The 55,362-nt window shown below is 74.7% G+C and carries 56 protein-coding genes, 1 other RNA gene and 1 riboswitch (2 of these 58 running past the window's edge); of the genes, 31 read left to right on the forward strand and 26 right to left on the reverse strand.

Annotation, left to right across the window (positions count from 1 at the left end; genetic code table 11):
- A protein-coding gene (locus ACFCY1_RS09110; RefSeq protein WP_074000852.1) for a hypothetical protein crosses the window boundary here: on the reverse strand, window positions 1-87 show its 5' portion. The gene continues 102 nt to the left of window position 1, outside the view; 87 of the gene's 189 nt are visible here — the first part of the coding sequence; it begins with the start codon at window positions 85-87; the stop codon falls past the left edge of the window.
- A 118-nt stretch (window positions 88-205) separates the two neighbouring features.
- Entirely contained in the window at window positions 206-898 is a 693-nt protein-coding gene (npdG, locus tag ACFCY1_RS09115; protein ID WP_375874050.1) for an NADPH-dependent F420 reductase, read from the reverse strand.
- A gap of 47 nt (window positions 899-945) precedes the next feature.
- Here npdG and ACFCY1_RS09120 point away from each other — a divergent pair, with 47 nt between their 5' ends.
- Together ACFCY1_RS09120 and ACFCY1_RS09125 are read left to right on the forward strand one after the other, a co-directional pair.
- Entirely contained in the window at window positions 946-1,683 is a 738-nt protein-coding gene (locus ACFCY1_RS09120; protein ID WP_375874051.1) for a hypothetical protein, read from the forward strand.
- 86 nt (window positions 1,684-1,769) lie between these two features.
- On the forward strand, window positions 1,770-3,107 hold the full coding sequence (locus tag ACFCY1_RS09125; protein ID WP_375874052.1) for an MFS transporter: 1,338 nt from the start codon (window positions 1,770-1,772) through the stop codon (window positions 3,105-3,107).
- A 29-nt stretch (window positions 3,108-3,136) separates the two neighbouring features.
- Here ACFCY1_RS09125 and ACFCY1_RS09130 read toward each other — a convergent pair whose 3' ends face one another.
- Window positions 3,137-3,364, reverse strand: coding sequence for a hypothetical protein (locus ACFCY1_RS09130; protein ID WP_074000849.1), 228 nt, complete (start codon window positions 3,362-3,364; stop codon window positions 3,137-3,139).
- 133 nt (window positions 3,365-3,497) lie between these two features.
- On the opposite strand from ACFCY1_RS09130, the gene map reads away from it, so the two are divergent.
- Window positions 3,498-4,343, forward strand: a complete 846-nt coding sequence (map, locus tag ACFCY1_RS09135) for a type I methionyl aminopeptidase (RefSeq protein WP_049659897.1) — start codon at window positions 3,498-3,500, stop codon at window positions 4,341-4,343.
- Between the two features lie 42 nt (window positions 4,344-4,385).
- Here the strand turns inward: map and ACFCY1_RS09140 are convergent, their stop codons facing one another.
- Window positions 4,386-5,081, reverse strand: a complete 696-nt coding sequence (locus ACFCY1_RS09140; protein WP_049659894.1) for a bifunctional DNA primase/polymerase — start codon at window positions 5,079-5,081, stop codon at window positions 4,386-4,388.
- A 413-nt stretch (window positions 5,082-5,494) separates the two neighbouring features.
- On the opposite strand from ACFCY1_RS09140, the gene ACFCY1_RS09145 reads away from it, so the two are divergent.
- Window positions 5,495-5,713, forward strand: coding sequence for a hypothetical protein (locus ACFCY1_RS09145; protein ID WP_053112518.1), 219 nt, complete (start codon window positions 5,495-5,497; stop codon window positions 5,711-5,713).
- A gap of 61 nt (window positions 5,714-5,774) precedes the next feature.
- A complete protein-coding gene (locus ACFCY1_RS09150; RefSeq protein ID WP_375874053.1) occupies window positions 5,775-5,972 on the forward strand; it encodes a hypothetical protein in 198 nt (65 codons plus the stop codon).
- Between the two features lie 75 nt (window positions 5,973-6,047).
- Here the strand turns inward: ACFCY1_RS09150 and ACFCY1_RS09155 are convergent, their stop codons facing one another.
- Complete coding sequence (locus tag ACFCY1_RS09155; RefSeq protein ID WP_117487491.1) at window positions 6,048-6,773, reverse strand: PadR family transcriptional regulator; 726 nt, start codon at window positions 6,771-6,773, stop codon at window positions 6,048-6,050.
- 154 nt (window positions 6,774-6,927) lie between these two features.
- On the opposite strand from ACFCY1_RS09155, the gene ACFCY1_RS09160 reads away from it, so the two are divergent.
- A complete protein-coding gene (locus ACFCY1_RS09160) occupies window positions 6,928-7,326 on the forward strand; it encodes an ACT domain-containing protein (RefSeq protein WP_074000845.1) in 399 nt (132 codons plus the stop codon).
- A 103-nt stretch (window positions 7,327-7,429) separates the two neighbouring features.
- Window positions 7,430-7,687, forward strand: coding sequence for a hypothetical protein (locus tag ACFCY1_RS09165; protein WP_049658025.1), 258 nt, complete (start codon window positions 7,430-7,432; stop codon window positions 7,685-7,687).
- A 20-nt stretch (window positions 7,688-7,707) separates the two neighbouring features.
- Here ACFCY1_RS09165 and rnpB read toward each other — a convergent pair.
- The 3 genes from rnpB to ACFCY1_RS09180 form a co-directional block, all read right to left on the reverse strand.
- Window positions 7,708-8,105: RNase P RNA component class A (rnpB, locus tag ACFCY1_RS09170), an RNA gene on the reverse strand.
- 13 nt (window positions 8,106-8,118) lie between these two features.
- Entirely contained in the window at window positions 8,119-9,633 is a 1,515-nt protein-coding gene (locus ACFCY1_RS09175; RefSeq protein WP_375874054.1) for an MFS transporter, read from the reverse strand.
- A gap of 96 nt (window positions 9,634-9,729) precedes the next feature.
- Window positions 9,730-11,181, reverse strand: a complete 1,452-nt coding sequence (locus ACFCY1_RS09180) for an RNB domain-containing ribonuclease (RefSeq protein ID WP_074000840.1) — start codon at window positions 11,179-11,181, stop codon at window positions 9,730-9,732.
- Window positions 11,182-11,292: 111 nt separating this feature from the next.
- Here ACFCY1_RS09180 and ACFCY1_RS09185 point away from each other — a divergent pair, with 111 nt between their 5' ends.
- On the forward strand, window positions 11,293-11,739 hold the full coding sequence (locus tag ACFCY1_RS09185) for a DUF3995 domain-containing protein (protein ID WP_375874055.1): 447 nt from the start codon (window positions 11,293-11,295) through the stop codon (window positions 11,737-11,739).
- Window positions 11,740-11,749: 10 nt separating this feature from the next.
- On the forward strand, window positions 11,750-12,535 hold the full coding sequence (gene yaaA, locus ACFCY1_RS09190) for a peroxide stress protein YaaA (protein WP_375874056.1): 786 nt from the start codon (window positions 11,750-11,752) through the stop codon (window positions 12,533-12,535).
- 21 nt (window positions 12,536-12,556) lie between these two features.
- Here the strand turns inward: yaaA and ACFCY1_RS09195 are convergent, their stop codons facing one another.
- From ACFCY1_RS09195 to ACFCY1_RS09205, 3 genes are read right to left on the reverse strand one after another with little or no spacing between them, the layout of a single operon-like run.
- Window positions 12,557-13,696, reverse strand: coding sequence for a bifunctional RNase H/acid phosphatase (locus ACFCY1_RS09195; RefSeq protein WP_375874057.1), 1,140 nt, complete (start codon window positions 13,694-13,696; stop codon window positions 12,557-12,559).
- 4 nt (window positions 13,697-13,700) lie between these two features.
- Window positions 13,701-14,444 carry a zinc ribbon domain-containing protein gene (locus ACFCY1_RS09200; protein WP_049659174.1) on the reverse strand — a complete coding sequence of 248 codons (744 nt, stop codon included), beginning with the start codon at window positions 14,442-14,444 and terminating at the stop codon, window positions 13,701-13,703.
- A gap of 23 nt (window positions 14,445-14,467) precedes the next feature.
- Window positions 14,468-15,304, reverse strand: coding sequence for a Nif3-like dinuclear metal center hexameric protein (locus tag ACFCY1_RS09205; RefSeq protein ID WP_375874058.1), 837 nt, complete (start codon window positions 15,302-15,304; stop codon window positions 14,468-14,470).
- 1,015 nt (window positions 15,305-16,319) lie between these two features.
- Between ACFCY1_RS09205 and ACFCY1_RS09210 the strand changes: the two genes are divergently transcribed.
- Both ACFCY1_RS09210 and ACFCY1_RS09215 read left to right on the forward strand, forming a co-directional pair.
- Window positions 16,320-18,305, forward strand: a complete 1,986-nt coding sequence (locus ACFCY1_RS09210) for an alpha/beta hydrolase family protein (protein WP_375874059.1) — start codon at window positions 16,320-16,322, stop codon at window positions 18,303-18,305.
- Window positions 18,306-18,921: 616 nt separating this feature from the next.
- On the forward strand, window positions 18,922-19,095 hold the full coding sequence (locus ACFCY1_RS09215) for a hypothetical protein (protein WP_158077660.1): 174 nt from the start codon (window positions 18,922-18,924) through the stop codon (window positions 19,093-19,095).
- Between the two features lie 139 nt (window positions 19,096-19,234).
- Here ACFCY1_RS09215 and ACFCY1_RS09220 read toward each other — a convergent pair whose 3' ends face one another.
- Window positions 19,235-20,317, reverse strand: a complete 1,083-nt coding sequence (locus ACFCY1_RS09220) for an alcohol dehydrogenase catalytic domain-containing protein (RefSeq protein WP_375874060.1) — start codon at window positions 20,315-20,317, stop codon at window positions 19,235-19,237.
- A 161-nt stretch (window positions 20,318-20,478) separates the two neighbouring features.
- Between ACFCY1_RS09220 and ACFCY1_RS09225 the strand changes: the two genes are divergently transcribed.
- The 5 genes from ACFCY1_RS09225 to ACFCY1_RS09245 all read left to right on the forward strand — a co-directional run bounded on the left by ACFCY1_RS09225 (window position 20,479) and on the right by ACFCY1_RS09245 (window position 26,216).
- Window positions 20,479-21,870 carry a M48 family metalloprotease gene (locus ACFCY1_RS09225; RefSeq protein WP_375874061.1) on the forward strand — a complete coding sequence of 464 codons (1,392 nt, stop codon included), beginning with the start codon at window positions 20,479-20,481 and terminating at the stop codon, window positions 21,868-21,870.
- Window positions 21,871-22,001: 131 nt separating this feature from the next.
- Window positions 22,002-22,655 carry a class I SAM-dependent methyltransferase gene (locus ACFCY1_RS09230; RefSeq protein ID WP_375874062.1) on the forward strand — a complete coding sequence of 218 codons (654 nt, stop codon included), beginning with the start codon at window positions 22,002-22,004 and terminating at the stop codon, window positions 22,653-22,655.
- A 134-nt stretch (window positions 22,656-22,789) separates the two neighbouring features.
- Window positions 22,790-24,061 carry a hypothetical protein gene (locus ACFCY1_RS09235; protein ID WP_375874063.1) on the forward strand — a complete coding sequence of 424 codons (1,272 nt, stop codon included), beginning with the start codon at window positions 22,790-22,792 and terminating at the stop codon, window positions 24,059-24,061.
- 7 nt (window positions 24,062-24,068) lie between these two features.
- The gene (locus ACFCY1_RS09240; protein WP_375874064.1) at window positions 24,069-25,109 is read left to right on the forward strand and encodes an N-acetylmuramoyl-L-alanine amidase; all 1,041 of its coding nucleotides are present in this window, start codon (window positions 24,069-24,071) and stop codon (window positions 25,107-25,109) included.
- Between the two features lie 195 nt (window positions 25,110-25,304).
- Window positions 25,305-26,216 carry a hypothetical protein gene (locus ACFCY1_RS09245; RefSeq protein WP_074000831.1) on the forward strand — a complete coding sequence of 304 codons (912 nt, stop codon included), beginning with the start codon at window positions 25,305-25,307 and terminating at the stop codon, window positions 26,214-26,216.
- A 184-nt stretch (window positions 26,217-26,400) separates the two neighbouring features.
- Here the strand turns inward: ACFCY1_RS09245 and ACFCY1_RS09250 are convergent, their stop codons facing one another.
- The 3 genes from ACFCY1_RS09250 to ACFCY1_RS09260 form a co-directional block, all read right to left on the reverse strand.
- On the reverse strand, window positions 26,401-27,462 hold the full coding sequence (locus ACFCY1_RS09250; protein ID WP_234348709.1) for a prenyltransferase: 1,062 nt from the start codon (window positions 27,460-27,462) through the stop codon (window positions 26,401-26,403).
- Entirely contained in the window at window positions 27,459-28,202 is a 744-nt protein-coding gene (locus ACFCY1_RS09255; RefSeq protein WP_049660417.1) for a class I SAM-dependent methyltransferase, read from the reverse strand. Before ACFCY1_RS09255 ends, ACFCY1_RS09250 begins: the two co-directional genes overlap by 4 nt.
- 149 nt (window positions 28,203-28,351) lie before the next feature.
- The gene (locus ACFCY1_RS09260; RefSeq protein ID WP_375874065.1) at window positions 28,352-29,662 is read right to left on the reverse strand and encodes a glycosyltransferase family 4 protein; all 1,311 of its coding nucleotides are present in this window, start codon (window positions 29,660-29,662) and stop codon (window positions 28,352-28,354) included.
- Between the two features lie 232 nt (window positions 29,663-29,894).
- On the opposite strand from ACFCY1_RS09260, the gene ACFCY1_RS09265 reads away from it, so the two are divergent.
- The 6 genes from ACFCY1_RS09265 (at window position 29,895) to ACFCY1_RS09290 (ending at window position 36,480) form a co-directional block, all read left to right on the forward strand.
- Window positions 29,895-30,515, forward strand: coding sequence for a TetR family transcriptional regulator (locus ACFCY1_RS09265; protein ID WP_049660100.1), 621 nt, complete (start codon window positions 29,895-29,897; stop codon window positions 30,513-30,515).
- Between the two features lie 113 nt (window positions 30,516-30,628).
- Window positions 30,629-30,712, forward strand: a riboswitch (cobalamin riboswitch).
- A gap of 106 nt (window positions 30,713-30,818) precedes the next feature.
- Window positions 30,819-32,096, forward strand: coding sequence for a prenyltransferase/squalene oxidase repeat-containing protein (locus ACFCY1_RS09270; protein WP_375874066.1), 1,278 nt, complete (start codon window positions 30,819-30,821; stop codon window positions 32,094-32,096).
- Complete coding sequence (locus ACFCY1_RS09275) at window positions 32,096-32,914, forward strand: SCO2322 family protein (RefSeq protein ID WP_375874067.1); 819 nt, start codon at window positions 32,096-32,098, stop codon at window positions 32,912-32,914. Before ACFCY1_RS09270 ends, ACFCY1_RS09275 begins: the two co-directional genes overlap by 1 nt.
- A 16-nt stretch (window positions 32,915-32,930) precedes the next feature.
- Window positions 32,931-34,046, forward strand: a complete 1,116-nt coding sequence (locus tag ACFCY1_RS09280) for a CbiQ family ECF transporter T component (protein ID WP_375874112.1) — start codon at window positions 32,931-32,933, stop codon at window positions 34,044-34,046.
- Window positions 34,043-35,647, forward strand: coding sequence for an ABC transporter ATP-binding protein (locus ACFCY1_RS09285; RefSeq protein ID WP_375874068.1), 1,605 nt, complete (start codon window positions 34,043-34,045; stop codon window positions 35,645-35,647). The genes ACFCY1_RS09280 and ACFCY1_RS09285 overlap by 4 nt, the downstream gene beginning before the upstream one ends.
- Window positions 35,644-36,480, forward strand: coding sequence for an ECF transporter S component (locus ACFCY1_RS09290; RefSeq protein WP_074000827.1), 837 nt, complete (start codon window positions 35,644-35,646; stop codon window positions 36,478-36,480). Before ACFCY1_RS09285 ends, ACFCY1_RS09290 begins: the two co-directional genes overlap by 4 nt.
- On the opposite strand, the gene ACFCY1_RS09295 is transcribed toward ACFCY1_RS09290, so the two are convergent.
- The 4 genes from ACFCY1_RS09295 to ACFCY1_RS09310 form a co-directional block, all read right to left on the reverse strand.
- Window positions 36,477-37,283, reverse strand: a complete 807-nt coding sequence (locus ACFCY1_RS09295) for a helix-turn-helix domain-containing protein (RefSeq protein WP_375874069.1) — start codon at window positions 37,281-37,283, stop codon at window positions 36,477-36,479. The genes ACFCY1_RS09290 and ACFCY1_RS09295 overlap by 4 nt on opposite strands.
- Before the next feature lie 240 nt (window positions 37,284-37,523).
- Complete coding sequence (locus ACFCY1_RS09300; RefSeq protein WP_375874070.1) at window positions 37,524-38,063, reverse strand: hypothetical protein; 540 nt, start codon at window positions 38,061-38,063, stop codon at window positions 37,524-37,526.
- A gap of 98 nt (window positions 38,064-38,161) precedes the next feature.
- On the reverse strand, window positions 38,162-39,250 hold the full coding sequence (locus tag ACFCY1_RS09305; RefSeq protein WP_375874071.1) for a methyltransferase domain-containing protein: 1,089 nt from the start codon (window positions 39,248-39,250) through the stop codon (window positions 38,162-38,164).
- Between the two features lie 13 nt (window positions 39,251-39,263).
- Entirely contained in the window at window positions 39,264-39,416 is a 153-nt protein-coding gene (locus tag ACFCY1_RS09310; protein WP_375874072.1) for a hypothetical protein, read from the reverse strand.
- A 345-nt stretch (window positions 39,417-39,761) separates the two neighbouring features.
- Between ACFCY1_RS09310 and ACFCY1_RS09315 the strand changes: the two genes are divergently transcribed.
- The 5 genes from ACFCY1_RS09315 (at window position 39,762) to ACFCY1_RS09335 (ending at window position 45,010) form a co-directional block, all read left to right on the forward strand.
- Window positions 39,762-41,075, forward strand: a complete 1,314-nt coding sequence (locus ACFCY1_RS09315) for an XRE family transcriptional regulator (protein WP_375874073.1) — start codon at window positions 39,762-39,764, stop codon at window positions 41,073-41,075.
- A gap of 106 nt (window positions 41,076-41,181) precedes the next feature.
- Complete coding sequence (locus ACFCY1_RS09320; protein ID WP_375874074.1) at window positions 41,182-42,300, forward strand: RICIN domain-containing protein; 1,119 nt, start codon at window positions 41,182-41,184, stop codon at window positions 42,298-42,300.
- Window positions 42,301-42,327: 27 nt separating this feature from the next.
- Window positions 42,328-42,993 carry a M15 family metallopeptidase gene (locus tag ACFCY1_RS09325; protein ID WP_375874075.1) on the forward strand — a complete coding sequence of 222 codons (666 nt, stop codon included), beginning with the start codon at window positions 42,328-42,330 and terminating at the stop codon, window positions 42,991-42,993.
- Window positions 42,994-43,110: 117 nt separating this feature from the next.
- Window positions 43,111-43,527, forward strand: a complete 417-nt coding sequence (locus ACFCY1_RS09330) for an NUDIX hydrolase (RefSeq protein WP_375874076.1) — start codon at window positions 43,111-43,113, stop codon at window positions 43,525-43,527.
- Window positions 43,528-43,609: 82 nt separating this feature from the next.
- The gene (locus ACFCY1_RS09335) at window positions 43,610-45,010 is read left to right on the forward strand and encodes a hypothetical protein (RefSeq protein WP_375874077.1); all 1,401 of its coding nucleotides are present in this window, start codon (window positions 43,610-43,612) and stop codon (window positions 45,008-45,010) included.
- Here the strand turns inward: ACFCY1_RS09335 and ACFCY1_RS09340 are convergent.
- The 5 genes from ACFCY1_RS09340 to ACFCY1_RS09360 all read right to left on the reverse strand — a co-directional run bounded on the left by ACFCY1_RS09340 (window position 45,007) and on the right by ACFCY1_RS09360 (window position 50,631).
- Window positions 45,007-46,788, reverse strand: a complete 1,782-nt coding sequence (locus ACFCY1_RS09340; RefSeq protein ID WP_375874078.1) for an ABC transporter ATP-binding protein — start codon at window positions 46,786-46,788, stop codon at window positions 45,007-45,009. The genes ACFCY1_RS09335 and ACFCY1_RS09340 overlap by 4 nt on opposite strands.
- Window positions 46,789-47,014: 226 nt before the next feature.
- Window positions 47,015-48,172 (reverse strand): cupin domain-containing protein, encoded by a 1,158-nt coding sequence (locus ACFCY1_RS09345; protein ID WP_181970555.1) that lies wholly within the window; start codon window positions 48,170-48,172, stop codon window positions 47,015-47,017.
- A gap of 132 nt (window positions 48,173-48,304) precedes the next feature.
- On the reverse strand, window positions 48,305-48,466 hold the full coding sequence (locus tag ACFCY1_RS09350; protein ID WP_181970556.1) for a hypothetical protein: 162 nt from the start codon (window positions 48,464-48,466) through the stop codon (window positions 48,305-48,307).
- A gap of 355 nt (window positions 48,467-48,821) precedes the next feature.
- The gene (locus ACFCY1_RS09355) at window positions 48,822-49,694 is read right to left on the reverse strand and encodes an ABC transporter permease (protein WP_375874079.1); all 873 of its coding nucleotides are present in this window, start codon (window positions 49,692-49,694) and stop codon (window positions 48,822-48,824) included.
- Between the two features lie 4 nt (window positions 49,695-49,698).
- A complete protein-coding gene (locus tag ACFCY1_RS09360) occupies window positions 49,699-50,631 on the reverse strand; it encodes an ABC transporter ATP-binding protein (protein ID WP_117487520.1) in 933 nt (310 codons plus the stop codon).
- A gap of 261 nt (window positions 50,632-50,892) precedes the next feature.
- Here ACFCY1_RS09360 and ACFCY1_RS09365 point away from each other — a divergent pair, with 261 nt between their 5' ends.
- Both ACFCY1_RS09365 and ACFCY1_RS09370 read left to right on the forward strand, forming a co-directional pair.
- The gene (locus ACFCY1_RS09365) at window positions 50,893-52,638 is read left to right on the forward strand and encodes a helix-turn-helix domain-containing protein (RefSeq protein WP_375874080.1); all 1,746 of its coding nucleotides are present in this window, start codon (window positions 50,893-50,895) and stop codon (window positions 52,636-52,638) included.
- 151 nt (window positions 52,639-52,789) lie between these two features.
- The gene (locus ACFCY1_RS09370) at window positions 52,790-53,623 is read left to right on the forward strand and encodes a LysR family transcriptional regulator (protein ID WP_375874081.1); all 834 of its coding nucleotides are present in this window, start codon (window positions 52,790-52,792) and stop codon (window positions 53,621-53,623) included.
- Between the two features lie 73 nt (window positions 53,624-53,696).
- Here the strand turns inward: ACFCY1_RS09370 and ACFCY1_RS09375 are convergent, their stop codons facing one another.
- Window positions 53,697-54,020 carry an antibiotic biosynthesis monooxygenase gene (locus ACFCY1_RS09375; RefSeq protein WP_074000815.1) on the reverse strand — a complete coding sequence of 108 codons (324 nt, stop codon included), beginning with the start codon at window positions 54,018-54,020 and terminating at the stop codon, window positions 53,697-53,699.
- Between the two features lie 176 nt (window positions 54,021-54,196).
- Here ACFCY1_RS09375 and ACFCY1_RS09380 point away from each other — a divergent pair, with 176 nt between their 5' ends.
- On the forward strand, window positions 54,197-54,385 hold the full coding sequence (locus ACFCY1_RS09380; protein WP_074000814.1) for a hypothetical protein: 189 nt from the start codon (window positions 54,197-54,199) through the stop codon (window positions 54,383-54,385).
- Window positions 54,386-54,476: 91 nt separating this feature from the next.
- Here ACFCY1_RS09380 and ACFCY1_RS09385 read toward each other — a convergent pair whose 3' ends face one another.
- Window positions 54,477-54,887 carry a cupin domain-containing protein gene (locus ACFCY1_RS09385; RefSeq protein ID WP_375874082.1) on the reverse strand — a complete coding sequence of 137 codons (411 nt, stop codon included), beginning with the start codon at window positions 54,885-54,887 and terminating at the stop codon, window positions 54,477-54,479.
- Window positions 54,888-54,934: 47 nt separating this feature from the next.
- Between ACFCY1_RS09385 and ACFCY1_RS09390 the strand changes: the two genes are divergently transcribed.
- Window positions 54,935-55,362, forward strand: the 5' portion of a protein-coding gene (locus ACFCY1_RS09390) for a MarR family winged helix-turn-helix transcriptional regulator (RefSeq protein WP_181970558.1). The gene runs 64 nt beyond the window's last position; 428 of the gene's 492 nt are visible here — the first part of the coding sequence; it begins with the start codon at window positions 54,935-54,937; its stop codon lies off the right edge, out of view.

Raw genomic sequence — 55,362 nt, forward strand, 5'->3', positions numbered from 1 at the left:
CAGCCAGAAGCCCTGGACCAGCGAGACCACCAGGGCCACGAGCGCGAGGACGACGGCGGCCAGGGCGAAGCGGGACGTGCGAGGCATGGCGGAGGGCTCCTAGAACGGGTGCGGGCGGCCGGGTCACGGCCGCCACCCATTGTCGCCGACCTCACCTCCGGACCGGGTCCAGGGGTGAGGTCGACACGCCTCTGCCCGGATCCGCTCAGACGTCGGTGATCCGCAGGCCCGCGTGGGCCTTGTACCGGCGGTTGACCGAGATCAGGTTGGCGACCAGCGCCTCGACCTGGTGGGCGTTGCGCAGCCGGCCCGCGAAGATGCCGCGCATCCCGGGGATGCGGGCGGCCAGGCCCCGGACGACGTCGGTGGCCTCCCGGTCGTCGCCGAGCACCATGACGTCGGTGTCGATGCTCTCCACCGACTCGTCCTGCAGCAGCACCGCCGAGAGGTGGTGGAACGCGGCGGTGACCCGGGAGTCCGGCAGCAGCGCGGCGGCCTGCTCGGCGGCGCTGCCCTCCTCCGGCTTCAGCGCGTACGCGCCCTGCTTGTCGAAGCCCAGCGGGTTGACGCAGTCGACGACGATCTTGCCCGCGAGCTCCTCCCGCAGCGCGGTCAGGGTGGCGGCGTGGCCGTCCCACGGGACCGCGATGATCACCACATCGCTCTCCCGGGCGACGGTGGCGTTGTCGGCGCCGCGCACGCCGAGGCCCAGCGCGGCCGCCGAGGCCTCGGCCCGGGCGGCGTCGCGGGAGCCGATGATCACCTGCTGGCCGGCCTTGGCCAGCCGCAGGGCGAGTCCTCGCCCCTGGTCGCCGGTGCCACCGAGGACACCGACCACCAGCTGGGAGACGTCCGGGGCCTCGTGGGCCGGGTTTGTCGCTGAATCGAGGGAAGTCATGGGCCGATCCTGCCAAATCCCCGGCCCGGCGGGACATCCTGGCCCGCATGGACGCGGTGAGAGTTTCGGCACTCCGGGAACGGCTGACGGGAACGGGCTGGCTGGAGGAGGTCGGCGGCTTCGCCGGCGCGCTGCGCCGCTCCGTGGAACGGCGCAGCGCGAGCGGGCTGCTGCTGGTCGGCACCGAGGCGTACGAACCCTGGCACCTGGCCGCCCACCTGGACGACGAGGCCGCCTGGTCGGACGTCCCCCGGCTGGCGCCCACCCTGCTGCGGCACAGCCCGCCGGCCGACGCCCCGGCCCACCTGACCCACGACCTGCGGCGGCTCACCGAGGCCGGGCGCGGCGACACCGTGCTGGTGGTGGTCCCCCGGGCGGCCGGCGCCGCGCTGCTGGAGCGGGTGCACGACGCCCGGCGGCGCGGCGCGACCGTGCTCGCGCTGGACGGGGGCTCCGCTGACGCCGACGGGTCGGACGGGCCGGACGGGCTCGCCGTACCCGACGGGACCGGTACGTCCGGCGGCCGTGGCGAACCCCACGGCCTCGACGCACCCCACGGCCTCGACGCACCCCACGGCCTCGACGCACCCCACGGCCTCGACGAACTCCGCTGGCTCGCGCACGAGCGGCTGACCGTCGGCACCGCCGCCGAGGGGCCGTTCGACCTCGCCCAGCACCTGGTCAGCCTCGCCGCCGGGCAGCGGACCGGCCGCCGCTCCGTCCGGGACCGGCTCGCCGACCTCGCCGGGCGGCTGGCCTCGGGGCCCGCGATCACCCGCTGGTGACCCCGTTCACCGCCCGGCCGAAAAGTTCACGCCCCGGTCGAAAACCCTTTGCGGAAGCGGTGGCCGCCACCCGAGGATGACGGTTCGTGAACGTCGACGAACCCCCGCATCCCCCCGTGCCCGGGCGCGCCCGGAGGCTGCTGCACTCGCTGACGCCCGACCTGTCGCCCTGGCGCGCCTCGCGCGACTTCCGCTACCTGTGGACCTCCGGCTGCGTCACCAGTTTCGGCGGCTTCCTGACCCTCGTCGCCGTGCCGATGCAGATCAAGGAACTCACCGGGTCCTCCTTCGCGGTCGGCCTGATCGGCGCCGTCGAACTGGTGCCGCTGATCGTCTTCGGCCTGTGGGGCGGCGCCCTCGCCGACGCCCTGGACCGCCGGAAGCTGGTGCTGCGGGCGGAGGTCGCGCTCGGCCTGCTGGCCGGGCTGCTGCTGGTCAACGCCCTGCTGCCGCACCCGCTGCTCTGGCCGATCTACCTGGTCGCCGCGCTGGTCGCGGCCGCCGACGGCATCCAGCGCCCGGCGTTGGACTCGCTCCTCCCCCGGCTCGTCCCGCACCAGCACCTGACCGCGGCGTTCGCCCTCAGGTCGCTGTACCACAACGCCGCTTCGGTGGCCGGCCCGGCGCTGGCCGGTGTCGTGGTGGCCTTCGCCGGGGTGCAGACCGCGTACGCGCTGGACGTCCTCTCCTTCGCCCTCTCGCTGCTGCTGCTCGTCCGGATCAAGGCGGTGCCGCCGCCCACCGGCGCCGAACGGCCGTCCGTCCGGGCGGTGCTCACCGGGGTCCGCTACGCGTGGAGCCGCAAGGACCTGCTCGGCACCTACGCGATCGACGTCTGCGCCATGCTGTTCGCCTACCCGGTGGCCGTCTTCCCGTTCCTGGCCTCGGAGTTGGGGGCGGACTGGGCGCTCGGCCCGATGTACGCGGCCTCCGCCCTCGGCGCCCTGCTGGTCGGCGCGACCAGCGGCTGGACCTCCCGCGTCCACCGGCACGGGCGGCTGCTGGTGGTCGCCGCCGTCGGCTGGGGCGCGGCGATGGCGCTCGCCGGGCTCACCGAGCACATCGGGCTGGTGCTGCTCGGCCTGGCGCTGGCCGGCGGCGCCGACGAGATCAGCGGGCTCGCCCGCTCGACCATGTGGAACCAGTCCATCCCCGACGAGCTGCGCGGCCGGATGGCCGGCGTGGAACTGCTCAGCTACTCCGTCGGCCCGCAGCTCGGCCAGGTCCGGGCCGGCACCATGGCCGGGCTGGTCGGCGTGCGCGCCGCCGTCTGGGCGGGCGGTGCCGCCTGCGTCGTCGCCGTGCTCGCGGTCGCCGCCGCCCTCCCGAAGCTGCTCGCCTACGACGACCGCACCGACCCGAACGCCGCGGCCGTGCGCGCCGAGCACGAGCGCGCCGCCCGGGAGGCCGCGCCGACCGCCTGACCGGGGTCGGGATCGGGGTCCCGCCGTGGTTACTCGGCGTCGTCCTTGGGCCGGTCGCTCCAGCGCGGGTCGTTCCGCCACTCGCGGTTGCGCTCGTCCGCGATCCGCAGCGCCTGGGCGGCCTCCTCGGGGCTGCCGTACGGGCCCAGGCGGTCCTTCGCCGGGCACTCCGGGCCCTCTTCGACCTTGTTGTGCTTGATGCAGTAGAACCACTCGCCGGGTTTGCCGGTCGGCTTGCGGTTGAATCCGAGGGGCATGACGCTCTCCCGTTCAGAAGGCCAGAAGGATGGGTCGGTACCGATCATTCCCCGCCCCGGGCCCGGCCGCACACCACCCGGGGTCGGCCGCACACCACCCGGGGCCGCGGAGCCCGACGACTAGACTCGCGGCATGGCTCTCGTACCCGGCATCCAGTCCCCCACCCGCAAGGTCCCGGCGCACATCGCGCGCCCCGAGTACGTCGGCAAGCCCGCGCCGACGCCGTACACCGGGCCCGAGGTGCAGACCGCCGAGACGATCGAGAAGATGCGGATCGCGAGCGGGATCGCCGCCCGGGCGATGGCGGAGGCGGCCAAGCTGATCGCCCCCGGCGTCACCACCGACGCGCTGGACGCCGTCGCCCACGCCTACATGTGCGACCACGGCGCCTACCCGTCCGACCTCGGCTACCGGGGCTTCCCCAAGTCCGTCTGCACCTCGATCAACGAGGTGATCTGCCACGGCATCCCGGACTCGACAGTGCTCCAGGACGGCGACATCGTCAACATCGACGCCACCGCCTACATCCACGGGGTGCACGGCGACCTCAACGCCACCTACCTGGTCGGCGACGTGGACGAGGAGTCCCGGCTGCTGGTCGAGCGCACCCGGGAATCCCTCGACCGGGCGATCAAGGCGGTCAAGCCGGGTCGTCAGATCAACGTCATCGGGCGGGTCATCGAGTCCTACGCCAAGCGCTTCGGCTACGGCGTGGTGCGGGACTTCACCGGACACGGCATCAACACGTCGTTCCACTCCGGCCTGATCATCCCGCACTACGACAGCGAGCGGGCCACCGAGGTGATCAAGCCGGGCATGACCTTCACCATCGAGCCGATGCTGACCCTGGGCACCTACGACTACGAGATCTGGCCGGACGGCTGGACGGTCGTCACCAAGGACCGCAAGCGCACCGCCCAGTTCGAGCACACCCTGGTGGTCACGCCGACCGGCGCGGAGGTCCTCACCCTGCCGTGACCGGCGTCTCCCCGCCGTGACCAGCGTCGCCCGGTGGGCGCCCTAGCCGATCAGCCACTGCTCCTCGGCGACGGCGCCCACCTCGGTACAGGCGTCGGTGAGCACGTCCAGGACGCGCAGCGGGTCCGGCAGCGGCTGCTCGGGCCCGCGCAGCCACCGCACGTGGGAGCCGTCCGGCAGCGCGGCCGGCGGCAGCAGGGTGTACGAGCCGCGGCAGTGCCAGCGCAGGCCGGGGTGCTCGGACATGGTGTCCGGGGTGGAGTCGAGCGCGCTCGGCCACCACTCGTCCTCGTCCTGCGGGGTGCCGCGGGTGGCGGTGAAGAAGAGGTAGCGGTCCTCGCCGACGGCGGCGACGGGGCCCTCGACGCCCAGCGCCGTCAGCCGCTCCAGCGCCAGCCGTCCGGCCTCCGCCGGGACGTCCAGCACGTCGTGCACCCGGCCGGTGGCGGTGATGAAGTTCGCCTCCGGATCGCGGGAGAGCCAGCGGGAGAGCTGCTCCGGGTCGGTGGTGGCCTGGGTCTGCCAGGCGAAGGAGACCGGGTGCTGCGCCGGGGCCGGACAGGCCACCCGGTCACAGGAGCACCGGTAGCCGGCCGGGTGGGCGGCGGGCGCGAGCGGGAATCCGGCGCGGACCGCGCCGAGCAGCTGATCGAGGTCGGCGGCCGGCCCGTCCGGGCCCCCCGCCCGCTGACGATCACGCTTCTGCCACCAGGTCGTCCACCTGCTGCCGGCTTCCATCGGGCCCCTTCCGCGCAACTGCCGTGCCTGGTGCGACACAGCGTTCGACGTACCACTCCGACGCAACGCACGGCGCCCCCGTCTGCTTCCCGGGGTGCTCGGCCCTGACGTCGGCGCCCTGCCGGCCGCGGCCCGGGGTCACCGGACGGCCGACGCCCGGGTCACGGTACGCAGTCGCGGCAGCACGCTGTCCGCGCCAAATCGGCCGGAGGGCGCGCGGATTCGCGCCTCGCCCGGCCCGTACGGGCCCGCTGACCCGGGTGGACCCCGAGGGCGTAACAGGAAGGATAAGGGTGCGGAGGGCCTCCGGATGACCGGGGGCGGTGCCTCTCCGGTCACACTCCCGGCGACGGCCGCGGGTGCGGCCCACGGGTGCGCCCCGGGCTCGTCCGCGGAGGTGAGACCCTGGAGGGATGAAGAGCGCGGACACCGCATTCGTCGGCGGCCCCCTGGACGGGAAGATCCTCCCCATCCCGCTGGGGCCGATGCTCGGCGTGCCCAAGAAGTACAAGGTCCCGGTCCCCGCGCACGGCGGGACTCCCGCGCGCACACTGGTGTACGTCCGGAGCAAGCAGGTTCGGGGCCTGAGCTGGTTCTGGCGCTACGAGTACGACGAGGCGGCCTCCGGCTGACGGCCGCCCCCTCCCTCCGCGGCCCCCCGGAGGTCGGCCGCAGTCTCCCCCGGAGGTCGGCATGGCGAGGACGGTACGGCACCCGCGGGACCGCTCCCGGGCGGTCCGGCACCACAACCGGGAGGTCGCCGGCGTCACCGGGGTGCTGCTCCTGGCGGTGTGCCTCTACAGCGTGGTCATCGAGCCGAACGCATGGCTCTGGTTCGGCTGGGCGGTGCTGCTGCTGGTGTGCGTGGCCCTGTTCACGGTCCGGCCGTGAGGCCCTCCCCCCGGCCGCCCGGACCGCTCGGGCCACCCGGGCAGCAGCACCGCCCGTCCCGCTCCCCCCGGTCGGTCAGTCATCCTCGGCGAGGATGAGGTACAGCTTCTTGCGGGCCTCGGTCAACACCGTCAGGCCCTTGGCGCGCTGCGCCTCGGTGCCCGTGGCCATGACCTGGCGGATCGCCTGGTCGACGGCGGCGAGCGCCTGGCCGACCTCCTGGACGGCCTCCCAGTCGACCTCCCGGCCGGCCTCCGCCCACGGCTCGGCCGGCCCGGCGTCGGCCTCGGCCCGGCCCGCCTCGGTGAGCGAGACCAGCCGCTTGCCGCCGACCTCCTCCGCGGTGATCAGGCCCTCCTCCTCCAGCAGCTGGAGGTTGGGGTAGATCGACCCCGGGCTGGGCCGCCAGGCCCCGCCGGTCCGCTCGGCGATCTCGGCGATCATCTCGTAGCCGTGCATCGGCCGCTCCTTGAGCAGCGCCAGCAGCGAGGCCCGGACGTCACCGCGCCGGGCCCGCCCGCCGCGCCGCCCGTGCGGGCCACCGCGCCGGCCGCCGTGCCCGCCGAAGCCGTGCCCGTACGGGCCGCCCATCGGCCGGCCGGGACCGCCGCCACCGAACGGCGGGCCGAACCCGCCGAACGCCTCCCGGCCCTCGAAGCCCTCCCCGGGCATCCCCCGGAACTCCGGCCCCGGGCCCGGCCCGCGGCGCCGACCGCCGCCGCCGAGGCCACCGGGGCCGCCACCGTCACCGCCGCGCGGGCCCTCCCAGCGGAATCGCCTTCCTTGACGTTCTGAGCGCATCGCGCCCACCTCCTCGAATCTCTGAGGTTCAACGAGGCAGTCGAGTCACTGTCTCGATAGTTCGACGATATATCGGTGACTGTCGCTCGTCAACGGATTCCGACACGCCCACGGAGCACCGCCCATCCCCCGCCCAGCCGCTACGGTGGCGGGCATGGCCGCAGAACGAGACCTCGCGACGCTGCTGCGCGGCATGAGCCCGCAGCTCAACCCCGGGCGGTACGTCTACTGCACGCTCCCCGCCCGGGTGCCCGCCGGCATGCGGCCGGTGGTGACCGTCGCCGAACCCGAGGGGGTCACGATGGTGATCGCCCAGGAGGAGGCGGACGCGCTCGGGCTGCGCTACGAGTACGTGGCGGCCTGGATCACCCTGCGGATCCACTCGGCGCTGGAGGCCGTCGGACTGACCGCCGCCGTGTCCGGCCGGCTCGCCGAGGAGGGCATCAGCTGCAACGTGGTGGCCGGCTTCCACCACGACCACCTGTTCGTCGCCGCCGCCGACGCCGACCGCGCCGTCCGCGCCCTGGAGGACCTCGCCGCCGGCTCCGCCTGAGCCCCCGCCCGCCCCCTCCGGGTGGCCGCCGCCGACCGGGCCTTCGACACTGGGAGACGAGCCGCCCCGCCGGGGTAGGCCCCACCGGAAGGAGACGGCCGCCATGGCCATCTGCGTCACCTGCGGCAACGACTACTGGCTGGCCTTCGAGATCAGGACGGTCACCGGCGACACCTACACCTTCGACAGCTTCGAGTGCGCGATGGAGAAGCTCGCCCCACGCTGCGAACAGTGCGACGTCCGCATCGTCGGCCACGGCGTCGAAGTCGCCGGCATGTTCTTCTGCTGCGCCAACTGCGCCCGCGTCAACGGCGGCCTCGGCGACCAGATCCGCGACGCCGTCGGCGCCCGCCCCGCCTGACCGGCGGGCGGGAAAGGGGGCGGAAGAGTCGGCCTGTACGCCGGGTTCTGTCTCCCGGGTTGCTTGCGCGGCCCGGGGAGGCGGCCATCCATCTAGGGCTGCCGTTGCCGACAGCCTCGTGCGGTCCACCCGCGGACTCGGGCGAGCAGCCTTCAATCGTCCGCGCACGGCGCCCGAGGGCGCCGATCTTGACCTTGCTCCAGGTGGGGTTTACCTAGCCGGCCGGGTCACCCCGGTCGCTGGTGGTCTCTTACACCACCGTTTCACCCTTACCCACCACGAAAAGCGGTGGGCGGTCTGTTTTCTGTGGCACTGTCCCGCGGGTCACCCCGGGTGGGCGTTACCCACCACCCTGCTCTGTGGAGCCCGGACGTTCCTCGGCGGGTCTGGGACCCGTCGCGACCGCCCGGCCGGCTCTTCCGCCGTAGTGGTCATCGTAGCCGCTCGGGCGGCGCCTCCCGTACACCGGACCGGACGGCCGGCGCCTCGGCGCCGAGGCGGGCGGCCACCCGGGCCGCCGTCGCGCTCGCCCGGGCGGTGGTGGTGGCCAGGCCGAGGGCGAGGACGGCGCCGCCGAGGCCGACCAGGATCCACCAGCCGGCGTGGCTGGCCGGGGCGAAACCGGTCGCGACCGGTCCGACCACGGCCGCGGTGACGACCGTACCGATCACCGCCACGCCCAGCGACTGGCCGACCTGACGGCTGGTCGAGGCGACCGCCGCCGCCACGCCCGCCTGGGCGCGCGGCATCCCCGCGACGGCGGCGTTGGTGATCGGCGCGTTCACCATGCCGAAGCCGAAGCCGAACAGCGCGTACGCGACCAGCAGCAGGGCCGGCGGGGAGTCGGCGGCGAGCCGGGTGAGCAGCAGCCCGCTCGCGGCGAGGCCGATCCCGGCCGCGACCAGCGGCAGGCGCGGGCCCCGGCCGGCGACGATCCGTCCGGACAGCGGCGCGCAGACCAGCATCATCCCGGCCATCGGCAGCGTCCACAGGCCGGCCTCGACCGGGCTGTAGTGCCGGACGTCCTGGAGGTAGAGGGTGCTGAGGAAGAGGAAGCCGCCGAGCGCGGCGAACGCGCAGACCGCGGTGACGGCGGCGCCGGTGAACGGCACGCTGGCGAAGAACCGGGGGTCCACCAGCGGCTCGGCCACCCGCCGTTCCCAGAGCGGGAAGGCGATCAGCGCGGCCAGCGCGGTCGCGGCCAGGGTGAGGATCAGCGGGGAGGTCCAGCCGTTGGCCGGGCCCTCGATGATCGCGGCGGTGCCGCAGCCGAGCAGCACGATCATCAGCAGCTGCCCCACCGGGTCCAGCCGGCGCGGCCGGGGGGCGCGGGACTCCGGGACGTAGCGGGCGGTCAGCGCGATGGCGGCGAGCGCCACCGGGACGTTGATCAGGAAGATCGACGGCCAGCCCGCGCCGTCCACCAGGAAGCCGCCGAGCAGCGGGCCGAGCGCCATCGAGATGCCGACCACGCCGCCCCAGACGCCGATCGCCCGGGCCCGTTCCTTCGGGTCGGTGAAGGTGTTGGTGATGATCGACATCGCCACCGGGTTGAGCATCGAGCCGCCCACCGCCTGGAGCGCCCGGAACGCCACCAGCCAGCCCAGGCTCGGCGCCTGGCTGCACAGCAGCGAGCCGAGCGCGAAGCAGACCAGGCCGGTCTGGAACACCCGGCGGCGGCCGAAGCGGTCGGCCACCGAGCCGAACAGCATCAGCAGCGAGGCCAGCACCAGGGTGTAGGCGTCGATGATCCACTGCAGCCCGGACGCCGGGGCGTCCAGGTCCCGCTGGATCACCGGCAGGGCGATGTTCACCACGGTGTTGTCGAGGCCGACGATGAACAGGCTCAGGCAGCAGATCGCCAGGACGAGCAGACGGCGGCGGCGCCCGAGCGCGGGCCCGGGGGCGGGCGCGGCTGCGGCGGCGCGGGGCTGGGGGGCGGGCACGGGACCGATCCTCCCACCGCGGGGCGGGCCTGGGCGGGTGAGCCGCGCGTCCGGGTGGCGGGTGGCGTAATCCAGGTGGCACGGGGACGCGGCCCGCTAGACCGCCGTGAAGCGGACGGTCCGGGTGGCCGGGTCGGCCGTCGTCAGCCGGACGTCGATCACCCGGCCGAGCGGCAGCCCGTCCGCGGCCGTGTCGCAGCGGGCCCGGACGGCCGGGTCGCGCAGCTGGACGGTGCCGGAGCCGGGCCGCCGCTCGTCCACGTCGATGACCACGGCGGCGAAGTCCTCGCCCTCCCGGCCCGCGAGCAGCTCCGCCTCCACCAGGTCCACGCAGGCCCGTTCGACCTCCGCGGCGCGGCGGTCCCCGCCCGCCATCAGCGCCGGGACGGCCGGCAGCGCCTCGCGCACCCACTCCGGCACGTCCTCGCCCGCCGCCACCGCCGCGCACACCTCCTGGGCGAAGCGGTCGCCGAGGCGGCGCAGCGGCGCGGTGCAGTGCGCGTACGGGGCGGCGAGCGCGGCGTGCTCCGGCTCGGCGGGGGCGGGCAGGCCGCGGGACTCGTCGAAGGCGTGGTAGCCGGCGCCGCGCAGCAGGCCCGTACAGGCGTTGAGGAAGGCGGCGTTGAGCGGGACGTCCGGGTCGAGGGAACGGATCAGCTCGGGGTACGGGACGGCCCGCGGCCAGTCCACGTCGAGGGCGGCGGCGATCCGGCGCAGCCGCTCGTACCCGGTGGCGGGCGCGGCGGGCAGGGTGCGCAGCAGGCCGACGCCCGCGTCGAGCATCAGGTCGGCCGCGGCCATGCCGGTGAGCAGGGAGATCTGGGCGTTCCAGCCGTCGGCGGGGCCGGGGGCGCGGTAGCCGAGGACGTAGCCGTGCAGGGTCTCCTCGACCTCCTGCTCGGGCACCGGCAGGCTGATCCCGCCGCGGGCGCGCTCCTGCTCCTCGCGCAGCCGTCCGACGGTCGCGAACAGGGCGAGCTGCTCGTCGGCGCCGCCGAGGTCCACCGCGCGCTCGACGGCGGCGTAGTCCAGCCGGCGGTGCGAGCGGACCAGGGCGCGGCGCAGGTCGGCGAGGACGACGGCGCCGTCGGCGTCCAGGTCCAGCTGCCAGAGCAGGGCCGGGCGGGGCTCGCCGGGCAGCAGGCTGGCGGCGTCCTCGGAGATCCGGGTGGGGTGCAGCGGGACGCGGTGGTCGGGGAAGTAGAGGGTCTCGACCCGGCGGCGGGCCTCGGTGTCGATCGCGCCGCCGGGGTGGACGAAGGCGGCGACGTCGGCGATCGCGTAGTGCACCCGGTAGCCGCCGCCGGGCCGGTGGGCGAGGTGCACGGCCTGGTCGAGGTCGCGGGAGCCGGGCGGGTCGACCGTGAACAGCGGCAGGTCGGTGGCGTCGTACTCCGGCAGCCGGGGGCGCTCGGCCGCCTCCTCCGCCTCGGCGAGCACGGCCCGCGGCCACTCGGTGTGGACCTCCAGGCGGGTGCGGAGCTCGGTCAGCTCGGTGTTGATCCGGGCGGAGTCGGCGGCCTTGACGCGCAGTTTTCGGCGAGGCATGCACGCCAGGGTAGAGCGGGGCCGGGCGGTTCCGGGCCAGGCTCTGCCCGGGGGCGGCGTAAGCACTCGTACGGTGGGGGCAAGTGGCCGTGCACGAAGGGGGTTTGGGCGATGGGTGTGAAGGTGGCCGGGGGTGTGGTGGCTGCGGCGCTGGGGGCGACGGGGGCGCTGCACGCGGTGTGGGCGGTGACGCCGTGGCCGCTGGGGTCGGCGGAGGAGTTCGCGGACGTCGTGGTGGGGCAGGGTGAGGGGGTGCCGCCGGTGGGCGCGTGCCTGGCGGTGGCGGGGGCGCTGGGGGCGGGGGCGTACCTGGTGGGGGCGGAGGCCGGGGTGCTGCCGCAGGTGGGGCCGCGGCGGCTGCGACGGGCCGGGGTGCGGGTGGTGGCGGGGGTGCTGCTGGCGCGCGGGGTGGCCGGGCCGGTGGTGTTCGGCCGGGTGAGTGAGCGTTCGGAGCGGTTCCGGCGGCTGAACGTGCGGTACTACTCGCCGCTCTGTGTGGCGCTGGGGGCCGGGGCGGCCGCAGTAGGGTTGCGGGGTTCGTCCGCCACAGATTGTTGAGGAGTCCGCTGTGCTGGTGCTGTTGCCGCCCTCGGAGGGCAAGGCCGGGTCCGGGGACGGCGGGCCGGTGGCGCTGGAGCGGCTGTCGCTGCCGGGGCTGACGGCGGCGCGCGGCGCGGTGCTGGACGCGCTGGTGGGCCTGTGCCGGGGTGACGAGGACGCCGCCGCCGAGGTGCTCGGCCTCTCCCCCGGTCTGCGCGGCGAGGTCGCCAAGAACGCCGGGCTGCCGACGGCGGGTGCCCGTCCGGCGGGCGAGGTGTACACCGGGGTGCTGTTCGACAACCTCGGCCTGGCCACCCTGGACGCCGCCGCGTACGACCGGGCCGAGCGTTCGCTGCTGGTCTTCTCCGGCCTCTGGGGCGCCGTGCGGATCTCCGACCGGATTCCGTCCTACCGCTGCTCGATGGGCGTCAAGCTCCCGCAGCTGGGGGCGCTCGGGGCGTACTGGCGGAGCGCGATGGCCCCCGTGCTCCCCGAGGTCGCGGACGGGCTGGTGCTGGACCTGCGCAGTTCCGCGTACGCGGCGGCCTGGAAGCCGGCCGGCGAGGTGGCCGCCAGGACCGCGACCGTCCGGGTGCTCCAGGAGCGGAACGGCAAGCGCAGCGTGGTCAGCCACTTCAACAAGGCGACGAAGGGGCGGATCGTCCGGGACCTGCTGGCGGCCGGGGCGGAGCCGAAGACCCCCGGCGAGCTGATGGACGCGCTGCTGGAGCTGGGCCACCACGTCGAGCTGGCGGCGGAGGGCACCGCGCGCAAGCCGTGGCAGCTGGACGTGGTGGTCACCGAGGTGCACTGAGCACCCCGGTGACGACGGGCCCTAGCGCAGGTGCGAGGTGTCGTTGAGCAGCCGCACCGAGGCGTTGCCGTCCGCGTAGTACTGGACGGCGCAGATCGAGGCGGCGGACAGCTCCATCCGGTACATCGAGTCCGGCGGGGCGCCGAGCGCCAGCCGGACCAGGGTCTTGATCGGGCTGACGTGCGAGACCACCAGCACGGTCTTCCCCGCGTACCGGGTGAGGATCTTGTCCCGGGCGACGCCGGCCCGGTGGGTGAGCGTGGTGAAGCTCTCGCCGCTGCCGGTCGGCTTGGCCTTGGCGGAGCCGAGCCAGGCGGTCAGGTCGTCCGGGTAGCGCTCCCGCACCTCGGCGAAGGTCAGGCCCTCCCAGGCGCCGAAGTCGACCTCGCGCAGCCCGTCCTCGTACCGGACCTCCAGGCCGAGCCGGGCGGCGACGGTCTCGGCGGTCTGCCGGGTGCGGAGCATCGGGGAGGCGACGACCGCCTGGACGCTGCCGCGCGCGGCCAGTGCCTCGGCGGCCCGTTCGGCCTGCCAGCGGCCCTTGTCGGAGAGCTCCGGGTCGCTGCCGCCGCTGCCGGAGAAACGCTTCTCCGGGGTGAGCGGGGTCTCGCCGTGGCGCAGCAGGACGAAGGTGGTGGGGGTGCCGAGGTCGGCGGGGGCGGCCCAGCCGGCCTTGGGGGCGGCGGTCTCCAGCGGCGGCTCGTCGACGACCGCGACCGCGGCCTTGGGCTTCGGCTCCCACTGGCGGCCGTCGCGGCCCGCGTCCATCGCCTCGTTGGCCAGCCGGTCGGCGTCCTTGTTCCGCTCGCGCGGGATCCAGGTGTACGTGACCCGGGCGCGCGGGAGGACGGTGCGCGCCTCGGCGGCGAGCGGCTGCATGTCGGGGTGCTTGATCTTCCAGCGCCCGGACATCTGCTCGACGACCAGCTTGGAGTCCATCCGGACGTCCACCGAGGCGTCCGGGTCCAGGTCGCGGGCCGCCCTGAGCCCGGCGATCAATCCCTTGTACTCGGCCACGTTGTTGGTGGCGTGGCCGATGAACTCGGCGGCTTCGGCGATGATCTGCCCGGTGTCCCCGTCACGGACCACCGCGCCGTAGCCGGCCGGCCCCGGGTTGCCCCGGGACCCGCCGTCGGCCTCGACGATGAAGCGCGCCGCCACCGGATCAGACGCCCGAGTCGGAGGTGCGGACCAGGATCCGCGAGCAGTTCTCGCAGCGGACGACCTTGTCGGCCGGCTCGGCCTTGATGGCGTTCAGCTCGGTGATCGAGAACTCGGTGCGGCAGCCCTCGCAGCGGCGCTGGTAGAGGCGGGCCGCGCCGACGCCGCCCTGGGTCTCGCGCAGCTTGGTGTAGACCTTCAGCAGGTCGGCCGGGATGACGGCGGCGACGGTCTCGCGGTCGCGCTTGACCTTCTCGGCCTCCCCGTCGATCTCGGCGAAGGCGGCGTCGCGGCGGCCCTCGGCCTCGGTGAGGACGACGGTGGAGTGCTCCAGGCGGGCGGACAGCTCCTCGACCCGGCTCTTGGCGCTCTCCTGGCGCTCCATGATCTCCAGCACGACGTCCTCCAGGTCGCCCTGGCGCTTGGCGAGCGAGCCGATCTCGTGCTGGAGGTTCTCCAGGTCCTTCGGCGAGGTGATCGCGCCGGAGTCCAGGCGCTGCTGGTTGCGGGCGGCACGGGAGCGGACCTGCTCGACGTCCTGCTCGGCCTTGGTCAGCTCGCGGGCGGTGTCGCCCTTCTGGGCCTCGGCGGCGACGACGAGGTCCTTGAGCGCGGTGTGGTCGGCGGTGACCTTCTCGATCTCGGCGTGCTCGGGCAGGCTCCGGCGCCGGTGGGCCAGCTGGTCGAGCTTCGAGTCGATGGCCTGGAGGTCGAGCAGGCGGTTCTGGTCGGCGGGCGCGGCGTTCAAGCGGAGAGCTCCTGTGAATCGGGTCAGGCGGTGAAGGACATGGGGGCGTGCGCGGTCCACGGGTCGGTGACCCGGTGGGAGACCTTGGTCTCCACGGCCCAGCCGCGCTTGTCGGCGGCGGCCAGCAGGGCCCGCTCGGCCAGGGTGAGCCAGGGCCACTCGGTGGCCCAGTGGGCGGCGTCGAGCAGCGCGACGGGCGACGCCTCCGCGGCCTCGGAGGCCGGGTGGTGACGCAGGTCGGCGGTCAGGTAGGCGTCCACGCCGGCCGACCGGACGTCGGCCAGGAAGCTGTCGCCCGAGCCGCCGCACACCGCGACCCGGCTGACCAGCCGGTCCGGGTCGCCGGAGACGCGGACGCCGGCGGCGGTGGCGGGCAGGCCCGCCGCCACCTGCGCGGCGAAGGCGGAGAGGGTCAGCGGGGGCTCCAGCAGGCCGATCCGGCCGGTGCCGCGGCGGCCCAGCTGGTCGGTCGGGTCCGGCACCAGCGGGCCGGTCACCCGCAGGCCCACCGCCTCGGCGAGCGCGTCCGAGACGCCGGGGTCGGCGTGGTCGGCGTTGGTGTGGGCGACGTGCAGGGCGATGCCGTTGGTGATCAGCGTGTGCACCACCCGGCCCTTGAAGGTGGTCGCGGCGACGCTGGTGGTGCCGCGCAGGTAGAGGGGGTGGTGGGTGACCACGAGGTCGGCGCCCCACTCCACGGCCTCGTCGACGACCGCCTGGACGGGGTCGACGGCGAAGAGCACGCGGTTGACCTCGGTCTGAGGGTCTCCGCAGACCAGGCCGACGGCGTCCCAGGACTCCGCCCACTGCGGGGGGTAGACCTCTTCGAGCGCGGTGATGACGTCGGACAGTTTCGGCACCTGTCGAGACTACCGTGCGCGCGGGGGCGGTCGGGCCTCGGCCGTACGGCCGGGCGCCGGGGGAACGGTCGCGGCCGGGTCGCGTCGCGCCCGCGGCGCCGGGCCGCCGCCGGTACGTCCTCGGTCCGTCTTCGACGCGTCGCGGCCGCGTCGGCCGGTGCCTCGTGGCCGTTCGGACAGGGGAGCTGGGGGCGTACGGGTGCACGTCAATCTGCGACGAGAGGCGCCCGACGGGCCCCGCGCGCTCCGTACGCGGCCGCGCGCCGGTCGTCCGTTACTCACAGCAGGGTTCCCGTACGGGTTCGAAACCAGGCCTTTGCACCCTTACGAGTGAAGTGACCGGCTCTGCGTTGAGGCTTCGGTTGGCTCGAAAGTAACTTCACTCCTGCGAACGGGAGTTGCCCCGGCGGCGGCCACGACCAGGAGTCGGGCGGTGCCGTGCCGGGCCGGACGGGATCCGGGTGGGCACTCCCGTACCGGGGCGGTACCGCCGCCCCTTCCGGAAGGACCGATCAGGCCGGGCCGTCCCCCGGGTGCCGTGAGCAGTGGGCACCGGGGGCAGCGGCCGCGACGAAGGGATGTGGTGGCGAATGGGGGCGGGCACATCGCTGCGTACGGCCGGGGACAGGGGATCGGTGGACCGCGGACCGGGTGCGGCCGGTTCGTGGCCGGAGGCGGAGCGGGCGGCACCGGCCGGTGCCGGAGGCCGGGGAGGCGGCGGTGACCAGGAGGTCACCGTCGGCGACTTCCGGCACACGGCCCGGCCCGCCGGGCGAGGGCCGGTACCGCCCGCCGTCGGTCCGATCGGGCAGGAGGACTCCGCCGTCCTGGTGCAGGAACGAATCGCCGGGCCTCCGCCGTGCCGCGGCCGGGTCGCCGCCCGGCCGGGGCAGGCCGGCGGCCCGGCCCGCCCCGGCGCCGGGGACCCGTCCGGCAACGCGGGCCCGTCCGGCACCACAGGCCCCTCCGACCCGGCGGGCCCGTCCAGCACCACCGGGGTGAGCGGAGCATGAACGTGGCCACCCGAACCATGACCCAGACGCTGCGCCGGCTGAGCTTCACCTTCGCCGCCGACGGCAGCCACGCCGCCTGCCTCGCCTCCTCCGCCGACAGCGGCTGGTACGTGGAGGGTTGGCGGCTGCCGCAGGACGGCGGACCGGCCGTGCCGACCGCGCTGCCGCTGCCCGGCAACCGCGCGGAGAGCCTGCGCTCACAGCTGGTCGCACTGCCGGACGGCTCGGTGCTGACCTGCCGGCACGACGGCGAGCGGCACGACCTGGTCCGCCTCTCGTACGGCGGGAACGGCGCCCTGGAACAGCAGTTGGGCTCGCTGCGGATGACCGGCCTGCGGGTCCTGCCGCTCCCCGCCCAGGCCGGCGCCGACCCGCGGACGCCGGTGGCGGTCGCGCTCGGCAGCGACACCCGCCCGGCGACCACCGCCTGGCTGGTGCGCACGGACGGCAGCGAGCCCGAACAGGTCGCCGAGATCCCGGGGTTGCACGGCGGCGGCACCTGGCTGGACCTTACCGGCACGCTGCTCGCGCTGGACCGGGTGAACGCGGGCCTGGTCCGCAGCGTGGTGCTCGACCTGCGCGCCGGCCGCACCTCCCCCCTACTGGAGATCGGCCCGCAGAGCAACGACCGCCTGGTGCTGTTCGACCCGGACAGCCGGTTCGCGATGGTGCGCAGCGACGCGCCCGGCACCGACCGGCTCGGCTGGGGCGTCCTCGGCGCCGGGGAGCCGCTGCGCTTCCCCGAGTGCCTGCACGTCGCGGGCATGTTCCTGCGGCCGGTCGCCCTGCGGGTCGCGGCGGGCGGCCCCCGGGTCGCGGTGCAGATCGACCACGGCGCGGGCTCGGCGCTCGCGCTGTGGCGGCCCTCGGCCGGACGGCTGGACCCGCTGCCGGTCCCGCCCGGGCGGCTCGGCGCGGTCGGCCACTGGGGCGAGGCGGGGCTGCGCGTGCCGTACTCCTCGCCCGACCACCCGACGGCGCTGGCCACCCTCGACGTCGACACGCTGCTGACGCACGGCCCGCTCCCGCCCGTCTCCGGCCCGACGCCGCTCCCGCTCCAACTCGCGCCGCTGGCCTCGGGGTTGCCGGGCCCGTGGCGGGACACCATCCTGCCCTGGCAGCCCGGCGGGGTGCGCCCGGTGCGGACCGAGCCGCCCGGCTGGCGGCTCGACGGCAGCACCCCGCCCGGGGACGGCGGCCGCTGGCATCCCGCGCAGAGCCTCGAACTCGCGGGCCCGGCAGGCCCGTTGGAGGCCGTGGTGTACGGCGGGGACGCCTGGCTGAGCAGCCCGCACCTGGTGCTGGCGCTGCACGGCGGCCCGGCGGACGCCTGGCGGCTGGAGTTCGACCCGACACTGCAGCGGATGGCCGCCGAGGGCCTGGCGGTGGTGGCGCCGAACCAGCGCGGCTCCACCGGCTACGGCGTGGCGCACGCGCTGGCCATCCGGGGCGCCTGGGGCGGTCCCGACCTGGACGACGTCCTGTACCTGCTGGACGGCATCGCGGGCCAGCGTGCCGCCCTCGGCCTGGAGCCGCCGGCCCTCTTCGGGGTCAGCTACGGCGCCTTCCTGGCGCTGCTGGCGGCCTCGCACGCGCCGGCCGAACAGGTCGCCCGCTGCGCGGTGGTCGCGCCGTTCCTGTCCGGCGCCCGGCTGCTGGCCGAAGCGGCGCCCCCCGTACGGGCGTTGACCACCCGGCTGGGCGGCGGCGAGCAGGTCGCCGACGCCCGCGGACCGCGCGACGTGCTGCAACTGGCGCACCGGCTGAGCGCGCCGCTGCTGGTCGTGCACGGCAACCGGGACGAGGTCGTACCGGTGAGCCAGTCCCGCTCGCTGCGGCACGAGTTGCTGCGGATCGGCCGGGTCGAGGGCGAGGACTTCCGGTACGTCGAGGCGGCCGGCTCCGGGCACGAGGTGCTCGCCGACGAGGGCGCCGCCGTCCTGCACGAGCTGCTGGCCACGTTCCTGCGGACCGGCCGCCCGGGCTGACCCGCCGCCCGGCGCCGTCCCGGACACCAAGCTCGGGCACCGAGCCAGGCGCCAGGCCCAGACGCCAGCCCCGGGCGGCCTCGACGCCGCGCTAGGCGATCCGAGTGAACTCTCCGCAGGTGGGCGCCACTTGTCGGCCTTGGTACGGACCTGCCCGCCCCCCGCCCCGGCCGTGCTGCCGGACCGGGCGGCCCGCCGTCCGGACGCCGACGCCGAGGAGCGGGTCGAACGGGCCTCCGCCGCACACGCGGGGACACTGATGATCGCCGATGATCGTTGCGCGCCGCATCAGTTCCGCACCGCGGGCGGACCCGGCTGCCGCCGCCGGACGGCGGGCGCGGGCCGCCGGCCCGGCCCGGCGGTCTCCGGGCGCCGTCCCCGCGCCGCCGCGAGCCGGTCGGCCGCAGGCCCGGTTCCGGGCCCGGGACCAGCGCGGGACTCGCGTCATGATCTCGATAGGATCTCGTCCGTCCCGGCCGTTATGGTGACCGGGGCACGGGCCGCGATCACCGGCCACGGGCGCGTACCGGGCGCCCGATCGGGGACCAGACCGTGCGCCACCGGCGCCGGCCGGGCGCCGATGACCTGCACCCTCCGCACGGAAAAGACGATTCTCATGTCCGACACCCTCACCGACACCACCGGACCCGCGGTTACCGGGACCGACGCCGACGAGAAGACGGCCAAGGACACCGCGTCGCACGGCCGCCACCGCGGTGGCTCCGCCGCCGACGACAGCCCGGAGTCCGACCCGCACGGCCGCCACCGCGCGGCCGGGGCGCTGGGCTGACCGCACCACCACCAGGGCACCGCGTACGAGGGCCCGCCGGGAGGGCACGGACTCCCCCGGCGGGCCCTCGGCTTTCCCGATGCCCCCGCCCGAAGTCTCCGTGCGAAGCCCCGAGCAGCGCCCCGGCCGCGGCCCGCCCTCAGCCCAGCGTCACGACCGTCCGCAACGCTTCGCCACTCCGCATCTGCGCGATCGCCTCGTTGACGTCCGCGAGCCCCACCCGGTGGGTGACCATGCCGTCGAGGTCGATCCGCCCGGCCCGCCAGAGGTCCACGACCAGCCCGATGGTGCGCGCCACCGTCGCCCCGCCGTAGAGCGAGGGCAGCAGGCGCTTCTCGTTGAAGAACAGCTCGCCCATGGTGAACTGCGCGAGGTCGTCCTGCGCGCCCGCGCCGATGACGACCACCGCGCCGCCGCGCCGGGCGGCCTCGTAGCCGGCCCGGACGGTGGCCGCGCGGCCGACCGCCTCGAAGACGTAGTCGAAGCCGCCGCCGGGCAGCTTCTTGGCCGCCGCCTTCAGCTCCTCGGGCGCGATCGCCTCGGTGGCGCCGAACGCCAGGGCGCGCTCGCGGCGCGAGGCCACCGGGTCGACGACGGTGATCCGGCCGGCGCCGCAGACCCGGGCGCCCTGCACGGTGGCCACGCCGACCCCGCCCGCGCCGATCACCGCGACGGAGGCGCCGGGCTCGACCCGGGCGGTGTTCACCGCGGCGCCGATGCCCGTGGTCACGCCGCAGCCGATCAGCGCGGCGGCCTCGTACGGGAGGTCGTCGGGCACCTTGATGACGGCGTTCGCCGCGACCACGACCTCCTCGGCGAAGGCCCCGGTGCCGTAGAAGCCGGAGGCGCTCAGCCCGCCCTCGGCGATCCGGAAGCCCGGGGCGCCGAGGCCGCGCAGGCTGGCGATGCAGAGGTGGCCGCGGTCCCGGCGGCAGTGGTCGCAGCGGCCGCAGGGGGCCATCCAGCAGAGCACCACGCGGTCGCCGGCGGCGAGGCCGGTGACGCCCTCGCCGACCTCCAGCACGTCCCCGGCGCCCTCGTGCCCGGGGACGAACGGCGCGGGCTGCGGCAGGACGCCGCTCATCGCGGAGAGGTCCGAGTGGCAGAGGCTGGCGGCGCGCATCCGGACCCGTACGGTGCCCGGCCCGAAGCCCACGGCCGTCACGTCCTCGCGGACGTCGAGGGTCTCCTGGCCGGTCTTGTGCAGGACGGCTGCGCGCATGGGTGCTGCTCCCGGGGTGCCTGGTGTTCCTCGGATCGGCGGTCGGCCCGATTCTGGCACGGGCGGCGCGACGCGACTAGAACGCGTTCCACAACAACCGGCCGACGGAACTGTACGAATTCACTGTCCTTCCACCGCTGCGACACGCCATGATCACCACCGTGTCGACACCCCTTCCGACGTCCCCGCCTGCACACTCGCAGGCCTCCCCCGAGCAGGCCTCCCCCGAGCAGCCCGCCCACGGCGCGTCCTGCCCCCGCTGCGCCGCCGCGCTGACCGCCGACCCGCGCTTCACCGCCTGGTGCCCGGCCTGCGACTGGAACCTGTCCCCCGGTCAGGACGGCGCTCCCGCGCCCACCCGGCGCGAGCGGGCGGCGGCCGACCGCACCGACCGGCTGTTCGAGGAGCAGGCCGCCGGCGGCGACTCCCCGACCGCCCGCCGCGACTGGCTGCTGGCCTCCGCCGCCGCCGGCCTGGTCCACCTGGTCACCGTCGGCCTGCTCTGCCTGGCGGTCTGGCTGCTCGTCACCGGGAGCACGGTGCAGCGCTGCGCGGGCGTGGTGGCGCTGGTGGTCGCGGTCGCGCTGCGGCCCCGGCTCGGCCGGGTGCCGCGCGACCAGAACGTCCTCGACCGCGCCTCGGCCCCGGCCCTGTACGGGCTGGCGGACCGGGTGGCCGCCGAGCTGGGTGCCGCGCCGGTGGCCGTCATCCGGGTCACCGACGAGTTCAACGCCTCCTACGGGCTGGTCGGGCTGCGCCGCCGTCCCGTCCTCGAACTGGGCCTGCCGTTCTGGGAGGTGCTGGACGACCGGCAGCGGATCGCCCTGCTCGGCCACGAGTTCGGCCACCACGTCAACGGCGACCACCGCCGCTCGCTCTGGCTGCACAGCGCGGTCTCGGCGCTCGCGGCCTGGTACGGCATGGTCCGGCCCGACCGGCCGGGCCGCGCGCACGGCGACGAGCTCTCGCTGCTGATCCGGATCGGCGCGCTGGTCGGCGCGGTCGTCCTGCGGGCCGTCGCCTGGCTGCTGCTCCAGGGCCTCTACCTGTTCGACCGGCTCACCTCCCGCGCCGGGCAGCAGGCCGAGTACCGCGCGGACGCCCTCGCCGTCCGGGTCGGCGGCAGCGAGGCGGCCGGCGGGATGCTCGCGACGCTCCTGCTGTTCGGCCCCGTGTGCACCGCCGTGGGCCGGATCCGCGCCGAGGAGCGCCGGCGCCCCCGGACGGTCCGCCGCGGCCGGGGCCGGGGCCCGGAGCGGCCCGAACAGTCCGAGCAGCCGAAGCCGCCCGCCCCGGAACTGCTCTGGGAGCGGCTGCGCGAGCACCTCGGCTCCGTCCCCGCCACCGAGCACGAGCGCCTGCTGCGGCTCAGCGCCCGTGACCACGCCGCCGTGGACTCCACCCACCCTCCGACCCACCTGCGGATCGCCCTGGTCGAGCGCGCCGGGGCCCGGCCGGCGGCCGTCACCGCCACCCCCGCCGAGGTCGGGGCGATCGCCGCCGAGCTGGCCCCGCACCGCGCCCGGATCGCCGCCGACCTGCTCGCGGGCTGACCGCCGCCCGAGCGACGCACGGCACCAGTCGGCACCGGTCGGCGCCGGCCGCCCCGGCGGCGCCGCTACCGCTACCGTCGAGTAGGGTCCGTGCACGTCCGCCCGCGTCCCGACCCCCCGAGGAGCACCGCATGTCCGACCTGCTGCTGAGCGCCGAGCCGGCACCCGAGGTGCTGGCGGCGTTCGAGGAGGCCACCGGGTTCATGCCGGTGGACGAGGGGCTCGCGCTGTACGCGGCGGCGGTGGAGGCGGCCCGGAGCACCGGGCTGCCGGTGCTGGAGATCGGCACCTACTGCGGCCGCTCGGCGATCCTGCTCGCGGCGGCGGCCCGGGAGGCGGGGACGGTCGCGCTGACCGTCGACCACCACCGCGGCTCGGAGGAGCAGCAGCCCGGCTGGGAGTACCACGACCCGACCCTGGTCGACCCCGAGGTCGGGCTGATGGACACCCTGCCGCGGTTCCGCCGCGCCCTGCACGCCGCCGGGCTGGAGGAGCACGTGGTGGCGCTGGTCGGCCGCTCGCCGCGGATCGCCGCACTGTGGGGGCGCCCGCTGGGCCTGGTGTTCATCGACGGCGGGCACACCGACGAGCACGCGACCGGCGACTACGAGGGCTGGGTGCCGCACCTGGCGCCGGAGGGCCTGCTGGTGGTGCACGACGTGTTCCCCGACCCGGCGGACGGCGGCCAGGCCCCGTACCGGGTGTACCTGCGGGCGCTGGCCGAGGGCTTCGAGGAGGTCTCGGTGACCGGCTCCCTGCGCGTCCTGCGCCGCGCCGCGCGGTAGGACATCTGTTCGCTCCCGGGGTCCCGCGCCGATGCTCTAACGTCGTGCCGGGGCTGCCGGGCAGGGGTTCGAACGGTACGGTGGCCGCGCAGCACCAGGCAGAGCATCGGCGGACGGTGGGGGCCAGCAGCGACATGACGGACCAGCAGAACAGCGCTCCGGCGGTCTGGGACCCGACCGCGCGCGGCGGCGCCGGCGGCTGGGTGCGCGGCCCGCAGCGCCCGGCCGACGCGCAGCCCGTCCCCGAGGCGCCCGCCACCCCCCAGCCTCCCGCGGCCCCGCAGTCCACGGCCCCGCAGTCCGCCGCCCAGCCCGGTCCGATGGCCCCGCCGCCCTCGCCCGGCGCCGTCGGCGACCAGGGCCCGCCGCTGGGCGCCCGCCCGTACCTGGCCGCCTCGCCCGGCTACGACCCGCCGACCGCCCGGCTGTTCCCCGGCGCCGCCCCGCCGCCCCCGGCCGCCCCGCCGGCGTCCGCGCCGTTCCCCTCCCACGCGGGTCCGCCGTCCCACGCCCCGCAGCAGGAGACGCAGCAGACCCCCGGCTACGACTACCTCCTGCAGCCGCCCGCCGCCCCGCCGCAGTCCCCGTACGGCGCGCAGCCCCCGTACGGCACCCCGCTCCCCTACGGCGCGCAGCCCGACTACCCGACCGGGACCGCCCACGGGGACGACGAGGACCGGCCGACCAACCGCAGGGCCCCGCTGCTGATCGGCTTCGCGCTGCTCCTGGTGCTGGCGGTCGGCGGCGGCCTGCTGTTCGCCCTGCGGGGCGGCGGCGACAAGGACGGCCAGGCCGCGCCCGCCCCGGCCTCGGCCCCGGCGACCGGCGCGGAGAACCCGCCGCCCGCGACCGCGCCCACGGGTGCGGACGGTGCGCCGAGCGCCGCCGCGAGCGCGTCCGGCTCGCCCGCCGGTACGCCGTCGCCGAGCTCGACCGCTCCCGGTCCGGGCGCCAAGGCGCAGGCCCAGGCGCTGGACGGCCTGCTCAGCGAGGGCGAGAGCGCCAAGGCCCCGATCGGCAGCGCCGTCGCCAAGGTGACCAGCTGCCCGCCGAAGGCCGACATCGAGAGCGCCGCGCAGGACTTCGACAACGGCGCGAGCCAGCGGACCGCCCTGCTGGCCAAGCTCTCCCAACTGAGCGTCACGGACGTGCCGGGCGGCGCGGACGCGGTGAACTCCCTGAAGTCCGCCTGGCAGTTGTCCGCCGACATAGACAAGGCGTACGCGAGCTGGGCGCGCGCCGTCGCCGCCCAGGGCTGCACCGGCCGGGCCCCGGCCACCGCCGACAAGAAGCACGCGGACGAGCTCAACCCGCAGGCGACGCAGGCGAAGACGGACTTCATGACGAAGTGGAACGCGATCGCGAAGAGCTACGGCCTGACTCCGCGCACCCAGGACAGGATCTGACCGACCAGTGACCGGCACCGCCCCCCGACCGCCCCGCCGCTCCGCCCTGCTGCGCGCCACCACCGCCGCGGCCGTGGCCGTTCCGCTCTGCACGGCGGGCTGGTTCGGCTGGCGGGCCCTCGACCACTCCGGCCCGGCGGGCGCCACGGCGGCCCCGGCCGCGTCGGCCCCCGCCGCCTCGTCCCCGGCTGCCGGCCCGGCTTCGGCGCCGCCCGCCCCGGCGGCCACGGACCAGCCGGGCACCGCCGACCCCGGCGCCCCGGCCGACGGCACCGCCGCGCCCCTCACCCCGCCGGTCGCACCGCCGCCGTCCACCGCCCCGGCCGCCGAGGCCCCGCCCGCGCCCGCCGACGCCGCGGTCCTGACCGGCCGCACCGTCCTGCTCGACCCCGGCCACAACCCCGGGAACTCCGCCCACACCGCCGAGATCAACCGCCAGGTCGACATCGGCAACGCCCGCAAGGAGTGCGACACCACCGGCACCGAGACCAACGCCGGCTACACCGAGGCCGAGTACACCCTGGACGTCTCCCGCCGGGCCCGCGCCCTGCTGGCCGCCCGGGGCGCCACGGTGGTCCTGGTGCAGGACGGCGACCGGCCCTGGGGCCCGTGCGTCGACGAACGGGCCCGCGCGGGCGCCGACGCCCACGCCGACGTCGCGGTCTCGGTGCACGGGGACGGCGGCCCGGCGAGCGGCAGCGGGTTCCACGTGATCATGCCCGCCCGGGTGGTGGCGGGGAAGGCGGACAACGCGGCGATCGTCGCCCCCTCGCGCCGGCTCGGCCTCCTGCTGCGCGACCGGTTCCACGCCGCGACCGGCGAGCCGTACGCGGACTACATCGCCAAGGACGGCCTGGACACCCGCTCCGACCTGGGCGGCCTCAACCTCTCGACGGTCCCCAAGGTGTTCATCGAGTGCGGTAACATGCGCAACTCGACGGACGCGAAGCGGATGACGGACCCTCAGTGGCGCCAGCAGGCGGCCCGGGGGATCGCCGACGCGCTGACCGCTTTCCTGACGACCCAAGAGAAGACCGAAGAGCGGTAAGGGAGTTGGGCCGCGACCGGCGGAGGACGACGCTCCGCCCGGACCGCACGGTTTGCAACGACTTCACCCCATTCCCGGTCCCGCCGTGCACCGGCAGGACGGTTGGGCCTAGGCTTCTGGTCCGTTCGGGAGTTTCGGCCGGTCGGCCCGACCGCGCGAACCACCGTCCACGACACGTCAACGAGGGGAACGTTAGTGAATCTGCGCGCTCTCACCAGGGGAGACGCCGCCGTCGCAGGCGCGGCCGTCCTGCTCTTCATCGCCTCCTTCCTGCCTTACTGGACCGTGGACTGCGGCAACAGCCGGTACTGCCCGCCGTCGCAGAACGCGTGGAGCACGGACCTGTTCCCCATCCTGCCGTCGATCTACCTCCTCGGCATCGCCGCCGCGGTGCTGATCCTGGTGCAGCGCTTCCAGGGTGCGGCCGCGGCCAACCGCCAGGTGCTCGGCCTGCGGCTGGACCAGTGGGGCATCGCCCTCTCCGTCGCGGCGCTGTGGACCTCGGTCTGGGCGCTCGGCGGCGGCACCTCCAGCTCCGTCGTCAGCCACGGCTTCGGCGCCTGGCTCGGCTTCATCGCGCTGCTCGCGCTGGCCGGCGCGGCCGCCGCGGGCCCCCTGGTGCCCGCACTGAAGGCCCCGCTGGCCGCCGACCGCCCGGCGGCCGTCCCCGGCCAGTACGGCTACCCGGGCCAGCCCGGTCAGCCGGGTGCCCCCGGCCAGCCCGGCCAGTACGGCTACCCGGCCCAGGGCCACGACCCGGCGTTCGGCGGCCAGGGCGGCTACGGCTACCCGGGCGCCGGCCAGCCGCAGCCCGGCCAGCCGGTCCAGGCCGCCCAGCCGCACGACGCCGGCGCCCCGGCCCCGCAGCCGGTCCCGGCCGCGCAGCAGGCGCCCGCCCCGGCGGCGGACTTCCAGCCGTTCTGGTTCGCCGTCCCGGCCCCGCGCCAGCTGGCCCCGAAGGACAACCCGGCCGGCGCCCCGGTCGGCGAGGTCGTACCGGGCACCTGGTACCTGGCCGTCGAGCAGCGCGGCGCCGCGCTGGTCGCGCAGCTGCCGGACGGCAGCCAGGGCGTGCTGGCCGACACCACGGGCATCCAGCGCGGCTGAGACAGCACGGCTCACGCCCGCGGACGCACACCGCGAAGGGGCGGGACCGGTTCTCCGGTCCCGCCCCTTCCGCGTGTCCGCGCCGTGTCCGCGCCCGGTGCGCCCTGTGTGCCCGTTCCGCACGGACGTCCGCTCCGCGTACGCCCGTCCCGCGCGCGCCCCGTCCCGCACGCGTGCGCCGGGCTCAGCAGCAGTCCGCGACCACCAGCCCGGCCGGCAGCTGCTCCCCGCCGAAGACCGCGACCGTCGCCGGGTCCCCGCCGAGCGCGGCGACCGCGAGCAGCAGCGCCCCGGCCGTCCAGGTGGTGCGCTCCTCCGGCCAGATCGCGTCGTCCTCGAAGACGTACCCGGTCCAGTACGAGCCGTCCTCGTGCCGCAGGTGCTTCTGGATCCAGCGCAGGATGTCCACCGCGCGGTCGGACTGGCCGATGGCCCAGAGCGCGAGCGCCAGCTCGGCGCTCTCGCCGCCGGTCACCCACGGGCGGTCGCTGACGCAGCGCACGCCGAGGCCGGGGACGACGAAGCGCTCCCAGTCCCGCTCGATCCGGGCCACCGCCGCCTCGCCGCGCAGGCCGGTGCCGAGCACCGGGTAGTACCAGTCCATCGAGTAGCGGCCCTTGTCCAGGAACCGCTCGGGGTGGTGGGAGACGGCGTGCCCCAGCCGGCCGGCCGCGAGCTCCCAGTCGGGCTGCGGCTCCTCCAGGTACTCGGCGACGGCCAGGCCGCAGCGCAGCGCGTGCAGGATGCTGGACGAGCCGGTGAGCAGCGCCTCGTCGGTGGCGGTGCCGTCCCCGTCGACCCGCCAGGCGATCGGGCCGCCGGGCAGCCGCAGCCCGACGATGAAGTCCAGGGCGCGCCGGACGACCGGCCAGATCCACTCCAGGAACGCGTCGTCGCCGGTGCTGAGGTGGTGGTGCCAGACCCCGACCGCGATGTACGCGCAGAAGTTGCTCTCCTTGGCCCGGTCGGTGACCGCGCCGTCGGTGTACGCGGCGTACCAGGAGCCGTCCGGGTTCTGGGCGGCGGCGAGCCAGCGGTAGGCGGCCTCGGCGGCGGCGTGCTCGCCGGCCGTGTCGAGGGCCATCGCCGCCTCGGTGTGGTCCCAGGGGTCGAGGTGGTGGCCGGCGAACCAGGGTATGGCGCCGTCGGGGCGCTGCTCGGCCAGGATGCTGCGCACGGTGTCGGCGGCCTGCTCGGCGTCGAGCACCCCGTCGAGCAGCAGCACCTCGGGGACGGCGGCCGTCACGCCGTCCCGCCCGGCGCGCGGTTGGGCTTGGAGGCGTACGCGACGAAGCTCTTGCCGATCACCGGGTTGAGGGCCCGCTCGGCGGCCCTGGTGAGGCTGCTGATCACCGGGGTGCCGACGATGTCCCAGACCAGCAGCTGGTGGTAGGCCTTGACCGGCAGCGCCTTGTCGTTGTCGACGCCGACCGCGCACTTGATCCACCAGTACGGGGAGTGCAGCGCGTGCGCGTGGTGGGTGCCGTACGGCTCCAGGCCGGCGTCCTTGAGCTTCTCGAGCAGCTCGTCGCCCCGGTAGATCCGGATGTGGCCGCCCTCGTTGGCGTGGTACTCGTCGGACAGCGCCCAGCAGATCTTCTCCGGGAGCCAGCGGGGCACGGTGACGGCGAGCAGGCCGCCCGGCTTGAGGACCCGGAACATCTCGTTGAGCACGCCCTTGTCGTCCGGGATGTGCTCCATCACCTCGGAGATGATGATCTTGTCGAAGTACTCGTCCTCGAACGGCAGCGCCAGCGCGTTGCCCTCCATCGCGACCGCCGACGCGCCCTCGGGGGCCTCACCGGCCTGCTCCATCGCCGCGAACCACTTCCTGACCTCGGCGATCTCCTCGGTGTTCTGGTCGAGGGCGATCACGTTGGCGCCACGGCGGTAGCACTCGAACGCGTGCCGGCCCCCGCCGCAGCCCAGGTCGAGCACCCGGTCGCCGGGGGCGAGCGGGAAGCGCGAGAAATCGACGGTCAGCACTGCAGGACTCCCATTCCTATTGCTACCAAGCGTTCTTGACGCTTCGTCACGCCACTCCCGGCACGTCACGCTTCGTCGGGCAGGCTCGCCCTGCCGCCACCGCTCCGCCTCCGCCGACCGGCCGTCACCGACCTGCCGCGGGCGGGCGGCTAGGCCACGTACCGCCAGCCCGGACCCGAGCGGGCCCGGGCGCCGACGCCGGTGGCGAGCGCCGCGCGGTAGGCCTCGGCGGTCAGCTCGGCGGCCCGCTCCCAGGTGAACCGGGCCAGCACCCGCTCCCGCCCGGCCGCGCCGAGCCCGGCCCGCAGCTCCTGGTCGTCCAGCAGCCGGCCGAGCGCGGCGGCCAGCGCGTCCGCCTCCCCCGGCGGCACCGCCAGGCAGGACTCCCCGTCCGGCCCGGCCACCTCGGGGATCGCCCCGCCGGTGGTCGCGACCAGCGGGGTGCCGGTGGCCATCGCCTCGGCGGCGGGCAGCGAGAAGCCCTCGTACAGCGAGGGGACGCAGGCCACCTCGGCCGAGCGGTAGAGGTCGACCAGCTCCTGGTCGGTCAGCCCGCTGCGGAACTCGATGTGCCCGGCCAGCCCGAAGCGGCGCACCGCCTCGGCCACCGGCCCGTCCTCCTTCTGCGGCTTGCCGACCACCACCAGGTGGGCGTCCCGCTCGGTGCGGACCTTGGCGAGCGCCTCGACCAGGAAGACCAGGCCCTTCAGCGGGACGTCCGCGCTGGAGGTGGTGACGATCCGGCCGGGGACGCGCTCGATCTCCGCCGAGGGCGACCAGAGCCGGGTGTCGGCGCCGATCGGCACCACCGAGATCGCGCCGGGCGCGACGCCCAGGTGCTCGGCGATCTCGCGCTGCGAGGTGCCGGAGACGGTGATCACGTGGTCCAGCCGGGCGGCGACCCTCCGCTGCATCCGGGTGAAGGCGTACCAGCGGCGCAGCGAGAGCCGCTTGCCGCGGGTGGTGGCGGCGTCCAGCTCCAGCTGCCGGTCCACGGTGATCGGGTGGTGGATCGTGGTGACCAGCGGGAAGCCGTGCCGGGCCAGGCCGAGCAGGCCGTAGCCGAGGGTCTGGTTGTCGTGCACCACGTCGTAGCGGCCCTTGTGGGCGGCCAGGTAGCGGCGGGCGCGCAGCGAGAAGGTGAGCGGCTCGGGGAAGCCGCCGGTGCGCATGGTGGCGAACTCCAGCACGTCCACCGGGCCGCGGAACTCGTCGCGGGCCGGGGTGCGGAACGGGTCGTCGGCGCGGTAGAGGTCCAGGCTGGGCAGCTCGACCAGGCGCACCGAGCCGGGGCCGTCGACCTCGTCGAGCACCGGGAAGGGCTGGGCGCCGATCACGTCCACGTGGTGGCCGAGCCTGGCCAGCTCCCGGGAGAGGTGCCGTACGTACACGCCCTGACCGCCGCAGAAGGGGTCCCCTCGGTACGACAGCAGGGCAATCCGCAGCGGCTGCGCGGTCATCCTGGGCCCTCTTCTCTAGCTGCTTACGGTGCTGCCGGTCGTGCTTCCGGTCGCTAAAGTAGATCAGGTTTCAGTGGCTGGGGAACTCGTCGTCGACCACGTGAACAATGAGAGACCTCGAAGATACCGGCCCGTAGCTTTCCCTCAGGAGCCAGGGCTGGTGATTCCCGCCACGCCGGATCCTGCCGACCATGTGGAGCACGCCGCCACTCTCGCCCGCCCGGGAGCACCCTTGCCGCCACCCCCTCCTTCCACCTCTCCGCAGCTCTCGCCCCCGGGCGAGCCGCCGCTGACCGCGCGCCAGGCCGAACGGCGCCGGCGCATCCTGCGGGCCGCCACCGCGCTGGCGGTGCGGGGCGGGTACGAGGCGGTGCAGATGCGGGAGGTCGCGGAGGGCGCCCAGGTCGCCCTCGGCACGCTCTACCGGTACTTCCCGTCCAAGGTCCACCTGCTGGTGGCGGTGATGCTGGAGCAGCTCCAGGGCCTCCAGGAGCACATCCGGCGGCACCCGCCGACCGACCGCGAACCGGCGCCGCGGGTCGCCGACGCCCTCACCCGGGCCTTCCACGCGCTGCAGCGCGAACCGCTGCTGGCCGAGGCGATGGTCCGGGCGCTGTCCTTCGCGGACCGCTCGGTGGGAGCCGAGGTGGACCAGGTCAGCACGGCCACCGGGCAGCTCATCCTGGACGCGATCGGCCAGTCCGGACCGCCCACCGAGAGCCAGCGCGCGGCGGTGCGGGTGATCGAGCACACCTGGCACTCGGCACTGGTCGCCTGGCTCTCCGGGCGCGCCTCGATCGCCGAGGTCCGGGCCGACCTGCACACCGCGGCCCGGCTGCTCGCCCTGCCGTGAGCCGCCCTCCTCTCCCCACTGACTGGAACCTGTTCCTGGCCGCGCCGGGGCGGGCGGCGTGCTCCGGCGGCTAGAGTCGACAGTCGGCACAACTCCATCCCGCTCCTCCCCCGGGGAAAGCCGGTGCGAATCCGGCGCTGACCCCGCAGCCGTGAGACCGGCGCCGCCATCGGCCGCCCGGACGAGTCGGAGCACCCGGGGAGGGGCGAGCGGCCAGTCCGGACGCACGCGCCCGGCACCGTCGAGGACTACGGAACGGCCCCGCCCGGGCCACCACCGCTCACCGAAAGGCACACCCGCACCATGCTGACCGCCGCCCGCCTGGGCGCCGCCGCCCTGTCCGCCGCGCTGCTCACCGGCCTCGCCGCAGGACCGGCCCTCGCCGACAGCCCCGCGCCGACCCCCGCCGCCGTCCCCGACGGGCTGTACGGCAAGAGCGACCCGACGTACGACGGCGTCTGGCGGCAGTCGCTGGCGCTCACCGCGCTGACGGCGGCCAAGGTCACCCCGGCCGACTCGGCCGTCGGCTGGCTCACCGGGCAGCAGTGCGAGGACGGCGGCTGGCCCTCGTACCGGGCCGCCGGCGCGGCCTGCGACCCCAAGACCGAGGACAGCAACGCCACCGCCGTCGCCGTCCAGGCCCTGGTCGCCCTCGGCGGGCACCAGGAGGCCGTCGACAAGGGCGTCGGCTGGCTCAAGGCCAACCAGAACGCCGACGGCAGCTGGGCGTACAACCCGGGCAGCCCCGGCGACGCCGACTCCACCGGCCTCGCCGTCAACGCGCTGTTCGCTGCCAAGACCGACCCGGCGGGCGTCGCCAAGGCCGGCAGGTCCGCCTTCGACGGGCTCGCCCTCTTCCAGCTCGGCTGCACCGCCCCCGCCGACCAGCGCGGCGCCTTCGCCTACCAGACCGACCCGGCCGGCGGCGCCCTCACCCCGAACGCCCTGGCCAGCGCCCAGGCCGCGCTCGCCGCGAGCGGCGGCCACCTGCCGGTCGCCGGCACGGTGCACGCCGACGCCGCGCCCAAGGCCCTGGCCTGCGCCGACGCCCCGGCCGCCCCGGCCGCCCAGGGCTCCTCGGCCTCCTCGGCCCCGGTTTCGCACGCGGAGTCCGGCGAGGCCGTCGGCGCCTACCTCACCGCCCAGCTCGCGGCCGGCGGCGACCACCTCACCCTCACCACCCCGGGCGCCGCCCCCACCCCCGACTACACCGCCACCGCCTGGGCCGCCCTCGCCCTCAGCCAGAGCGGCCACCCCCAGCAGGCCGCCGGCGCCGTCGACTGGCTCGGCAAGGAGGGCGCCACCTGGACCAAGGGCGGCACCGACGCCGGCGCCACCGCCACCCTCCTGCTGGTCGCCCAGGCCGCCCACCGCGACACCGCCGCCCTGACCGGCCAGCTCACCGCCCTCGGCCCGGCACCCAAGGCCACCGACGCCTCCGCCACGGCGACGGCGACCGCCCCGGCGAAGAAGAAGGACGGCGGCATCGGCCAGTACTGGCTGATCGGCGTCGGCCTGCTCATCGGCGTCGGCGGCGGCCTCCTCCTCAGCCTCCAGCGCAAGCGCAACACCCACCTCTGATGCGTCCCGCCTCCCACGCCGCTCCCGGCGGGCCGGGCCCCGGCCTGCCGGGTGACGGCCTGCCGGGTGACGGCGCCCGCGCCCGCCGCCGCACCGCGCTCGCCGCGCTGCTCCTCCCCCTCCTCGGGGCGGTGCTGCTGCTCGCCTCCGCCGCTCCGGCGCAGGCCGCCGGGTACCGGTACTGGTCGTTCTGGCGCGGCGCCGAGGGCGGCAGCTGGACGTACCAGCAGCAGGGGCCCTCCGTCGCGGTGCCGCCGGACGGGGCCGTGGACGGCTGGCGGTTCGCGCTGAGCCCGGACGGCGGGCAGGACGCCGCGAAGCCCCGGACGGCCGGGAGCTTCGCCGACATCTGCGCGGACACGCCCGCGCAGGAGGGCCGCAAGCGGGTGGCCGTCGTGCTGGACTTCGGCACCGCCGAGGACGCCGGCTCCGCCGCCGGTTCGTCCGCCTCCGGCTCGTCCGCTTCCGGTTCGTCCGTCTCCGGCTCGTCCACCTCCGGCTCGTCCGCCGCCTCGGTGCCCGAGCAGCGCACGGCGTGCGCCACCGTCGCGCCCCGCGCCACCTCGGCCGAGGTGCTGGCCACCGTCGCCCCGCCGCTGCGCTACGACACCAACGGGCTGCTGTGCGCCATCGCCGGGTACCCGAAGGCGGGCTGCGGCGACCAGGTCGGCGCGGCCGGTGCCGCCCAGCCGGCCGCCGGATCCGCCGACCAGAGCACCGGCAGCGGCCCGGACGTCGGCCTGATCGCCGGTGGCGCGCTGGTGGCCGTCCTCGCCGGTGGCGCCGTCTGGCAGGCGCGCCGCCGCCGTCACCCCTAACGTCCCCCACCCAGGAATCACCGTGAGCAGCACCGCCGTCCGTACCACCCGGCCGCCCACCGGCCCCCGTCAACTGCACCCCGGGGCCTGGTGGTTGTGGGCGCTGGGGCTGGGCGCGGCAGCCACCCGCACCACCAACCCGGCGATCCTGCTGCTACTCGTCGCCGTCGCCGGGTACGTGGTCGCGGCCCGGCGCGGCGATGCGCCGTGGTCGCGCTCGTACGGGGCGTTCCTGCGGCTGGGCCTGCTGGTGCTCGGCATCCGACTGGTCTTCGCGGTCTTCCTCGGCTCGCCGGTCCCGGGCACCCATGTGCTGTTCACGCTGCCCGAACTCCCGCTGCCCGTCTGGGCGCAGGGCGTGCGGATCGGCGGCCGGGTCACCGTCGAGGGGCTGCTCGCGGCGCTGTACGACGGGCTGCGGCTGGCCACCCTGCTGGTCTGCGTCGGCGCCGCCAACTCGCTGGCCAGCCCGGCCCGGCTGCTGCGCGCCCTGCCCGGCGCGCTCTACGAGGCGGGCGTCGCCGTCGTGGTGGCGATGACCTTCGCGCCGAACCTGATCGCGGACGTCCGCCGACTGCGTGCCGCGCGGCGTCTGCGGGGCCGCTCCGACAAGGGCGTCGCGGCCGTGCTGAGCGTCGGACTCCCGGTGCTGGAGGGCGCGTTGGAGCGGTCCATCGCACTGGCCGCCGCCATGGACACCCGGGGGTTCGGCCGCACCGCCGACGTCCCGCGCCGGCTCGCCCGGGCGACGGCCGCGCTCACCCTGGCCGGACTGCTCGGGGTCTGCCTGGCCGCGTACGGGCTGCTGACGGCCGGTGGCGCGGGCTGGGCGCTGCCCGTCCTGCTGCTCGGCCTGGCCGCCGCCTTCGCCGGCCTGCTGCTCGGCGGCCGACGGTCCGTCAGAAGCCGCTACCGGCCCGACCCTTGGGCCGTCCCCGAGTGGCTGACGGCCGGTTCCGGGGCGGCCGTGGCGGCCCTCACCACCTACCTGGCCGCGCGGGACCCGGCCGCCTTCGCCCCCACCGTCGTCCCGCCGACCGTCCCCGCGCTGCCACTGGCCGCCGTGCTGACCGTGCTGCTCGGCCTGGTACCGGCGTTCGCCGCCCCGACCCCGCCCCGGAGGGCATCGTGATCACCTTCGAGCAGGTCTCCGTCCGGTACGCGGACTCGGCCGCACCCGCCCTGAACGGCGTCGACCTCACCGTCCCCGAGGGCGAACTCTGCCTGCTGGTGGGCCCGTCCGGCTCCGGCAAGTCCACCCTGCTGGGGACGGTCAGCGGCCTGGTGCCGCACTTCACCGGCGGGGTGCTGCACGGCCGGGTCACCGTCGGCGGCCGGGACACCCGCGAGCACCGTCCGCGCGAACTCGCCGACCTCGTCGGCACGGTGGGGCAGGACCCGCTGGCGCACTTCGTCACCGACACCGTGGAGGACGAACTCGCCTACGGCATGGAGTCCCTGGGCCTGCCGGGCGACGTGATGCGCCGCCGGGTCGAGGAGACCCTCGACCTGCTCGGCCTCGCCGACCTGCGCGACCGCGCGCTGAACTCCCTCTCCGGCGGCCAGCAGCAGCGCGTCGCGATCGGCTCGGTGCTCACCGTGCACCCGCGCGTGCTGGTCCTGGACGAGCCCACCTCGGCGCTCGACCCGGGCGCGGCCGAGGAGGTGCTGTCCGTCCTCCAGCGGCTGGTGCACGACCTCGGCACCACCGTACTGATGGCCGAGCACCGGCTGGAGCGGGTCGTCCAGTACGCCGACCAGGTGCTGCTGCTCACCCCCGACGCCCCGCCCGTCCTCGGCGAGCCCGCCGAGGTGATGGCGCACTCCCCGGTGCACCCGCCGGTGGTCGGCCTCGGCCGGCTCGCGGGCTGGCGGCCGCTGCCGCTCTCGGTCCGCGACGCGCGCCGCAAGGCCGCGCCGCTGCGCGCCCGACTGGACGGCCGGACGCCCGCTCCCGCCGACCGCCGTGCCGGCGCCGCCCCCCTCGCCGTCACCGACCGTCTCGCCGTCCGGCGCGGCCCCGTCCCGGCCCTGCGCGGCGTGGACCTCTCCCTCCACCCCGGCGAGATCACCGCCCTGATGGGCCGCAACGGCGCCGGCAAGTCCACCCTGCTGGGCAGCCTGGTCGGCCTGCACGCCCCCTCCTCCGGCAGCGTCAGGGTCGGCGGCCGCACCCCGCACCGCACCCGCCCCGCCGAACTGATCCGCGAGGTCGGCCTCGTCCCGCAGGACCCGCGCGACCTGCTGTACGGCGAATCGGTCGCCGCCGAGTGCGCCGCGGCCGACACCGACGCCGGAGCCGCCGCCGGCACCTGCCGCGCCCTGGTCGAGCGCCTGCTGCCCGGCATCGACGACGACACCCACCCGCGCGACCTCTCCGAGGGCCAGCGGCTCACCCTCGCCCTCGCCGTCGTGCTCACCGCCCGGCCCCCGCTGCTGCTCCTCGACGAGCCGACCCGCGGCCTCGACTACGCCGCCAAGGCCCGGCTGGTGGAGATCCTGCGCGACCTGGCGGCCGAGGGCCACGCCGTGCTCCTCGCCACCCACGACGTCGAGCTGGCCGCCGAACTCGCCCACCGCACGGTGATCCTCGCCGAGGGCGAGATCGTCGCGGACGGCCCGACGGCGGAGGTCGTGGTCTCCTCCCCCGCCTTCGCCCCGCAGGTCGCCAAGGTGCTCGCCCCCGGGCCGTGGCTCACCGTGCGGCAGGTCGCAGAGGCGCTGGACGCATGAGCACTCGTCCCGTCCCGCTGGGACGCCGGTCCGTCGCGGCGCTGCTGTCGGTCTCCTTCGTCGGCGTCGCCGCCTTCGGCTGGCCGCTGCTCGCCTCCACCAAGTCGGCGCTGGTCGGCCACTCCACCGACGCGCCGTGGCTGTTCGCCCTGCTGCTCCCCCTCCTCCTCGCCGTCGTCATCGCCCAGATCTCCGAGGGCCGCTCGGCGGGCGGCGGCGCCCCCGGCCTGGACGCCAAGTCCGTGGCCCTGCTGGGCGTCCTGGCCGCCGCCGGCGCGGCGCTGCGCCCCCTCGGCGCGGGCACGGCGGGGCTGGAGCCGATGTTCTTCCTGATGGTGCTGTCCGGGCGGGTGCTCGGCCCGGGCTTCGGCTTCGTCCTCGGCTCGCTGTCGATGTTCGCCTCCGCGCTGCTCACCGGCGGGGTCGGGCCGTGGCTGCCGTTCCAGATGCTGGCGATGGGCTGGGTCTGCCTGGGTGCGGGCCTGCTCCCGGGGGCCTCCTCGCTGCGCGGCCGCCGCGAACTCGTGGTGCTGGCGTCCTATGGCGCCATCGCGTCCCTGCTGTACGGCACGATCATGAACCTCCAGGGCTGGCCGTACATCGGCGGCCTGGCCGGCTCCATCTCCTTCGTCCCCGGCGACCCGCTGCCCGCCAACCTGGTCCGCTTTGCCGCCTACTGCCTGACCACGTCACTGGGCTGGGACCTGCCGCGCGCCGCACTCACCGTGGTGCTCTGCCTCACCCTCGGCACCCCCGTCCTGCGCGCCCTGCGCCGCACCACCCGCCGCGCCGCCTTCGACGCCCCGGTCACCTTCCGCCCGCCGGAGCGCTAAACCCCGCCCGCCCGGCACGCCCCGCACACCTGCCCGGGCCCGGCCACGGGCCGCCCGCACATCCCGCCCCGGCCGGGGCACTCGTGCCGGCGGGGCCCTGTACCTCCCGCCGCTTCGGGGACAGCGGGCACCCTCGCCAACCGCCCCGCCAGGACCGCCCCCACGCTGTGGGTGACCTTCTCCGGCAGCGGCGCCGCCAGGATGCCCAGCAAGGCGCTCCGGGACCAGCCCTGTGCCAGCAGCCGCTCCACCCTCGCGGCCTGATCACCGAGCGGCTTCCCCGCCAGGGCCATCTTCGGCTCCCGGCACCCGAGTTCGAGCAGCAGCGCCATGCCCGCCGTCAACTTCTCCGGGGGACGGACGGAAGGTTCTTCCACGTCCTTGGTTTCCCGTTCCTTGGAAGGGCTTCCCGCCTTCCCGGCGCCTGGCCCACCTGGAGCTGGACCACCGGCGGCCGGGGGCACGGGAAGCGGCGGCACCGTGTGCACCGCCTTGCCCGTCGTCACCGGCACCTCGTGCACCGAGACGACCGTCCGCACCTGCCCGGTCAGCGGGTCCCGCTGGGTGCGCCGGACGTAGTGCCCAGCCGCCTCCAACTCCCTGAGCGCCCGCGCCACGCTCGTCCGACCCTCCACGCTCTTGGCGGCCAGCGTACGGACGTCTTCGCGCGCCCCGTCCGGCAGGCTGAGCAGGTAGCTCAACAGCCCCCGCGCGGCCCACGACAGCGAGTGCTTGCGGACGACATGCCCGTTGTCCAGGATCGTGTACCCGGGAACGTGCTTTGGGATACGGTGAATCTGCATCGTGGAGTTCTTCTCTCCTGGTGCCAAACCCCGGGGTGTTGGAGCACCGCCGGGGTTACTTGTGCCCATGCACCGGGTGCTTCTCCGAGCACCCGACACCACAATCTTCACCGCAACGCCGTAACACCTCGTCAAACCCCCACCCACATCACCCTTTCGTGCGGCGCGAGCGCACGCCCCCCAGCGCCCCCACCAAGCACACAAGCCCCGGGCACGCAGGGGCTCTTCCCCTGGTGACGCCTACGCCTTCCTCGCCTTGCGCCGCTTGCCGTACGGCCGTTCCCGGCCCCCGGCCGACATTTCCGCGTCGAACCGGACCTTGCTCATCACCACTCGCGGCTCGGGTACGAGCACGGTCGCGGCCGACCGCCAGGGAACGGCCGAAGCCCAACCGATCAGGGGCATCGTCTCGTCGTAGTGCGAAGCGAACCGAGCGACGGAGACGGCGGGCATCCGGTAGTCCAGGCTGCGGACGTGCTCCATGAAGGCCCCGGGGAGCGCCACGTGGTGCGTCTCCAGGTAGTGCGGGAAGTCCAGACGCCACAACCACACACCGTCGGTCATCGGGGAGGAGCATCCCGAGGAATGCCGGTGCACGCTGCCGGTGATGACGTCGCGGCCGCCCTCCATGACGTCGATGAGGACATGGCCCGCGTCCAGGTAGGCCACCAGGTCCGCCTCATCCGGCTCCCCCACCGGCCGGACGGCGTCGAGTATCGACCCGTTCGGTGAGCCGGAGCGTTCGTCCAACTCGTCGTAGAAGCCCAGCAGTCCCAACACGGTCTCTCCTTTGCCGCACGGTCCGTCCCACAGACAATGATCCTGGCCGCGCCGCCGGGTCGGCGACGCGGCCAGAAGGCCAGTGGGGCCGTCTCCCCTCACCCGACGACGCGATCCGGCTCGTCCAGCCACACCCGGTGCTCGCCCGCAACGGTGACGGTCAGGCCGAACCGGTCGAGGCCGGGCTCGCCCTGGCGCTGCCACCAGGCATGGGCGGCGGTCACCTCGTCCCACAGGTCGCGGGGGCCGGACTGCGAGACGGCGTGCTTCCCGTCCCGGTCGGCGAGGCGGCAGTGGGCGTACGAGACCCCATCCCACACCTCGAACCGGCCGGTACCGAAACGGTCGTAGCCCGCCCAGACCTCCCGCCGGAACAGGCCCGGCAGCCGCAGTCCGATCGCGAAAGCGGCGTCGGTGCGCTCGGCCACAGCGGCGGGGTCGAGGGCGGACGGGCCGTGCCGGACGTCCTCGACCTCGAACTCGCCGCTCCCGGGGCGCTGGTCCCGCACCCACATGAACGCCACATCCTCGACGAACGGCCCGCTCGCGGACCGGCCGTCGTCGGCGACGGTGAGCCTCAGCAACCCCCCGTTGCAGAACGCCGTGCCGTACGGGACGACGATCACGCCGCCGGGCACCGTCTGCTCGATCAGCGCCCCGGGGACGCGTTGCACGGCCGCGGTGACATGGATCCGGTCGTACGGCGCGCCCGCCGGATGGCCGAGCATGCCGTCGCCGACAACGGCCGTGACCGGCAGGCCGTTCGCCGCCAGGCACCGCCGCGCGGCACCGGACAGTTCAGGATCCAGCTCCACGGTGGTCACGTTCTCCACCCCGAGCCGGCGCGCCAGCAACGCGGCCGTCCACCCCGCACCGGTGCCGATGTCCAGCACCCGCATGCCGTCGGCGACCCGGAGGTGCCAGAGCATCCGGGCCACGACGGTGGGCATCGAACTGGACGAGGCCGGCGTGCGGCCGTCCTCATCCAGCCGGGTCACGAGCGGGACGTCCGAGGCGACCAACTCCCCCCACTCGCCCGGCCGTTCCGCCCGGTCGAGCCACTCACCCCCGTGGTGGACCCGGTCCGGGACGAACAGGCGTCGGGGCACCGCCCGGAACACCGGCTCCCAGTCGACCGACAGCACTCCGGACTCCCGGAGCGCGTCGGTGAGCGCGTCCCACTTCACGCGGTCATCCCCCTCAAGGCTTCGACGGCTTGGGCAGGTTGGTGGGCGGCGCGTCCCGCTTGCCGTCCTGGGACGCCGTGTCCGGCTTCCCGGAGTGACTGCCGCCCTTGCCTCCGCCCGCCGTACCGGGCCCGTCGCTGCCGGGCCCTCCGCTGTGCTTGCCCATGTGCCCTGTTCCTCTCGAAGTGGTGGAGATCGTGGTGCTGGAGATCGTGGTGCTGGAGATCGTGGTCGCCGGCCTACCGGTCCGGCGGCCGGGGCGTGCGCGGGCCCGCCGGCTTCGACGGGGGCGGTTTCGGCTCGGGCCGGGACATGGCGGTGCTCCTCTCGAGATGACCGCAGCACGACGTTTCATCGACCGTCCCCTTTCGCTTCGCAACGGAACTCGGTCGGTGCGAGTCGAGTACAGCCCAACTCGCCCTCACCGGAAAGCCATTGCCTGTGGTCCCGGGGTTGTCCCGCCCTCACCGGCGGTAGGCTCGCGGTCACTGTCGATGATGGGATTGACCCCGTGGACGACCCGATCCGGCATCCCCTCGCCTACGCGCGCGAACTGCGTCACTGGTCGCAGGGCGACCTCGTCGCGGAGCTGAACAAGGCCGCCCGGCGTCACGGGCTCCGCTCCGGCGCCGACAAGGCGGCCGTCAGCCGGTGGGAGCACTGGCGCAAGACGCCGAACACCGACTCCCAGCTCCTCATCGCCGAGGCCTTCGACGTCCCGCTGTCGGAGTTGGAGGCGTACGGCTGGCCGTACTGGCTGCCCGGGCGGGACGAGCCGCTGCCCCTGGGCGCCGCCCACACCGTCCGAGCACTCCACGACGCCCAGAGAGCCGCCATGGACCGCCGCAGCTTCATGACCTTCAGCGCGATCTCGCTGGGCGGCCTGGCCGCCCAGTGGGCCACGGCCGAGCCCGGGCGCCTCGCCTCGGCCTTGGACGGCAAGCACGTGGACGGCGAACTCGTGGACTGGCTGGAGGACACGAGCAGGAAGCTGACGGCCCTGCCCACCGAGCAGCGCCAGCACACCGTCCGCCTGATGGACGCCCACCTGGCCACCGTCACGGAGCTGATCGAGGAGGGCCGCTACGGCGAGGCGACCGGTCGACGCCTCCACCGGCTGGCCGCCTCGCTCGCCACCACCTGCGGCTGGTACCGCTTCGACCAGGGCCGGCACTGGGCGGCCGGAAAGCTGTGGGAGGCCGCGCTGCAGTCCGCGAACGCCGCGGGCGACCGCGACCACGGCGCCGGGGTGCTGTCCGACTTCGCCTACCAGGCCACCTGGCTCGGCGAGGCGGGGGTCTCCGTCAACCAGCTCGGGCACGCCCTGTCCGGCGTCTCGCACCCGACCGCCCGCTCGCTGCTCCTCCTCCGCCGCGCCAGGGCCCACGCGGCGCTCGGCGACCGCGCCGCCTGCTACCGGGACCTGTCCGACGCCGAGTCCGCCCTCGCCGTCGACGCCGCCGACCCCGCACCCGGGTGGTGCGCGTGGATGAGCCCCGCCGACCTGGCCGTGGACTCCGGCCAGTGCCTCCTGGACCTCGGCCGGCCGGACGAGGCCCGGGCCCGGATCGCGGAGGGGATGGCGCTGCTGCCCCGCGCCAGGGACAAGACGCGCGGCGTCTTCCTGACGTACCAGGCCCGGGGCTACCTGGAGGCCAAGGAGGTCGAGCAGGCCGTGTCCGTCACCGGCGAGTCGCTCGACCTGGCCACCCGGATCGGCGCGCCCCGCTGCGTCGCCCTGGTCCGCGAGCTCGCACCGGCCTTCGAGCCGTACCGCCGGGTCGACGGCGTCCCGGAGTTCCTGGAGCGCCTGCGGGCCTGCTGACCACCGGCCCGTTCCTTCGTCCCCGCACGCCCTGGCGCCGATCCGTCCGATCAAGCGATCATGGTCTTGACGTTCTGTCATATCCCCATGCCGAAAGGTGTCCACGATGCTGGTCGACTGGCCCACCGAGACGTTCGTCCTACGCCTCCACCGCATTCCCGGCCTGGTGGCGGGAGCCGCGCCGGGAAGCCCGGAGGGCACCCCGGTGGTGCTCGGGCCCGAGACCGGTGGCGACGGCGAGCAGTGGGTGGCCGAGCGGTTCCGGGTGCTCAACCACCGGATCCGCCACGTGGCCACCGGCCTCTACCTGACCGCCGAGGAATCGAGCCGGGGCGCCAAGGTCACCCTGCGGCCCAAGTTCTCCGACACCGGCAGCGACTCCTCGTACTGGCGGCAGGCCTGGCGGGCCTTCGTCCAGCGCGACACCGGCCGGCTGATGGCCCTCCACGACTCCTCCAACTGCCTCCTCGGCCTGGCCGAACCGGCGGCCGAACGGCCGGGCGGGCCCCTGATCCTGGAGAAGGGCGCCGGGGCCCAGGACCTGAACTGCACCGCCTGGGCGCCCGCGCCCCTCCCGGCACCGGAGCCCGCACCCGCCCCGGCGCCGAAGGCCACCGACCTGCCGGTGGGGACGGGACGGGTCCGGGCGCCGGCCCGCCGCTTCGAGAAGCGCGTGCGGACCATCGAGCAGATCTACGACGAGACCAGCTTCCGGGAGGTCCCCGGCGAGCTCCTCACCCCGGGCACCCGCATCGGGGCCTTCGACTTCGACCAGTACTCCCAGGGCGACTGGTACCAGGAGGGGCGGGAGGGAAGTCTCGTGACCTTCACCGACAGCTACGACACGGCGGGCGCCGTGCGCAGGGCCTTCCACCGGCTGCCGGGGGAACCCGCCCGCTACGTGGACTCCGGCGAGGTCGACGTCCACTACGTCCCGCCGAAGCTCGTCGCCCGCACCAACTTCCCCGCCGCGCTCTTCGACGACTACAGCGGCTCCCTCGTCCGGACACCACACCGGCTGCCCAACGGACACGGTTTCTACAACCAGCCCGAACGCCGCGAGGGCCTCTACTTCCCCAAGCGCGACGGCGCCGGCACCGTCGTGCAGTGGAACAAGACCTGGATCGCGGACAACGACACCACGTCCAAGGTCTTCCTCTGCTTCGACGGCCGCTACTTCGTCGACCAGGAATACATCACCTGGGCCGACGACGCGAAGAGCTGACCCCGGACCCGAGACCCAGGAGGCGTGTTGAGCGAGATCATCCTCATGTCCGACCCGAAGGTCGCCGCGGTCCCCGTCCAAGACTGCGGCGAGCGGCTGTCGGACGTACGGCTGTCGGACGTACGGAGCGGCGGCGGGCTGCCCGTCGACGGGCGCAAGCAGGACGGCACCGGGGCCTTCGCGCAGCTGCGGGCGGGCGTGCTCGACCGGCTGCTCGACGCGCAAGCCGCCCTGCCGGACGGCCTGCGGCTGCTGTTCGTCGAGGGCTACCGGCCGCCGGCCCTCCAGAGCCGCTACTTCGACGAGTACGCCGCCGAGTTGCGGGCCGCGAACCCCGACTGGCCGGACGACCGGATCAGGTCGTCGGCCAGCCGCTACGTCTCCCCGCCGGAGATCGCACCGCACAGTGCCGGGGCCGCCGTCGACCTCACCCTGGTCGACAGCGACGGCCGTGAACTCGACCTCGGCACCAGGGTCAACGCCAACCCGGAGGAGAGCGCCGGGGCCTGCTACACCCACGCCGACAACATCGGTGCCCAGGCCCGCGCCAACCGGCGACTGCTCGGCATCGTCCTGACCGGCGCCGGGCTCGTCAACTACCCCACCGAGTGGTGGCACTGGTCGTACGGGGACCGCTACTGGGCACTGGCCACCGGTGCGCCGTCGGCGCTCTACGGACCGGCGCACCGGTAGCCGACACTGCGCACAGCCGACACGACACGCGGCCCGCTGCCTGCTGTCGGCCGCGCCCGCGGCCCCGGGTCAGGATGGCGTCGACACCGACGCCGTCCTGACCCGAGGAGCAGAGCGATGACCGAGCAGAACCCCGAGCACGCACCCCCCGCCGTCTCCGTCGCGATCGTCGTCGAGGACGGCCGGGTGCTGATGGTGCGGCGGCGGGTCGCCGAGGGCGAACTGTCCTGGCAGTTCCCGGCCGGGGAGGTCGAGCCGGGCGAGTCCGCCGGGGCGGCGGCCGTGCGCGAGACCGCCGAGGAGACCGGCCTGCGCGTCGCCGCCGCCCGGCTGCTCGGCGAGCGGGAGCATCCGCAGAACGGGCGGCGGATGGCGTACACGGCCTGCGAGGTGGTCGGCGGCACCGCCACCGTGGTGGACTCCGACGAGCTGGACCGGGTGGTGTGGGCGACCCGCGCCGAGCTGGCCGAGTACGTGCCGTTCCCGCTGTTCCCGCCGGTGCGGGAGTACCTGGACGGCGCGCTCGCCGAGTAGGGGCACGCGGTCTCCGGAACTCCTCCCCGCCGGAAGGACGTTCGGACGGGAGACCCCCCTCCCCCGCCCCGGAAGGAAACGCGTGACACCCGCGCACGGAGCCCCGTCCGACCCCGCCGCACCGCGAGCACGCCGGTCGGGGCGGGAACCCGTCACCGACGAGACGGTCGCCCGGCTCCGGGTCCAGGCCCGCACCGACCCCGCCTCGGGCCTGCCCGCGCTGGCCGAGGCACTGCGGGGCCGGGCCTACGGCCGGCCCGAGCCCCGGCCCGAGGACGCCGTCTCGCTCCTGGAGGAGTCCGCCCGCATCTACCGCGCCCTGGTCGCCGACGGCGGCACCGAACACCTGTCCGCCGCCGCCCGCGCGCTGGCCTCCCTCGCCCTGCAACTCTCCCTGGCGCACGCCGACGGCCCCGCCCTCGCCGCCCGGCGGGAGGCGGCCGACCTGGCCCGGCGCGCCGAAGCGGACCAGCCGGTGGAAGGCCTCGGCCAGGCCGCCGTCCTGCACGCCGACCTCGCCCACGGCCTCGCCGAGGCAGGACGGTTCGACGAGGCTGTGGACGCCGCCCGCACGGTGGCCGACCGCTCCCGGGCGGTGACCGAGCCCGGCGGGAGCGACCTGGCGTGGCGGCTGCTCGACCTCACCGTGCTGCTCCGCCTCGCGGACCGCACCGAGGAGGCCGTGGCCGTCGAACACGAGGCCCTCGCCCGGCTGCGCGAGGGCCGCACGGAACCGGCCCGCAGCCCCGTCCCGGCCCTGCGGACGGCCGGCGCCGCCCTGTGGTTCGCCGATCTGGGCCGCGCCGAACAGTCCCACCGGCTGCTCGCGGACGCCGCCCGCTCCTGCGAACTCCTGCCCGCCCGCGGCGACGCCGGCAACTTCGGCTTCAACGAGAGCCTGCGGAGCGCCCTGTTCGCCCGCTCCGGCGTACGGGACGAACAGGCCGCGGCCGACGCCCCGGACCCGCTCGCACTCGGCGTCGACCCGGGCCGACCCCTCCAACCGGTGCTGGGCCTGAGCCTCCACCACTGGTCCTTCAGCCTGCGCGAGTCCTTCGAGGACGGCCTGGCCACCCTCGCGCGGGCCGTCGAAGCCATCACCGGCAGGCCCGAGCCCACCGACCACCTGCCCGACGAGGACGACCCGTCCGAGCACCCCGACGACCCCCTACCCCTGCCGGAGGACCGCGCCCTGCTCGCCGCCCTCGGCACCCTCACCCGGCGGCTCGACCTGCGCCGGGCGGTCCGCGGAGACCACCCCACCTACTACGCCCACCTCACGCTCCCCCGGCTACGGCGGAGCGTCCGGATCGAACGCCGCCTCCACGCGACCGGCCCCGCCGACGACACCCACCGCCTCGTCCGGGCACTCACCGACCTCGCCATGGCCCAACTCGTCCACGGCGCCCACGCCGAAGCGACCGCCACCCTCCACGAGGCCCACACCCTCGCCGTCCGGCCGGAGGCCCCAGAAGGGCGCTAACCGCCGGCGGCGGCGAGCGTGTCGCCCACCCGGAGCAGGTGGGCGTACCGCCCGTCCCGGGCCAACAGTTCGGTGTGGGTGCCGCGTTCGACGATCCGTCCGCGGTCCAGGACGACGATCTCGTCGGCGGCCCGGATGGTCGACAGGCGGTGGGCGATGGTGATGGTCGTCCGGCCCGCGGACAAGGTGTCGAGGGCGTCCTGGACCGCGCGTTCGGTATGGGTGTCCAGGGCGCTCGTGGCCTCGTCGAGGATGAGGACCGGCGGGTTCCGCAGCATCGCCCGGGCGATGGCCAGCCGCTGCTTCTCGCCGCCGGAGAAGCGGTAGCCGCGCTCTCCGACGATGGTGTCGTAGCCCTCGGGCAGGCTGACGATGAGGTCGTGGATCTGGGCGGCCTTGGCGGCCGCCACGATCTCCTCGTCCGAGGCTCCGACCTTGGCGAAGCGCAGGTTGTCGGTGATGGTCGTGTGGAAGAGGTGGGTGTCCTGGGAGACGACACAGACCTGGTCGGCGAGGTCGGAGAAGCCGAAGTCCCGGACGTCGACCCCGTCGATCGTGACGCTGCCGGCGGTGACGTCGTAGAGCCGGGGCACGAGATAGCCGAGCGTGGTCTTCCCCGCGCCGGTCGCGCCGACCACGGCGAGCCGGCCGCCGGGCGGCAGGTCGACGTCGATGCCGTGGAGGATCCGCTCGTCGCCGTAGGAGAAGTCGACGCCCTGGAAGCGGATGTGGCCGCGGACGGACGCCGCCGTGACGGGTCGCGGCGGTTCGGCGACCTCGACCGGCAGGTCGAGGTACTCGAAGACCCGCTCGAACAGGGCGAAGGAGCTCTGCAGGTTGATGCCGACCTGCAGGAGTGAGACGGTCGGTCCGAACAGGCCCTGCTGGAGGGTCGTGAAGGCCACCAGGGTGCCGACGGACAGCGCGGGCCGCCCCTGGTCGCCGGTGAGGCCGGCGCTCCAGTAGATGGCGATCGGCATGATCGCCATGATCACCTGCACGACGGACTGCCGCCACCGCCCCGACAGGGCGGACCTGACGGTCAGGTCCGCGAGCGTCCGGGACTGTCCGGCGAACTCGTTGTTCAGCGTCGCGGTGCGCCCCATCACCCGGCCGAGGAGGAAGCCGTTGACCGACAGCGACTCCTCCACGAGGGTTGCCATCGTGGCCAGTTGCTGCTGCCGTTCGAGGACGAGCGCCCGGCGTTCCTGCCCGACCTTGCGGCTGATCCAGACGCACAGCGGGAGGATCAGCAGGGACACCACCGTCAGCCGCCAGTCCAGCAGCAGCATGGCGACCAGGCTGGCCACCAGGGTGGTCACATTGCCGACGACGCCGGTGACGATGTTGGTGACACTCGACCCCATGCCGCCGATGTCGTTGGCGATCCGGGACTGCACCTCGCCGTTGCGGGTGCGCGTGAAGAAGGCCAGCGACATCCGCTGGAGGTGGGTGTAGACGGCGTTGCGGAGGTCGTCCATCACGGACTGGCTGACCGTCAGTGACAGGTACGACTGCAGGACCCCGACCGCGGTGGAGAGCAGGACCAGGCCGAGCATCGCGGCCGCCAGGGCGGTGAGCAGGCCCGTCCTGCCCTGCGGCAGCGCCGTGTCGAGGATCTGCCGCAGGAGGAAGGGCGGCGCGAGGGCCACCAGGGAGGAGCCCAGGATCAGGGTGCAGACCAGCAGCATCCGGCCGCGGTAGGGCCGGAAGAGTCGGGCCACCCGCCGCAGCGACACGTCGGGGACGGGCGCCTCGGGGGTCTCGTTCGCGTCCAACGGGGGTGATCTCCTCGGTGCCGTCACAGGGCTCTTCCGGCGAGCCCGGGCTGTGGTGACGTGTCCCGTCCGGGGCCGGAGCCGGACGGGACGGACGTCGGACGTTCCGCCGCCCCCAGGGGGTGGCGGTTGGGGCCTGCGCTCGGCCCGTCGCTCAGGCCGACTTTCAGACCCGCGTTCGGGCCTGCGTTCGGGCCTGCGCTCAGACCGGCGCTCAGGCCGGCGCTCAGGCCAGCGTGAGGAAGCCTTCCCTCAGCAGGGTCCGGACCAGGACCAGGCGGCCGGGCAGGTCGAGGTTCCCGCGGACGTCGTCCGCGGTCAGACCGCCACCGGCGTGCTCGGCGACGTACCGGACCTCGTCCGCCACGTGCGCGGGGAACTGGACGGTCTTGTTGTTGAAGTCCAGGCACACCTGGCCCTCGGCCACCGTCAGGTTCCACTGCGTCCCCGGACGGCGGGACACCCGGGTACCGGCGTCGACCTCGGCCGCCTGCTCCAGGTCCAGGAGGTGGTGGCGCAGCTGCGGGAGGCTGAGGGAGGCGGCGCGCTTGAGCGAGTTGTCGACCATGGCCTTGGCGGACAGCCGCTCGTGCAGCACGTCCACCAGTTCGGCGAAACGCTTCTCCGCCTGCTGTGGCAGCTCGTCACCCGCGGCGAAGGCGAGCGGGAGCCCCTCGCGGAAGCGGACGTCGTCCTCGAAGACCTGGCGGACCGCATCGGCCATCATCTCGGACCAGATGACCGGGTGGACGCCGATCGTCACGTGGGCCGAAGCGGTCTCGTTGGAGGTGGCCGAGTGGATGGTGCCGCGCGGCAGGTAGAGGAGGTCGCCCGGGCGCAGCTCGAGTTCCTCCACCGGCCCGTCGGGCAGGGTCCCGGAGCGGTCGAAGGGCTGGGTGCGCAGCGGCAGCGGGTAAGGGGCCCCGTGCAGCTTCCAGCTCTTGGTTCCGTGCACCTGGGCGATGAAGACGTCGTGGGTGTCGTAGTGGGGTGTGAACCCCTGGTTGCCGGCGGGCGTGAGGTAGAGGTTCGCCTGGAACCGGCAGTTCGTCTCGACGCCCAGCCGCGCGGTCAGCCGCGCCAGCGGCTCCCAGCGGCCTTCGAGGGCGTTGAGCACGATCGTCGAACCGTTGCGGTACCGCTCGTAGAGCGCCTCCAGGGAGTTCGCGATCCCGTTCCAGCCGAAGCTCACGCCCAGTGTGGAGACCGGCGTCTCCTTGCCGTCGATCACCAGCCGGATGCCCTCGAGGGTCGCCCTGGACGTGGACAGGATGCTGTCCACCTCGTCGAGGGTCGGCAGCTGCGTGTAGTGCGTCGGATCGTCCCGCCGGATGAACAGCGGTTTCTTCTCCCAGTAGTCCCGCAGGAATTCCTCGACGGGCACGGGGTGGATCAGATCGGAGAGATCAGAAAAAGGCTGCGCGCCGGGCGCAGCCTTTCCCTGATCCGCAAGAGTCGTCATCGGGCGAGTCACCTCACGGATTTTCGAACTACGGTCGGACCGGCCGGACCTGGATCAGTCGCGGTCGTCGTGCTCGCCCCACGGGTGCGAGTCCCACGTACCCATGTCGTTGTAGTCGTCGTCGTCGTTGGCGCCCCGGTCCGGGTCGTGCAGGGCGATGTTGGCGGCGATCGGACGAACGACGGTGATGTCCGCCGGGTTCAGCGATGTCGACATCGGTAACCCTCCTTCTGTTGGTAGGAATTACGTGCGGTGAACGTCCGGCGCGGGCGGTCCGGGATGCATGCACGCATGCCACGGAAATGCACGGGGTGATTCCCCCCGCACATGACCCGTCCTCTGGAGAAACGGTTCAGAGCCCGGATTCTCCGCCTGCCGACCGTTCGCTCGAAGTCTTTCGCAGCGGTGGTGGTGTGGCCAGGAGGTCTGTCCGGCAGACTCGGCGGCAGACTTCCACCGAAAGGTGCCGGTCCGCCGGTCTGCCGGTCCCCAAGTCCTGGCCGGGTCCCCGGGTCCGAAGCGGCGCCGGGGACCGGGGACCGGCGTCTGGAGCCCGGGGGCCGGCGCCGGGTCAGACGTCCCTGCGGTCGATCACCACCGCCGCCACCGAGAGCAGGACGAGCGGGGTGATCACGAGGACGGCCCAGGCCCCCGGGGTGGAGGGGCCGTGACGCTCCACGTGACCGACGGTGAGGTGGCGGACCGCGCTGTCCATCAGGGACTGGTGGACGCGCAGGAGCCAGCCGCGGTCACCCTGCAGGAAGACCGGCGCCAGGAAGAGGAATCCGAAGCACGCGGTGACGGCGCCCGCACCGTGCCGGAGCAGGGCGGCCAGGGCCAGTCCGACCAGGGTGACCCCGGCGAGGTGCAGCGAGCTCGCGAGGATCGCGCGCAGGGCGCCCGGTGAACCGAGGGAGAGGCCGAAGTGCTTCTCCGCGAACATGGCCTGGCTGACGGTGAACGTCGTCAGGGAGGCAGCGAGGCCGACCCCCGCCGCGAGGGCGCCGACCGTCGCGGCCTTGGCCGCGAGTACGGCGCGGCGGGCCGGGGCGGCGGTGAAGGTCGTCCGGATCAGTCCGCTGGAGTACTCCCGGCCCATGGTGAGGGCACCGACCGCCGTCAGGGCGAGTTGGAGCAGGGCGAAGCCGCTGAAGGAGGCGGCCAGCGGGTCGAAGGCGGCGCGCTCGGCCGGCTCCCAGCCGTCCCACTTGCCCACCGTGGAGTTGTTGTACAGCAGTGCGCTCCCGATGGAGCCCAGCAGCCCGAGGGCGACGATCAGCCAGGTCGACCGGGCCCCGCTCAGCTTGATCCATTCGGCGGCGAGCAGGTCGACGGCGCGCTTCCAGCGGCTGTCACGGGTGGCGAGCGGGCCTTCGGCGAGCGGGCCGGTGGCGGCGAGCGGGCCTGCGGCGGGCTCGCGGACCGCCGGACTGTCAGTGGTCATGGTCTCAGTTGTCCTGTTCTGCGCCGGCGGCCGGGTGACTGGTGTGCTCGGCCTCGGCCGAGGCGAGGTCCATGAAGGCCTCCTCCAGGCTGGCCGAGCGCGGGGTGAGTTCGTGGATCGCGATCTGCCGGGCGAGGGCGAGGTCCCCGATCCGGGGGGCGGGCAGTCCGAGCACCTCGATCGCCCCGTCCGCGAGGACACGGGTGCGGGCGCCGGCCGCGGCGAGGGCCGCTTCGAGGTCCGCGCCCTGCGGCGTCCGGACGGTGACGGAACTCCCGCTGGAGCCCTGCCTGATGAAGTCCGCCATCCCGGTGTCGGCGATCAGGCGGCCCCGGCCGATGACGATCAGGTGGTCGGCGGTGTTCTCCATCTCGCTCATCACGTGACTGGAGACGAGAACGGTCCGCCCGTCGGCGGCGAGCCGGCGGAACAGCATCCTGATCCAACGGATGCCTTCGGGGTCCAGGCCGTTGACGGGCTCGTCGAAGATGAGCACGGGCGGGTCACCGAGCAGGGCGGCGGCGATGCCGAGGCGCTGCTTCATGCCCAGGGAGTAGCCGGCCGTCCGTTTGCGGGCGGCCGAGGCCAGCCCGACCTCTTCGAGGACCGCGTGCACCCGCGCGCGGCCGATGCCGTTGCTGCGGGCGAGCGCCGCCAGGTGGTGGTAGCCGCTCAGGGCCCCGGGGACGGCACCGGCGTCGAGCAGCGCACCGACCCGGTGGAGCGGGCGGCGCAGCTCCCGGTAGGGGCGGCCGTCGATGACCGCCGATCCGGCGGTGGGCGTGTCGAGGCCGAGGACCAGCCGCAGCGTGGTCGACTTTCCGGCTCCGTTCGGGCCCAGGAACCCGGTCACCCGGCCGGGTTTCACCTCGACCGAGAGTCCGTCGAGCGCGACGGAATTCCCGTAACGCTTCGTCAGGTTTGTTGTGGTTATCATTCGTTGCCCCGTTGCGGATCGTCACTTCCTGTACACGGAGCAGCCTGCCGGAACTTCACCGGCGGAACATCGAACCTGAGAAGGACTGTCGGCGGCCCCACGACGGCGAACGTGCCCGTTCACGGCCGCCACCGTGAGTTCGTAAGCTAGCTTTAGATCCGAACGAATGCTCGATCACTCGACGGGGGGCCGCCGGGGGTGCGGGGCCGACCTGGAGGAAGTCGGCCAGGTGTGACATGTATCGATCACGGGGGATTCTTGATGTCCAGTGAGACTGGGGCACTCATCCGGCATTGGCGCCTACGCGCCGGACTCACCCAGGAGGACCTGGCGACCCGGTCCGACCTGAGCATACGAACCATCAGGGACATCGAGACGGGCCGCAGTCGGCAGCCCTACCGCAGGTCGCTGGAGCAGCTTGCGGCAGCCCTGGGGCTGGACGCCACGACGGTCGTCGCCCTGACCCGCCGGCGACCGGGGCACGACCTGCCGCCGGACCTGCCCGGCCACCCCCGGCCCCAGACCCCGGTCCCGGCCCCGCAGGCTCCGTCGCACCCGACCGCCCTGCCGCACTTGGCCGCCGCGACCGGACCAGAGCCCGCGTACCCCGCGACCGCCCTGCCGCGACCCGCTCAACTCCCCCCGGACATCGCTCACTTCACCGGCCGCCAGGAAGCGCTTCGACAGTGCGACGACGAACTCCTGCTGTCGCCACGGCAGCGGATGGGCCGGGGCAAGGTCGTCCAGCTGTTCGGCGCCGCGGGTGCCGGGAAGTCCGCGCTCGCGGTGCACTGGGCCCACCGGGTGGCCGACCGGTTCCCGGACGGCCAGCTCTACGTGGACCTGCACGGGCGCGACGCGAGCGAACCGCTGCGGCCCGCCACCGTCCTGCGGAGCTTCCTGCGCGCACTCGGCATCCAGCAGTCCGCCCTGCCCGAGTCCGGCGCCGAACTGGCGGCGCTGTACCGGTCGACCGTGGCCGGCAAGAGCCTCCTCATCCTCCTCGACAACGCCCGGTCCGCCGAACAGGTACGCCCCCTCCTGCCGAACTCGCCGTCCTGCGCGGTCGTGGTGACCGCCCGGGCCCACCTGACCGGACTCACGGTCAAGGACGGCGCCCGCCCGGTCGGACTCGGCCGGCTGCCCGACCACGACGCCGTCCGGCTGCTCACCTCGATCATCGGCGCCGCATCCGTCTCCGCCGCCCCGGAGGCCCTCGTCGAGCTCGTCGAACTCGCCGAGCGGTGCGCCGGACTCCCCCTCGCCGTCCGGATCATCGGGGAGCGCCTCGCGGGACACCCCGGAACCGTCCTGGCCCACCTGGCGGAAGCGGTCGAGACCGACCCGCTCGACCTCTTCGACAGCCCCGACGACCCCTCGGTCGGCATCCGGACCACCCTGTCCTGGTCGTACCTCCGGCTGCCCGAGCGCTCCGCCCGGCTGTTCCGCCTGCTGAGCCTCCACTGCGGACCGGATCTCAGCCTGCGCGCGGCCGCGGAGATGGCCGACGCCGGCCACACCGCGAAGGCCCTCCACCGGCTCCGGGCCGACCTGGCGGCCCTCGTCCACGAGCACCTGGTCGAATCACCCGAACCCGACCGGTACCGCTTCCCCGCCCTGGTCCGCCTCTACGCAGCCGAACGCGCCGCGGCGGAGGAGCCGGAACACGAGCGGGAGCAGTCCGTCCGGCGCCTGCTCGCCTGGTACGGACACACCTCCGCACTCGCCGCCCACCTGGTCGCGTCCTCGACCGCCCGCACGCCGCAGCCCCGGCCCGCGCCACCGGCGAGGGCACTCCCCTTCAGCCACGCCCAGGACGCCCGGGCCTGGCTCGCACGGGAGTCCGCGAACCTGCGGGACGCCGTCGGAGCGGCCAACCGGCAGCGGTCCTTCACCGCGGCCCAGGCCATCCGCCGATCGCTGAACACCTGGACCGGCTTCCCCCCCGACGCCGCGACGGACCCCGACCGAGCCACCCTGCTGCCCAGACTCGCCGCGGGAGCCTGAACCCCGGGCCGAACGCGGTCCGCCGAAACCACCGAACCGACCGGAATCCCCGTCCGCCCCCGGTACACCCCCCGTACCCTGTCCCGCAGCACTCGCACAGGCACCGTACGGACCTTCGGGGGAACCGGGGAAACCAGTGGAACTACGTCAGTTGCGCGTCTTCGAGGCCCTCGTCGCCCACCGCACCGTCACCGGCGCGGCCATGGCGCTCGGACTCGCCCCGGCCTCCGTCTCCGAACAGGTCCGCATCCTCGAACACAGCCTCGGCACCGACCTGTTCGACCGGGCCGGGCACGACCTGACCCTCACTCCGGCCGGGGAACGCCTCCTGCCCTGGTCCCGCCGACTCCTCGACCAGGCCGACCAGGCCCGCCGCGAAGTCGCCGTCACCCGGACCCGCCTGCGCCTCGGTGTCCTGGCCGCCGTCACCGCCACCCACCTCCCGGCCGTCCTGGCCCGCCTCACCGACCACCGCCCCGACCTGGACATCTCCCTCCACACTGACGCCACCCGGGACGTCCTGCTCGACGGCGTCGCCGCCGGAGCCCTGGAAGCGGCCCTCGTCCTCGACGCCCCCGGCCCGCTCGGCGCCCTCGGCTTCCCCCTGCCGCCCGCCCCGCTCGACCACCTCGACCTCCAGACCGTCCCCCTCACCCTGGTCGCCGCCCCCACCCACCCGCTCGCCCGCCCCACCGCCCTCACCCCCGAACTCCTCCGCGGCCACCGCCTCCTCGTCGACACCCCCGCCTGCTCCTACCACCTCGCCGGCGAACGCCTCCTCGGCCACCACGTCCGACGCCTCCACACCGGCACCGTCCCCACCACCCGCGCCTGCGCCGAACAGGGCCTCGGCATCGCCCTCCTCCCCACCCACGCCGTCCACACCCACCTCACCGCCGGCACCCTCACCCGCCTCCCCCTCAACCCCCCACCCCTCCACCTCCGCCTCCTCTGGCCCACCCACCACACCCCCTTCCCCACCTGACCGCCCGCCCCCGCACACAGCAGCGCGCCCCGGGGTTCCTTGAACCCCGGGGCGCGCAACTGCCGTACGGACGTCAGGCCTTGGGGCCCGCCGACTGGACGACCTCGAAGGACCAGAGGGTGGAGCCGGAGGCGGCGGGGCGCTTGGGGGCCTCGCCGGCGGGGCCGTTCTGGTGGGCGGCCTTCATGGGGCCCTCCATCCAGGCCTTGAAGTCCTCCTCGCTGCGCCAGCGGGTGTAGACGAGGTACTGGTCGGTGCCCTCGACGGGGCGGAGGAGCTCGAACCACTCGAAGCCGTCCGAGTTCTCCACCGCGCCGGCCCGGGAGGCGAAGCGCTGCTCCAGCACCTCGCGCTGCTCGGCCGGCACCGTCAGGACGTTGATCTTGACGACGGACATGGCGCACTCCTTCTGCTCCGGTGACTGCTTACGGGGAGCAGTCTGCTACACCTCACGGCCGGACCGTTCGGAGGCACCGGCGGTCACGGCGGGTAGTGGGGCGTCGACGTGCAGGGACCGGGCCCGGGTGGAAGCCTGGAGGTAGAGCCCAGAACCCGAGGGACAGGGGAACGGTCATGGGTATCGGCGACAAGTTCCGGGACAAGGCCCAGCAGGCCGAGGAAGAGGCCAAGCAGCGCATCGGAAGCGGGCAACCGCAACAGGACGAGGCCCAGCAGAAGGCCTCGCAGGCCCAACAACAGGCCCAGCAGCAGGGTCAGCAGAACGTGGACGACCAGGGGAACGACATCGAGGGCCAGCGGTAGCGGCGGCTGTCGAGCGGGGACGGCCGGGGCGAGTCCTCGGCCGCCCCCGTCCCCGTCCCCGCCCCCATCCCCACACCCGTCCGCATCGGGCTCAGGCGATCCACGGCGGGAGGACGCGCTGGTCGTCGCACGGGGCGAGGGCGCAGGCGTCGGGCGGGGTGACGGCGTCGGGGTTGTAGGCGTGGGCGGGGGACGGGGAGGCGACGACGGCGGTGAAGCCGGTGTCGGTGGCGATCTGCCGGACGGTGTCGGCGGGGAGGGCGGCGGTGTCTCCAGCGGCGAGGGTGAAGGCCTCCCCCGCCAGGTCGACCCGGGCGGTGCCGGTGAGGAGTGTCCAGACCTGCTCGGTGTCCATGGCGTGCAGCGGGCCCCGGGCGCCGGCGGTCATGTCGACGTGCCAGACGGCGAGGGAGGTGGCGCCCTGGGTGGGCGAGGCGTAGGTGGTCATGACGGCGTTCGGGGTCTCGGTGCGGCGGGCGTCGGTCCGGCGGATGACGGGCATGGCGAGGGAACCCCCTAAGATGGACAATGAAGTTGTCTATATGGTCAATGAGGTTGTCTATCGTGTCAAGTGAACCGTCTCCGCCCGGCTTTGAGCTACCGCTGCGCCTGCTGCTCGCCTTCCGGACGATCATCGACGAGCTGCACGAGCGCATCGCCCGCGAAGGCCACCCCGACCTGCGCCCGATGCACGGCTTCGTCTTCCAGGCGATCGGACCGCACGGCACCACCGCCACCGAGCTCGGCCGCCGCCTCGGCGTCACCAAGCAGGCCGCGGGCAAGACCATCGACGGCCTGGAGCAGCTCGGCTACGTCGAGCGGGCCGCCGACCCGGCCGACACCCGGCGCAAGCTGGTCCGGCTCACCGCACGCGGGGTGGACTGCCTGCTCCGCTCGGCCCGGATCTTCGACGAGCTGCGCGAGGAGTGGTCGGCGGCCCTGGGCGAGGAGCAGCTGCGCCAGCTGGAGGACGGCCT

The organism is Kitasatospora sp. NPDC056273, assembly GCF_042268845.1.
In the GTDB taxonomy this organism is placed as follows: domain Bacteria; phylum Actinomycetota; class Actinomycetes; order Streptomycetales; family Streptomycetaceae; genus Kitasatospora.

Coding starts and splice junctions, on each gene's coding strand:
- npdG (WP_375874050.1), bottom strand. CDS start 898: ATGACTTCCCTCGATTCAGCGACAAACCCGGCCCACGAGGCCCCGGAC.
- ACFCY1_RS09120 (WP_375874051.1), top strand. CDS start 946: ATGGACGCGGTGAGAGTTTCGGCACTCCGGGAACGGCTGACGGGAACG.
- ACFCY1_RS09130 (WP_074000849.1), bottom strand. CDS start 3,364: ATGCCCCTCGGATTCAACCGCAAGCCGACCGGCAAACCCGGCGAGTGG.
- map (WP_049659897.1), top strand. CDS start 3,498: ATGGCTCTCGTACCCGGCATCCAGTCCCCCACCCGCAAGGTCCCGGCG.
- ACFCY1_RS09140 (WP_049659894.1), bottom strand. CDS start 5,081: ATGGAAGCCGGCAGCAGGTGGACGACCTGGTGGCAGAAGCGTGATCGT.
- ACFCY1_RS09145 (WP_053112518.1), top strand. CDS start 5,495: ATGAAGAGCGCGGACACCGCATTCGTCGGCGGCCCCCTGGACGGGAAG.
- ACFCY1_RS09150 (WP_375874053.1), top strand. CDS start 5,775: ATGGCGAGGACGGTACGGCACCCGCGGGACCGCTCCCGGGCGGTCCGG.
- ACFCY1_RS09155 (WP_117487491.1), bottom strand. CDS start 6,773: ATGCGCTCAGAACGTCAAGGAAGGCGATTCCGCTGGGAGGGCCCGCGC.
- ACFCY1_RS09160 (WP_074000845.1), top strand. CDS start 6,928: ATGGCCGCAGAACGAGACCTCGCGACGCTGCTGCGCGGCATGAGCCCG.
- ACFCY1_RS09165 (WP_049658025.1), top strand. CDS start 7,430: ATGGCCATCTGCGTCACCTGCGGCAACGACTACTGGCTGGCCTTCGAG.
- ACFCY1_RS09180 (WP_074000840.1), bottom strand. CDS start 11,181: ATGCCTCGCCGAAAACTGCGCGTCAAGGCCGCCGACTCCGCCCGGATC.
- ACFCY1_RS09185 (WP_375874055.1), top strand. CDS start 11,293: ATGGGTGTGAAGGTGGCCGGGGGTGTGGTGGCTGCGGCGCTGGGGGCG.
- ACFCY1_RS09215 (WP_158077660.1), top strand. CDS start 18,922: ATGTCCGACACCCTCACCGACACCACCGGACCCGCGGTTACCGGGACC.
- ACFCY1_RS09220 (WP_375874060.1), bottom strand. CDS start 20,317: ATGCGCGCAGCCGTCCTGCACAAGACCGGCCAGGAGACCCTCGACGTC.
- ACFCY1_RS09230 (WP_375874062.1), top strand. CDS start 22,002: ATGTCCGACCTGCTGCTGAGCGCCGAGCCGGCACCCGAGGTGCTGGCG.
- ACFCY1_RS09235 (WP_375874063.1), top strand. CDS start 22,790: ATGACGGACCAGCAGAACAGCGCTCCGGCGGTCTGGGACCCGACCGCG.
- ACFCY1_RS09260 (WP_375874065.1), bottom strand. CDS start 29,662: ATGACCGCGCAGCCGCTGCGGATTGCCCTGCTGTCGTACCGAGGGGAC.
- ACFCY1_RS09270 (WP_375874066.1), top strand. CDS start 30,819: ATGCTGACCGCCGCCCGCCTGGGCGCCGCCGCCCTGTCCGCCGCGCTG.
- ACFCY1_RS09275 (WP_375874067.1), top strand. CDS start 32,096: ATGCGTCCCGCCTCCCACGCCGCTCCCGGCGGGCCGGGCCCCGGCCTG.
- ACFCY1_RS09290 (WP_074000827.1), top strand. CDS start 35,644: ATGAGCACTCGTCCCGTCCCGCTGGGACGCCGGTCCGTCGCGGCGCTG.
- ACFCY1_RS09295 (WP_375874069.1), bottom strand. CDS start 37,283: ATGCAGATTCACCGTATCCCAAAGCACGTTCCCGGGTACACGATCCTG.
- ACFCY1_RS09310 (WP_375874072.1), bottom strand. CDS start 39,416: ATGGGCAAGCACAGCGGAGGGCCCGGCAGCGACGGGCCCGGTACGGCG.
- ACFCY1_RS09320 (WP_375874074.1), top strand. CDS start 41,182: ATGCTGGTCGACTGGCCCACCGAGACGTTCGTCCTACGCCTCCACCGC.
- ACFCY1_RS09330 (WP_375874076.1), top strand. CDS start 43,111: ATGACCGAGCAGAACCCCGAGCACGCACCCCCCGCCGTCTCCGTCGCG.
- ACFCY1_RS09350 (WP_181970556.1), bottom strand. CDS start 48,466: ATGTCGACATCGCTGAACCCGGCGGACATCACCGTCGTTCGTCCGATC.
- ACFCY1_RS09355 (WP_375874079.1), bottom strand. CDS start 49,694: ATGACCACTGACAGTCCGGCGGTCCGCGAGCCCGCCGCAGGCCCGCTC.
- ACFCY1_RS09360 (WP_117487520.1), bottom strand. CDS start 50,631: ATGATAACCACAACAAACCTGACGAAGCGTTACGGGAATTCCGTCGCG.
- ACFCY1_RS09365 (WP_375874080.1), top strand. CDS start 50,893: ATGTCCAGTGAGACTGGGGCACTCATCCGGCATTGGCGCCTACGCGCC.
- ACFCY1_RS09375 (WP_074000815.1), bottom strand. CDS start 54,020: ATGTCCGTCGTCAAGATCAACGTCCTGACGGTGCCGGCCGAGCAGCGC.
- ACFCY1_RS09380 (WP_074000814.1), top strand. CDS start 54,197: ATGGGTATCGGCGACAAGTTCCGGGACAAGGCCCAGCAGGCCGAGGAA.
- ACFCY1_RS09385 (WP_375874082.1), bottom strand. CDS start 54,887: ATGCCCGTCATCCGCCGGACCGACGCCCGCCGCACCGAGACCCCGAAC.